General features: G+C 69.7%; 54 protein-coding genes and 6 pseudogenes (1 of these 60 running past the window's edge). 34 read left to right on the top strand and 26 right to left on the bottom strand.

The features are described from left to right. The 4 genes from CLM62_RS21780 to CLM62_RS21765 form a co-directional block, all read left to right on the top strand. Positions 1 to 605 carry the 3' portion of a DUF4232 domain-containing protein gene (locus CLM62_RS21780; RefSeq protein ID WP_095751550.1) on the top strand. Its footprint begins 166 nt before the window's first position, so the window shows 605 of its 771 coding nt (coding positions 167–771); its start codon lies off the left edge, out of view; its stop codon occupies positions 603 to 605. Positions 606 to 787: 182 nt separating this feature from the next. Next, a complete protein-coding gene (locus CLM62_RS21775; protein ID WP_095751549.1) occupies positions 788 to 1,300 on the top strand; it encodes a hypothetical protein in 513 nt (170 codons plus the stop codon). Then, on the top strand, positions 1,297 to 2,031 hold the full coding sequence (locus tag CLM62_RS21770) for a hypothetical protein (RefSeq protein WP_095751548.1): 735 nt from the start codon (positions 1,297 to 1,299) through the stop codon (positions 2,029 to 2,031). Before CLM62_RS21775 ends, CLM62_RS21770 begins: the two co-directional genes overlap by 4 nt. A 31-nt stretch (positions 2,032 to 2,062) precedes the next feature. Then, positions 2,063 to 3,055, top strand: a complete 993-nt coding sequence (locus CLM62_RS21765) for a transporter substrate-binding domain-containing protein (RefSeq protein WP_095751547.1) — start codon at positions 2,063 to 2,065, stop codon at positions 3,053 to 3,055. A gap of 7 nt (positions 3,056 to 3,062) precedes the next feature. Here the strand turns inward: CLM62_RS21765 and CLM62_RS50140 are convergent, their stop codons facing one another. Beyond that, positions 3,063 to 3,221 (bottom strand): hypothetical protein, encoded by a 159-nt coding sequence (locus CLM62_RS50140; RefSeq protein WP_179382178.1) that lies wholly within the window; start codon positions 3,219 to 3,221, stop codon positions 3,063 to 3,065. 60 nt (positions 3,222 to 3,281) lie between these two features. On the opposite strand from CLM62_RS50140, the gene CLM62_RS21760 reads away from it, so the two are divergent. Beyond that, the gene (locus CLM62_RS21760) at positions 3,282 to 3,776 is read left to right on the top strand and encodes a hypothetical protein (RefSeq protein ID WP_095751546.1); all 495 of its coding nucleotides are present in this window, start codon (positions 3,282 to 3,284) and stop codon (positions 3,774 to 3,776) included. A 100-nt stretch (positions 3,777 to 3,876) separates the two neighbouring features. Here CLM62_RS21760 and CLM62_RS21755 read toward each other — a convergent pair whose 3' ends face one another. Beyond that, on the bottom strand, positions 3,877 to 5,970 hold the full coding sequence (locus tag CLM62_RS21755) for a serine/threonine-protein kinase (protein ID WP_257003982.1): 2,094 nt from the start codon (positions 5,968 to 5,970) through the stop codon (positions 3,877 to 3,879). A 295-nt stretch (positions 5,971 to 6,265) separates the two neighbouring features. Next, positions 6,266 to 6,721, bottom strand: a complete 456-nt coding sequence (locus CLM62_RS21750) for an Lrp/AsnC family transcriptional regulator (RefSeq protein WP_095751545.1) — start codon at positions 6,719 to 6,721, stop codon at positions 6,266 to 6,268. Between the two features lie 105 nt (positions 6,722 to 6,826). Here CLM62_RS21750 and CLM62_RS21745 point away from each other — a divergent pair, with 105 nt between their 5' ends. Next, on the top strand, positions 6,827 to 7,393 hold the full coding sequence (locus CLM62_RS21745; RefSeq protein WP_257003981.1) for an alpha/beta hydrolase: 567 nt from the start codon (positions 6,827 to 6,829) through the stop codon (positions 7,391 to 7,393). Positions 7,394 to 7,466: 73 nt separating this feature from the next. Further along, a pseudogene (locus CLM62_RS21740) lies at positions 7,467 to 7,937 on the top strand (helix-turn-helix domain-containing protein); the annotation flags it as partial. Here CLM62_RS21740 and CLM62_RS21735 read toward each other — a convergent pair. The 3 genes and pseudogenes from CLM62_RS21735 to CLM62_RS21725 all read right to left on the bottom strand — a co-directional run. After that, positions 7,931 to 9,397: pseudogene (locus CLM62_RS21735) on the bottom strand (TerD family protein); the annotation flags it as partial. The pseudogenes CLM62_RS21740 and CLM62_RS21735 overlap by 7 nt on opposite strands. 85 nt (positions 9,398 to 9,482) lie before the next feature. Beyond that, positions 9,483 to 9,647, bottom strand: a pseudogene (locus tag CLM62_RS52720) (GntR family transcriptional regulator); the annotation flags it as partial. A gap of 819 nt (positions 9,648 to 10,466) precedes the next feature. Further along, positions 10,467 to 11,531, bottom strand: coding sequence for a sugar ABC transporter substrate-binding protein (locus CLM62_RS21725; RefSeq protein WP_095751707.1), 1,065 nt, complete (start codon positions 11,529 to 11,531; stop codon positions 10,467 to 10,469). A 343-nt stretch (positions 11,532 to 11,874) separates the two neighbouring features. Between CLM62_RS21725 and CLM62_RS51715 the strand changes: the two genes are divergently transcribed. The 4 genes and pseudogenes from CLM62_RS51715 to CLM62_RS51700 all read left to right on the top strand — a co-directional run. Then, positions 11,875 to 12,534 carry an ATP-binding cassette domain-containing protein gene (locus CLM62_RS51715; protein ID WP_373559172.1) on the top strand — a complete coding sequence of 220 codons (660 nt, stop codon included), beginning with the start codon at positions 11,875 to 11,877 and terminating at the stop codon, positions 12,532 to 12,534. Further along, complete coding sequence (locus CLM62_RS51710; protein WP_257003980.1) at positions 12,528 to 12,884, top strand: hypothetical protein; 357 nt, start codon at positions 12,528 to 12,530, stop codon at positions 12,882 to 12,884. Before CLM62_RS51715 ends, CLM62_RS51710 begins: the two co-directional genes overlap by 7 nt. A gap of 35 nt (positions 12,885 to 12,919) precedes the next feature. Then, on the top strand, positions 12,920 to 13,297 hold the full coding sequence (locus CLM62_RS51705) for an ABC transporter permease subunit (protein ID WP_257003979.1): 378 nt from the start codon (positions 12,920 to 12,922) through the stop codon (positions 13,295 to 13,297). 77 nt (positions 13,298 to 13,374) lie between these two features. Further along, positions 13,375 to 13,998, top strand: a pseudogene (locus CLM62_RS51700) (SDR family oxidoreductase); the annotation flags it as partial. A 111-nt stretch (positions 13,999 to 14,109) separates the two neighbouring features. On the opposite strand, the pseudogene CLM62_RS51695 reads toward CLM62_RS51700, so the two are convergent. Continuing rightward, positions 14,110 to 14,277 (bottom strand): annotated as a pseudogene (locus CLM62_RS51695) (transcriptional regulator); the annotation flags it as partial. 83 nt (positions 14,278 to 14,360) lie between these two features. Here CLM62_RS51695 and CLM62_RS51690 point away from each other — a divergent pair. Continuing rightward, positions 14,361 to 14,495 (top strand): hypothetical protein, encoded by a 135-nt coding sequence (locus tag CLM62_RS51690; RefSeq protein ID WP_257003978.1) that lies wholly within the window; start codon positions 14,361 to 14,363, stop codon positions 14,493 to 14,495. A 303-nt stretch (positions 14,496 to 14,798) separates the two neighbouring features. On the opposite strand, the gene CLM62_RS21705 is transcribed toward CLM62_RS51690, so the two are convergent. Next, on the bottom strand, positions 14,799 to 16,682 hold the full coding sequence (locus CLM62_RS21705; protein WP_143659123.1) for a PA domain-containing protein: 1,884 nt from the start codon (positions 16,680 to 16,682) through the stop codon (positions 14,799 to 14,801). A 257-nt stretch (positions 16,683 to 16,939) separates the two neighbouring features. Between CLM62_RS21705 and CLM62_RS21700 the strand changes: the two genes are divergently transcribed. Next, a complete protein-coding gene (locus tag CLM62_RS21700) occupies positions 16,940 to 17,371 on the top strand; it encodes a beta galactosidase jelly roll domain-containing protein (protein ID WP_257003976.1) in 432 nt (143 codons plus the stop codon). Between the two features lie 148 nt (positions 17,372 to 17,519). On the opposite strand, the gene CLM62_RS21695 is transcribed toward CLM62_RS21700, so the two are convergent. Then, entirely contained in the window at positions 17,520 to 17,858 is a 339-nt protein-coding gene (locus CLM62_RS21695; RefSeq protein ID WP_095751541.1) for a MerR family transcriptional regulator, read from the bottom strand. A 617-nt stretch (positions 17,859 to 18,475) separates the two neighbouring features. Here CLM62_RS21695 and CLM62_RS21690 point away from each other — a divergent pair. After that, the gene (locus tag CLM62_RS21690) at positions 18,476 to 18,850 is read left to right on the top strand and encodes a hypothetical protein (RefSeq protein ID WP_095751540.1); all 375 of its coding nucleotides are present in this window, start codon (positions 18,476 to 18,478) and stop codon (positions 18,848 to 18,850) included. Positions 18,851 to 18,937: 87 nt separating this feature from the next. On the opposite strand, the gene CLM62_RS21685 is transcribed toward CLM62_RS21690, so the two are convergent. From CLM62_RS21685 to CLM62_RS21670, 4 genes are all read right to left on the bottom strand, one after another. Then, positions 18,938 to 19,246 carry an SCO5918 family protein gene (locus CLM62_RS21685; protein WP_095751539.1) on the bottom strand — a complete coding sequence of 103 codons (309 nt, stop codon included), beginning with the start codon at positions 19,244 to 19,246 and terminating at the stop codon, positions 18,938 to 18,940. A 51-nt stretch (positions 19,247 to 19,297) separates the two neighbouring features. After that, positions 19,298 to 19,606, bottom strand: coding sequence for a hypothetical protein (locus CLM62_RS21680; RefSeq protein WP_373559171.1), 309 nt, complete (start codon positions 19,604 to 19,606; stop codon positions 19,298 to 19,300). Between the two features lie 79 nt (positions 19,607 to 19,685). Further along, positions 19,686 to 21,227, bottom strand: coding sequence for a DEAD/DEAH box helicase (locus CLM62_RS21675; RefSeq protein WP_095751537.1), 1,542 nt, complete (start codon positions 21,225 to 21,227; stop codon positions 19,686 to 19,688). 296 nt (positions 21,228 to 21,523) lie between these two features. Continuing rightward, on the bottom strand, positions 21,524 to 21,727 hold the full coding sequence (locus CLM62_RS21670) for a cold-shock protein (RefSeq protein ID WP_018529187.1): 204 nt from the start codon (positions 21,725 to 21,727) through the stop codon (positions 21,524 to 21,526). Positions 21,728 to 22,262: 535 nt separating this feature from the next. Between CLM62_RS21670 and CLM62_RS21665 the strand changes: the two genes are divergently transcribed. Further along, complete coding sequence (locus tag CLM62_RS21665; protein WP_095751536.1) at positions 22,263 to 22,955, top strand: RNA polymerase sigma factor; 693 nt, start codon at positions 22,263 to 22,265, stop codon at positions 22,953 to 22,955. Then, positions 22,952 to 24,064 carry a CU044_5270 family protein gene (locus CLM62_RS21660; protein WP_095751535.1) on the top strand — a complete coding sequence of 371 codons (1,113 nt, stop codon included), beginning with the start codon at positions 22,952 to 22,954 and terminating at the stop codon, positions 24,062 to 24,064. Before CLM62_RS21665 ends, CLM62_RS21660 begins: the two co-directional genes overlap by 4 nt. On the opposite strand, the gene CLM62_RS52715 is transcribed toward CLM62_RS21660, so the two are convergent. Together CLM62_RS52715 and CLM62_RS21650 are read right to left on the bottom strand one after the other, a co-directional pair. Then, the gene (locus tag CLM62_RS52715) at positions 24,050 to 24,298 is read right to left on the bottom strand and encodes a hypothetical protein (protein ID WP_306457925.1); all 249 of its coding nucleotides are present in this window, start codon (positions 24,296 to 24,298) and stop codon (positions 24,050 to 24,052) included. The genes CLM62_RS21660 and CLM62_RS52715 overlap by 15 nt on opposite strands. Before the next feature lie 303 nt (positions 24,299 to 24,601). Continuing rightward, a complete protein-coding gene (locus tag CLM62_RS21650; RefSeq protein WP_095751534.1) occupies positions 24,602 to 25,504 on the bottom strand; it encodes an endonuclease/exonuclease/phosphatase family protein in 903 nt (300 codons plus the stop codon). A 313-nt stretch (positions 25,505 to 25,817) separates the two neighbouring features. Here CLM62_RS21650 and CLM62_RS51685 point away from each other — a divergent pair, with 313 nt between their 5' ends. From CLM62_RS51685 to CLM62_RS21610, 9 genes are all read left to right on the top strand, one after another. After that, positions 25,818 to 25,943 (top strand): hypothetical protein, encoded by a 126-nt coding sequence (locus CLM62_RS51685; protein WP_257003975.1) that lies wholly within the window; start codon positions 25,818 to 25,820, stop codon positions 25,941 to 25,943. A 313-nt stretch (positions 25,944 to 26,256) separates the two neighbouring features. Then, positions 26,257 to 26,835, top strand: a complete 579-nt coding sequence (locus CLM62_RS21640) for a carbonic anhydrase (RefSeq protein ID WP_095751533.1) — start codon at positions 26,257 to 26,259, stop codon at positions 26,833 to 26,835. 8 nt (positions 26,836 to 26,843) lie between these two features. Beyond that, a complete protein-coding gene (locus tag CLM62_RS21635) occupies positions 26,844 to 28,298 on the top strand; it encodes a SulP family inorganic anion transporter (protein ID WP_095751532.1) in 1,455 nt (484 codons plus the stop codon). Positions 28,299 to 28,412: 114 nt separating this feature from the next. Continuing rightward, positions 28,413 to 28,538: a hypothetical protein gene (locus CLM62_RS51680; protein ID WP_257003974.1), complete on the top strand. Its 126-nt coding sequence runs from the start codon at positions 28,413 to 28,415 to the stop codon at positions 28,536 to 28,538. Next, positions 28,535 to 28,996, top strand: a complete 462-nt coding sequence (locus tag CLM62_RS21630) for a hypothetical protein (protein ID WP_095751531.1) — start codon at positions 28,535 to 28,537, stop codon at positions 28,994 to 28,996. The genes CLM62_RS51680 and CLM62_RS21630 overlap by 4 nt, the downstream gene beginning before the upstream one ends. Further along, positions 28,983 to 30,464 (top strand): HAMP domain-containing sensor histidine kinase, encoded by a 1,482-nt coding sequence (locus CLM62_RS21625; protein ID WP_179382176.1) that lies wholly within the window; start codon positions 28,983 to 28,985, stop codon positions 30,462 to 30,464. Before CLM62_RS21630 ends, CLM62_RS21625 begins: the two co-directional genes overlap by 14 nt. After that, entirely contained in the window at positions 30,461 to 31,150 is a 690-nt protein-coding gene (locus tag CLM62_RS21620) for a response regulator transcription factor (protein WP_095751529.1), read from the top strand. Before CLM62_RS21625 ends, CLM62_RS21620 begins: the two co-directional genes overlap by 4 nt. A gap of 126 nt (positions 31,151 to 31,276) precedes the next feature. After that, positions 31,277 to 31,975: a TetR/AcrR family transcriptional regulator gene (locus tag CLM62_RS21615; RefSeq protein ID WP_095751528.1), complete on the top strand. Its 699-nt coding sequence runs from the start codon at positions 31,277 to 31,279 to the stop codon at positions 31,973 to 31,975. 482 nt (positions 31,976 to 32,457) lie between these two features. Continuing rightward, the gene (locus CLM62_RS21610) at positions 32,458 to 33,066 is read left to right on the top strand and encodes a GPP34 family phosphoprotein (RefSeq protein ID WP_095751527.1); all 609 of its coding nucleotides are present in this window, start codon (positions 32,458 to 32,460) and stop codon (positions 33,064 to 33,066) included. A 196-nt stretch (positions 33,067 to 33,262) separates the two neighbouring features. On the opposite strand, the gene CLM62_RS53120 is transcribed toward CLM62_RS21610, so the two are convergent. The 5 genes from CLM62_RS53120 to CLM62_RS21585 all read right to left on the bottom strand — a co-directional run bounded on the left by CLM62_RS53120 (position 33,263) and on the right by CLM62_RS21585 (position 39,739). After that, on the bottom strand, positions 33,263 to 35,719 hold the full coding sequence (locus CLM62_RS53120) for an MFS transporter (RefSeq protein ID WP_095751526.1): 2,457 nt from the start codon (positions 35,717 to 35,719) through the stop codon (positions 33,263 to 33,265). A 162-nt stretch (positions 35,720 to 35,881) separates the two neighbouring features. Further along, a complete protein-coding gene (locus tag CLM62_RS21600) occupies positions 35,882 to 36,361 on the bottom strand; it encodes a MarR family winged helix-turn-helix transcriptional regulator (protein ID WP_373559170.1) in 480 nt (159 codons plus the stop codon). 290 nt (positions 36,362 to 36,651) lie between these two features. Continuing rightward, the gene (locus CLM62_RS21595; RefSeq protein WP_095751525.1) at positions 36,652 to 37,908 is read right to left on the bottom strand and encodes an MFS transporter; all 1,257 of its coding nucleotides are present in this window, start codon (positions 37,906 to 37,908) and stop codon (positions 36,652 to 36,654) included. A gap of 146 nt (positions 37,909 to 38,054) precedes the next feature. Next, positions 38,055 to 38,561: a cyclophilin-like fold protein gene (locus CLM62_RS21590; protein WP_095751524.1), complete on the bottom strand. Its 507-nt coding sequence runs from the start codon at positions 38,559 to 38,561 to the stop codon at positions 38,055 to 38,057. A 161-nt stretch (positions 38,562 to 38,722) separates the two neighbouring features. Then, entirely contained in the window at positions 38,723 to 39,739 is a 1,017-nt protein-coding gene (locus tag CLM62_RS21585) for a zinc-dependent alcohol dehydrogenase family protein (protein WP_095751523.1), read from the bottom strand. A gap of 175 nt (positions 39,740 to 39,914) precedes the next feature. Between CLM62_RS21585 and CLM62_RS21580 the strand changes: the two are divergent. The 5 genes and pseudogenes from CLM62_RS21580 (at position 39,915) to CLM62_RS21560 (ending at position 46,385) form a co-directional block, all read left to right on the top strand. After that, positions 39,915 to 40,570: pseudogene (locus CLM62_RS21580) on the top strand (helix-turn-helix domain-containing protein). A gap of 332 nt (positions 40,571 to 40,902) precedes the next feature. After that, positions 40,903 to 41,541: a (2Fe-2S)-binding protein gene (locus CLM62_RS21575; RefSeq protein ID WP_095751522.1), complete on the top strand. Its 639-nt coding sequence runs from the start codon at positions 40,903 to 40,905 to the stop codon at positions 41,539 to 41,541. A gap of 13 nt (positions 41,542 to 41,554) precedes the next feature. Continuing rightward, positions 41,555 to 42,535 carry a xanthine dehydrogenase family protein subunit M gene (locus CLM62_RS21570; RefSeq protein ID WP_095751521.1) on the top strand — a complete coding sequence of 327 codons (981 nt, stop codon included), beginning with the start codon at positions 41,555 to 41,557 and terminating at the stop codon, positions 42,533 to 42,535. Further along, positions 42,532 to 44,763: a xanthine dehydrogenase family protein molybdopterin-binding subunit gene (locus CLM62_RS21565; protein ID WP_095751520.1), complete on the top strand. Its 2,232-nt coding sequence runs from the start codon at positions 42,532 to 42,534 to the stop codon at positions 44,761 to 44,763. The genes CLM62_RS21570 and CLM62_RS21565 overlap by 4 nt, the downstream gene beginning before the upstream one ends. Positions 44,764 to 45,176: 413 nt before the next feature. After that, positions 45,177 to 46,385, top strand: coding sequence for an XdhC family protein (locus CLM62_RS21560; RefSeq protein ID WP_095751519.1), 1,209 nt, complete (start codon positions 45,177 to 45,179; stop codon positions 46,383 to 46,385). On the opposite strand, the gene CLM62_RS21555 is transcribed toward CLM62_RS21560, so the two are convergent. Continuing rightward, on the bottom strand, positions 46,324 to 46,704 hold the full coding sequence (locus CLM62_RS21555) for a helix-turn-helix transcriptional regulator (RefSeq protein ID WP_095751518.1): 381 nt from the start codon (positions 46,702 to 46,704) through the stop codon (positions 46,324 to 46,326). The genes CLM62_RS21560 and CLM62_RS21555 overlap by 62 nt on opposite strands. Positions 46,705 to 46,801: 97 nt before the next feature. Here CLM62_RS21555 and CLM62_RS21550 point away from each other — a divergent pair, with 97 nt between their 5' ends. Next, positions 46,802 to 48,070 (top strand): MFS transporter, encoded by a 1,269-nt coding sequence (locus tag CLM62_RS21550; protein WP_095751517.1) that lies wholly within the window; start codon positions 46,802 to 46,804, stop codon positions 48,068 to 48,070. Positions 48,071 to 48,237: 167 nt separating this feature from the next. Here the strand turns inward: CLM62_RS21550 and CLM62_RS21545 are convergent, their stop codons facing one another. Continuing rightward, entirely contained in the window at positions 48,238 to 49,758 is a 1,521-nt protein-coding gene (locus CLM62_RS21545) for an NCS1 family nucleobase:cation symporter-1 (RefSeq protein WP_095751705.1), read from the bottom strand. 443 nt (positions 49,759 to 50,201) lie between these two features. Between CLM62_RS21545 and CLM62_RS21540 the strand changes: the two genes are divergently transcribed. The 3 genes from CLM62_RS21540 (at position 50,202) to CLM62_RS21530 (ending at position 51,849) form a co-directional block, all read left to right on the top strand. Then, positions 50,202 to 50,765: a dihydrofolate reductase family protein gene (locus CLM62_RS21540; RefSeq protein WP_095751516.1), complete on the top strand. Its 564-nt coding sequence runs from the start codon at positions 50,202 to 50,204 to the stop codon at positions 50,763 to 50,765. A gap of 446 nt (positions 50,766 to 51,211) precedes the next feature. Then, positions 51,212 to 51,433 (top strand): type II toxin-antitoxin system VapB family antitoxin, encoded by a 222-nt coding sequence (locus CLM62_RS21535; RefSeq protein WP_095751515.1) that lies wholly within the window; start codon positions 51,212 to 51,214, stop codon positions 51,431 to 51,433. After that, a complete protein-coding gene (locus tag CLM62_RS21530; protein ID WP_095751514.1) occupies positions 51,430 to 51,849 on the top strand; it encodes a PIN domain-containing protein in 420 nt (139 codons plus the stop codon). The genes CLM62_RS21535 and CLM62_RS21530 overlap by 4 nt, the downstream gene beginning before the upstream one ends. A gap of 431 nt (positions 51,850 to 52,280) precedes the next feature. Here the strand turns inward: CLM62_RS21530 and CLM62_RS21525 are convergent, their stop codons facing one another. The 4 genes from CLM62_RS21525 to CLM62_RS21510 all read right to left on the bottom strand — a co-directional run bounded on the left by CLM62_RS21525 (position 52,281) and on the right by CLM62_RS21510 (position 54,863). After that, positions 52,281 to 52,703, bottom strand: a complete 423-nt coding sequence (locus tag CLM62_RS21525) for a PIN domain nuclease (protein WP_095751513.1) — start codon at positions 52,701 to 52,703, stop codon at positions 52,281 to 52,283. Next, positions 52,700 to 52,915 carry a type II toxin-antitoxin system VapB family antitoxin gene (locus tag CLM62_RS21520; RefSeq protein ID WP_020113663.1) on the bottom strand — a complete coding sequence of 72 codons (216 nt, stop codon included), beginning with the start codon at positions 52,913 to 52,915 and terminating at the stop codon, positions 52,700 to 52,702. Before CLM62_RS21520 ends, CLM62_RS21525 begins: the two co-directional genes overlap by 4 nt. Before the next feature lie 334 nt (positions 52,916 to 53,249). Then, positions 53,250 to 53,873, bottom strand: coding sequence for a TetR family transcriptional regulator (locus tag CLM62_RS21515; RefSeq protein WP_095751512.1), 624 nt, complete (start codon positions 53,871 to 53,873; stop codon positions 53,250 to 53,252). Positions 53,874 to 54,038: 165 nt separating this feature from the next. Then, positions 54,039 to 54,863 carry an SDR family oxidoreductase gene (locus CLM62_RS21510; protein ID WP_218835613.1) on the bottom strand — a complete coding sequence of 275 codons (825 nt, stop codon included), beginning with the start codon at positions 54,861 to 54,863 and terminating at the stop codon, positions 54,039 to 54,041. Positions 54,864 to 54,890 lie beyond the last annotated feature (27 nt).

Below are 54,890 nucleotides of genomic sequence, written 5' to 3'. Positions count from 1 at the left end.
AGGCGAGCGGGGGGACGTCCACGGGGAAGGGACAGACCGACCCGGCGGGCTCGACCTCCGAAGGCTCGGCAGGGGGCGCGGCCGGTTCGAGCGGCACGTCGGGTTCCGCGGGTTCGTCGGGTTCCACTGGCACCTCGGGTTCTGGCACCTCCGGTTCGACGGGCGTCTCAGGCTCCACCGGCTCGAAGGACTCGGCGTCCGCCTCCGTCCCCTGCTCCAGCGCCTCCACCCGGATGGCCGCCACGGTGGTCTCCCGCCCTCTGAACCACCTTCTCCTCACCATCACCAACACCGGCTCGAAGAACTGTGACCTCACCGGCTACCCGGCCGTCCGATTCGACCAGGCCCAGTCCGTCCCGCCGGCCTTCGAGGACTCCAAGCCGCAGGCGGTGGTCACGCTGGCCCCCGGCGAGTCGGGCTATGCGAGCGTCCTTCTCTCGGCCGCGGACGGCAGCGGCTCGGGCGGCCGTACGGCCAAGTCCCTCGCGGTCTCCTTCGGCGCGAGCGTCGCCCGTCCGTCGCTGCCCGCGCAGGGCGTGTACGTCGACGACTCGATCGGCGTCTCGTACTGGCAGTCGACCATGGCCGACGCCCTGGCCTGGTGACAGGCCTCCTGGCGCGCATCCGGCACACGACAACTGATCACAGCTGACAGCAAGCACCTAGGCCCGGGTCGACGACCTGGGCCTCCAGGTGTGGAGTGGGCAGGACATGGGTAACTCCCTTTCCCCACAGGTCCGTTGCGGACCCCATGTCGTCATGCCCAACTGTGGCGGAGGACGCTCACATGACCGATCTCATGGCCCTGGCGGCTCAGATGGCCCCTTGTCTCACGCTCGCCGCCGCCTCCATGGGGCAGAGCTTCCTCAACTCCGTACAGACCCGGATCGCCGACAGCGCGGTGGAGCGGGGGCGGCTCTTCCTCGAGCGTGCGCTGAAGAGCGAGGACACGGGGGAGGAGACGCAGCAGACCGAGGCGACGGGGGAGACGGGGGAGACGGACGTGCCGGCCCGGGAGGTCCGGGAGGTCAGGGATCTCGTCGAGAAGCTGAGCGCGGCCGACCGGGCGGCACTGGAGACCGCGTTGGGGCAGTGGCTCGCCGACCCCGACGGTCGCGACGACGTGGGCCGTCCGAGCGCGGCGGTCCTGGAGCGGCACATCCGCAGGCAGGCCGCGCTGGTCCAGTCGGGGCCGGTCACCTTCAGCGTGCAGGCCACCGGGCCGGGCGCCCAGGCGTTCGGGCAGGTCGTGGGAGACGTGCACGGGGGGTACCGGCCCGAGGCCGGGGACGGGAGATGACGGCGCCCTCACCCAGCGGGCAGAGCCAGTACAGCGCGCACAGCGAGGGTTCCAACGCGCTCAGCGTCGGCCAGGTCGTGGGGAACCTGGTCCTCAAGTTCTTCACCGGCGTGGGGAACGTGGAGAAGTGGAGCGTATGGAACTGGGTTCCCTGCGGGTTCGTCCTGGTGCTCTGCGCCGTCTCGGTGCTGCTCATGCCGGAAGGGCCCTGGGACCAGTTCGTCGTGGCGGCCGTGTGCCTGGTGCTTCCGCTGGGTGCCACGTTCTGGCGGGCCATATGGGGGCGCGACCGGGCCATATGGCGGCGGGCGTTGGTGTCATGGGGCTCCGTCGCGCTCGCGGTCATCGGACTGGCCCAGATGGTGTACCTCCGCGCGCACGGCGAGGTCGACGTCACGGGCAGCACCAGGATCGAGCCCCAGTCCCCGGCCGGCGACGGCGCGACCCTGCGGCTCACCGTGGACAGCGAGACGGTCCGCCGCCACCTGCGCCTGACCCTCGGCGTCGAGGAAGGATCCGTCGGCACGCAGTCCTGCGCACCGGACACCACCTTCGACGTCGCGCTCGCCGGACAGCAGCCCGAGGACGCGAACCGCTCGCTCACCTCCGGCACGGCCGTCGACATCGCCCTGGGCGGGCAGTCGACCGACGTACGCGTCGTCGTGACCGTGCACACGCTGCCGGGCTGCCTGATGGACATCTCCGTGGACAGCGCCGTCCTCCACGACTGACGCGGCGACCGCGGCGAGGACGGAGTACGACGTGCGAACGAGACGGGCTGACGAGACGGCGAACGAGACGGCGTCGAACGAGATGACGCCGAACGAGACGACGGCGAACGAGGGGGACAGGCCGATGACCACCCGGCTTACGGGCAGGAACGCACGAAGAGCGGCGCGGGCGCGGTGGGCCACGGCTCTGCTGGGCGCGGCCGGTCTCCTGGCCGTCACCGCCTGTTCCGATTCCGAGCCGACCTTCCTCGGCAAGGAACGCATCACCATCGCCCACAAGAACGACCAGCCGGGCACCTCCTACAAGCCCTCCTACAACTACTCCGGCTTCGACTACCTCCTCGGCCGCCGCATAGTCGACGAACTGGGCATCAAGGCGAGCCGCCCCGTCGACGTGCCGTCCGACGAGCGGGTCACCGCGGTCACCGAGAACGACGCCGACCTGGTGATCGCGACGTTCTCGATCACCGACGAACGCATGAAGCTGATCGACTTCGTCGGCCCCTACGCCGTCACCTACCAGGGCTTCCTTGTGGGCAAGGACGGCGGCGACATCCACACCGTCGAGGATCTGCACGGGCGCAGCGTGTGCACATGGAAGGGCACCACCTCGGCCGAGGTCCTGGCCCGCCCGGCCTACGAGGCCCTCGAGACGTACGAACGCGACGATGCCTCCGACTGTCTCGACGACATCCGGAAAGGACGGGCGGACGCGGTCTCCACGGACCAGCTGATCCTCTACGGTTTCGCCGGCCAGTACGCCGACGAGGGGCTGCGGGTCCTGCCCGGCGAGACCATAGGCCCTCCGCAGTACTACGGCATCGGCATGCCCAAGAACCACCGGGCCGACTGCCGGAAGCTGCGCGAGATCGTGAAGAAGTACGTCGGCAGCAGCGCCTGGCTCGCGGACCTCAAGGAGTCGCTGAGCCTGATCCCGGCGAACGAGAAGAACTGGCAGACGCAGTACCGCCCCAGCGACGCCGCGATCGACGCCAGGTCGTGCCGGGACCGGACGAGTCCATGAGCGGCACTCAGGTTTTTTCGCCGAGGTCGATGGTGGACGGCCCACGGTCGGCCTCCGCGCCGGCCTCCGCGCCGGGCTCGGAAAACTCCCAAGCCGTTATTTTCGCGCTCTTCGGCACGCGGTAGGCGAGTCGGCCGGGCCTCAATTCTCCGGCGCCGGTGTGCATGGGTTCTTCCTTCTTCGGGCATTCCAAGCGGGATGAGCCGGAGAAGGGGGGCGGCCCGGAATGGACGGGGAGACGGTCGTCGCGGCGTGTGCCGTCGTGATCGCCGTGGCATCGTTCACCGTCTCGGTCTACGAGGTACGCGCGACACGGCAGCACAACCGCCACTCGGTGCGGCCCATACTCCAGTTGCAACGAAGGATGTCCAAGGGGCAAAAGGCGGGGATCAGGCTCATCAACGCCGGTCTCGGCCCGGCCGTCATCCTCAGCACATCCCTGACGGTCGACGGCGAAGTGATCGGCGTGTGGAACAAGGCCGGCGCGGACAGAGCGCGTGAAGGCCTCGTCGTACGGCCCTACGCTGTGACGTTCAGCGAGTCGCAGACCATCGCCACCGACTATGAGGACTTCTTGCTGAGCGTGGACCCGTACGAGCCACAGGCTCATGCCGAGTTCATAGACCTGATAACTCGGCGCCTGCACCTGGAGATCCGCTACGAGTCCCTCTACGGCGGGGAGAACTATCACGTGACCCTGCGCCCCCGCACAGAGGGCTGACGGGCCGCCGAGTACAAGAAACAAAGGTGCGTGCGGCGGCCGCCGAGCAACTCAGCGACCTGACCCACACCTTGATCCCCGGACTGCGGCAAGCCCTTGGCTATACCTTGAGGTCCAGGGCGGTGATGCTCCGCGGTGTGTTGACGTAGAGGCGGGTGCCGTGGGGTGCCGGCGCCACCATGGACTCGGAGGTGTCGACCGGCACCGACCAGCGGCGCTTGCCGTCCCGTCCGAGCGCATGGACGGCGCTGTCGGTCTGCACAAAGATCGTCTCGCCGGCGACGGCCGTTCCCGGCAACCACTCAGCGCCGCTCTCGTACGTCCATGCCTTGGAGCCGTCGGCCTTGATCGCCGTAAGGGTGCCCCCGATCTCGACGATCCCCAGCGAACCCGCCGCGACGCATCCGTCCGCCTCGCCCAGTTCCGCGCTGCTCCAGATCCTGTTGCCGTCCAGGTCGAAGCCGTGCAGCCGCGACTCGGTGCCCGACGTGGTCACCAGGGTCTGCCCACCGACCAGTGTGGGGCTGTTGACGTCGGCCCCGGCGGACACGGACCAGAGCATGGTTCCGTCGGCGGCGTCCAGGGCCACCAGGCGGTCGCCGTACGTGCCCGCGTAGACCACGCCGCCGGCCACCAGCGGGTCGGTGGTGACCCCGGCGGGAGTCGTTCTGCGCCACTGCACACTGCCGTCGGCCGAGTAGGCCCGGATCTCGCCCGCGTCGGAAGTCCCCGTCCCCACGACCACGCCGTCACCGGCGAGGACCGGCACGGAGGCGTACCCTTCGAGGTTCCTGCTCCACAGGAGCCGACCCTCGAGGTCCACCGCGCAGAGCAGGGACCGGGGGGCTTCCTCGTGTCCGCCCCACGTGGTGCAGAAGACAGCGTCCGAGGTGACGACCGGCGTCGACGCCCCGCCCCCCTGGAGCCGCACCCGCCACAGCTCCTCGCCCTCGCCGGAAACGGCGCACACCGTGCCGCTGTCGACCGCCGCGTACAGCACACCACCGTCGGACGACACGCCCACACACGGCCCGCCCGCCGCATCCAGCTCCCCGCTCTCGTACCGCCAGGCCACCGTCGGCCGAGCAGCGGAACTGCCCTTTGGCGACGGCGACTTCGAGGCGCTGCCGCCGGGTGACCCGCCACCGGAGTCCCGTGTGAAGAGGAAGCCGCCGACACCGACCCCGGAGGCCAGCAGGCCGCCCGAGGCGATCGCCAGGAGGCTGCGGCGTGATGGCCCCCGCTCGGTACCGCCGGGCGGCGTGGTCGGAACATCCGCGGCCGAAGGCTCACTGACCACCGTGGCCGGAGCGACATACTCGACGCGGCTCCGGTCCTCCCCGGAGTCCCGGTCGGGAAGCCACCGTTCGTCGCCCTCCGAACGGTCCGGGGCGAAGGCCAGCCAGCCCGGGCGGGTGCTGTCCCGCAGTGAGCGGCCGGTGTGACCGGCGGCCTCGACCACGGCCCGCGGGGTGGGCCGTTCCTCCGGCTCGGCACCCAGGCAGGACTCGACGAGCGGCAGCACCCGCTTCGGCACCCCGGTCAGATCGAAGTCCCGGGTCAGGATCCGCAGCAGGATCACCGAGTCCTGCCCTTCACCGAAAGGCCCACGGCCGCTGGAGGCGTACGCGAGGACCGCGCCCAGCGAGAAGACATCGCTGGCAGGCCCCACCTCGGCGCCGTTGCGGATCTGCTCCGGCGAGACGTAGCCGACCGAGCCGACGATGGTGCCGGTCCTGGTCAGCGAGGTCGCCTCCAAGGCCCGTACGATGCCGAAGTCGATCACGCGCGGGCCGTCCGGCGCGAGGAGGATGTTGGACGGCTTGAGGTCGCGGTGGACCATGCCCTTGCCGTGGATCGCGCCGAGGGCCTCACCGAGCGCCGCCGCGAGGGTGAGGACCGCGTCCTCGGGGAGCGGGCCGTGGTCCAGCACCGCGTCCCGCAGGTTCGGCCCTTCGACGAACTCCGTTGCCATCCAAGGACGTTCGGCCTCGGTGTCGGCGTCGACGACGCGCGCGGTGTACGTACCGGCTCCGCCGACCCTCTGTGCGGCCCGTACCTCCTGCCGGAAGCGGGCCCGGAACATACGGTCCTGGGCGTGCTCGGCGCGCACCACCTTGACGGCGAGCCGGAGCCCCGACGAGGACTCGGCCAGATACACCTCGCCCATGCCGCCGGCGCCGAGTCTGCCCACCACCCTACGGGCCGATCCGGCGCGGATCCGACTGCCGCAGCACGTCCACGACTCCCCCATCGCTTGATCGCCGACCGGCGGACGGGGAGGATCGTACGACGTACTCCAGGGTCACATGGTCAGACCGCGGGGACGCAGCGGCCGACCACCGCACGGTGGTTCCACTTCTCACCGTCCCCGTACGAGTTCGCGTACGGCCGTCACGAACCGCTCCTGTTCGTCGGGCGTGCCGCCCCGAAGCTGACCCGGGTGGCGTCGAGGGACTTCTCGCTGGGCGTGGCCTCGGTGTTGCGGGTCATGACGTTGTTGACGTGGCGTCGGTCAGCGGCTTCTGGGGGTAGGTGCGGAGCACGAGGGATGTGGTGACAGGGCCGTAACGGGCAAGTGCGTCGACAACTCCTTCGAGTCGTCCTGCCTGCGGGCAGTAGACGTCGAAGATGAGGCAGTCTTCCCCGGTGACTCTGAGGGTGGAGGTGATCTCGGGGGTCCGGGAGGCGAAGTCCAGGGCGCGTGAGAGCTGCGCGTGCGTGGTGCGGAGCCGGATGACCGCGTGAATGTTCAGCCCGAGGGCTGCCGGGTCGACCACGGCTCGGTAGCCGGTGATGACGCCGCTCTTCTCCAGCCGTTGAATGCGCGCGCTGGCCGCGGGCTGCGAGAGTCCGACGCGGCGCCCTACCTCCGCGCCGGTCAACCGGCCGTCGGCCTGGAGCAGGGCGAGGATGTCTCGGTCTGTCCGGTCGAGTGATTCCATTGTCGTCCGCACCACTTTCTTTGAGATCACTTGCCTCACCGCCGCTGCCCTGATGCATCCAACAGAATCTGCGCCAGGCGCCCCCAGGATCGCAGGGAGCGACGAGTGAAACGGTGGTGGGCAGTGGTCGCGTACGTCATCGTCCCGGGTATCGACGGCTCGGACGGGCAGCACTGGCAGACCTTGTGGGAGCGGCAGTGGGGCACCTCAGCGGTGAGGATCTCCCCTGCCTCGTGGTCCGCCCCCGATCTGGATGACTGGGTCGACGCGGTCCAGGAGGCGTACGACGACGCTTCCCGGCAGGACAGCCGCGTTGTGCTGGTGGCCCACAGCCTGGGCTGCTGGGCTGCGTCCACCTGGCTGAACAAGAACCCCTCAAGCCCGACAGACGGCGCGTTCCTGGTCGCGCCGCCCGACCCGCACGGGCCGGCCTTCCCACGCCAGGCGGCCGCGACGTTCATGGAGGTGTCGGCACAACCGTTGCCGTGCCCGGCCCTGGTGGTGGGCAGCGCCAACGACCCGTACTGCACCCCCGAGGCAGCCGCCGGCTTCGCGGCGCGGTGGGAGGCGCGATGGCACCTGGCGGGCGCGTGCGGACACATCAACTCCGCCAGCGGCCTGGGCTCGTGGCGGCACGGCTGTGAACTCCTGGACTCGCTGACCCAGCAGTGATCAACCACCGCATGGGACGTATAGCCACCAGGTACCGCCCTGCGGCTCCCCTTCGAGCAAGAAAGTCCGCCCGTTGACGCACAAGAATGCGTCGCTGTCCGTCGAAGGTCGCCGTCGGCTCGTCGAACGGTGCCGGACGCGGCCCATCGCGCACGTGGCAGCCGAGATGGGCATCTCTCGAGCGTGCGCGTCCAAGTGGGTCAACCGCTACCGGCGCCACGGTGACCTCGGCCTACTCGATCGTTCTTCGGCGCCGCATCGTCAGCCGACGACCACGGCTCCCGAAACCCTCGCCCGCATCGAGGAACTCCGACGCACTCACAAGTGGTCTGCAGCCAGGATCGCCTTCGAGCTCAATCACGCCGGCATCTCGATCAGCCGCAGAACAGTGAGCAGGCACCTCGCTGCGGTCGGCCTGAACCGACGGCGATTCCTCGACCCCACCGGAGAGGTCAACCGCACTCCTCAGCGGATGCACGCGCCCTGTGGACAGTTGCACGTGAACCTCGGCCACGTGCAACTGTCCACGGTCGGGCATCACCCCGTTCCGGCACGTTCCTTCGATGATGCTTGCCGGGGCGTCGGGCGGTCCAGGTTGACTACCACGGTGGTGTAGAAGCGGTGCACGGCGTCGTCGACGCTGCGGATGAAGCCGGATTCAGCGTTCCCACGGCTGCTTCCCATGCCGTTGAACAGGGACAGGCGGAAGCCGTTGATATGGGTGTCGTTGTTCTTCGGGAGCATGTCCGCCGGCTCCGGGCGGAGCCGTTCCAGCGTGCCCCGTGGCCCCCCGACCTGGGCACGCGCATCACCCTGGCACAGGGTCTCGTCATCGATTCCGTTGCGTACGGGGACCCAGGCCGCCCCCATGTTCTGGAAGCCGTGGCAGCCGGAGTTCTCATGCCGCAGGTAGTACAGCAGTTCCTGGAGCAGCCAGGCATGTGCCTTGTCCCCGACCCCCCTCGTGCCGGATCAGCATCTGTGCCTGGTGTGTGACTTCGGCCCAGGACAGGTGCCAAAGAGCCACCTTGTGCTTGCGCCGTCCGTCAATCTTGACGTCGACGAGCGGGCTGCCTTCCAGCGCGACGTCGTTCGACAGTGTGATCACGGCCTCGTAGCCACGGCGTGCGGCGATGTCCACGTATGCCTGCACCTGCTCAGGCTTGAGCGCGTTCCCGTTGGTCTTGGTCTCCACCAGCGCCGTCCACAGTTTGCCGGCCCGCTCGACACGGACCACCCCGTCAGGGCGTCGCGGTGTATCGCCGTGCGGCAGGGAGACCTCGGTGAACGTCTCCATACGGCCCGACGGTGCTCCGAACGCCGCCGTGAGTCTCCGGCCGAACTCCGGCACCGCGCCATCACCGACAGCAGTACCGACGTAGCGCGCATTTCCCGGTCCCGGTCGCTCTTGAGTACCGACACCGGAAAGAGTCTCGCCTGCTTCCAGGACTCATCGTCCGCCAGAGACTTCCTGGCCACCCTCGGCACAGTGACCTTCTTCTTGGCAGTGCGAGGCCGTGCCGCCTTCTTCGGCCCCACCTCATCGCCAGGCGGGCGGGGAGCCGGAACCAAGCCTGGCGTCACCTGCTGTTCCTGCTCAACGGCCGGAGCCGGAACAGCCGTATCAGCCTGCTCGCTTGCTCTCTGCACTGTTCAGCGCTTCCTCTGCGCCCGCGTCGTCGTCGATGTCGACACCGAAGTCCGCCGCCAGACCCGCCAGGCCGGTGTCGTAGCCCTGTCCGACAGCACGGAACTTCCACTCTTCGCCCCACGCCGGTACAACTCGCCGAAGATGATCGCGCTCACCGTGCCGGCGTCATCGATGGCGAATCGGAGAAGGCTCTCCCCTCCCCCATCGGCCAGTGTCATCTTCAGGTCTTCCAGCTCCCCGAAGCCGGCTCCCTCGTAGCGGCTCGCCGCCACGACGATCCGGTCGATGCCGGACGGGACCGCGGTCAGGTCGAAGCTGATCCGGTCCTCGTCGCCGCTCTCCGTCGGCGTCTTCCTGTCCAGTCGTTGGCGGCGTCGCTTCCGTACGTCCCCGGCAGCGCCTCGCCCCGGTGCTGAAGAGGCTGCGCCCGTACGGGAATCGCTGGCCGACGTCCGGAGCGAACCACGAGGTAGACAGCGTGATCGGCCCGTCCTGGTTGTTGGTCACCCGTCGCCGATGCACGGTCCGACGGTCCTTGACCAGGCCCAAAGCCTCAACAACGTGATCCGGCGCCTACATCCATCCGGCCGAGATGACCACCGCCGGGCGTGTAGATCTTGTGCTCGCTCAGTGATTGGCAGATCTGTTCCACCTGCACGGCTGTGTGACCTGCGGTTTTCCTTCGCGGGGGTGGAACAGATCTGCCAATTACCGTCCGAGTCCACCCCCTCGGCTCCGCGTGCTGCGGGTGGGGGAGGCTCGGGGCTCGCGCAGCTCTGAAAGGGGTGGCCGGAGTCACCGGTGCCGGGCCGGAGTCACCGGTGCCGGGTCAACTCTCCAACTCCCCTTGCGGCCCGCCCACCGCCCGCATCCCCGGCCCTGCCCGCCTGAAAGCCCGCCGACCTGCCTCGGCTTTGCCCGCAGGCGTGCCCCGGCTTCGCCTCTCCCCGCACCGCCAATCCACCGACCCGGCCCGCCGTGCCTCCACCCAGCAGCCGCCCCCTCCAGCTACGGACGGGCCGATCGCCACCGGTCCGACATGGGCCCTGCCCCAGCCACCGCCCCGCACCCCCCTCACCTCAAGTCGCTGAGCCGGCCCGGCGTGCCGGCGAGGTGCGACCGCGCCCCCGCGCCGGCCCACCACTCGACCAACCCGAAGGTCCACCCACCTGGCCACCCGCTCTTTCCTCTTCAACGACGCCCGCTCCGGTCGGGTCCCCGCGGGGGCGGTGCTCGGTTCGGACGCGGCCGGGGTGGTGGTTCGGACCACGGCCGACGGAACGCAGGATCCGCAGGACTAGGAACCGTCTTCCCTTCCGTCTTCCCTGTCTTCCCCGTCTTCGTCGGCACTGCGCATTGCGGACGCAGACGTCTCCTCGAATCCGCCATGTCTCCTCGAACCCACCATGCGGGACCACCCTGTCACTCGGTGAGTCCGGCCTCTTCGCAAGCCGACTCGAACCTCGGCGTGCAGACCTGGTCGGTCGTGTACACGCCGTCCTTGATCACGGTGTCCTTGATGTTGTCGACGGTCACGGGGATGGGGTCGAGCAGGATGGCGGGGATGTCCTTGGTGGTGGGTGTGTCGACCGTGGTGTCGGCGATGTCGTCGAGGTTTTCGCCGCGGCCCAGGGCGACGGCCATCTCCGCGGCCGCGTCGGCCTCGGCCTTGAAGGGCTTGTAGACGCTCATGTACTGCTCGCCCCTGAGGATGTGCTGCACGGCCGCGAGGTCGGCGTCCTGGCCGGTGACGGGGGGCAGCGGCTCGATGCCGGCGGCCTTGAGGGCGGAGATGACGCCGGCGGCGAGACCGTCGTTGGCGGCGTAGACGCCGTCGATGCTGTCGGCGCCCAGGGCGGCGATCGCGCGGACCATGTTGGTGTGGGCGCTCTCCTGCTTCCAGCCCTGGATGTCGTACGTCTTGCCGATCTTGACCTTGCCCTCGAGGGCGGACAGCGCGCCCTTCTTGAAGGCAATGTTGGTCGGGCTGGTCTGGGGACCGTTCATCATGACGATCTGGCCGTCGTCGGCCTTGTCGCCCAGGGCCTTGAGGAGCGCCTCGCCCTGGAGCTCGCCGACCCGTTCGTTGTCGAAGGAGACGTAGGCCGAGATCGGGCCCTCGACGAGGCCGTCGTAGGCGACGACCGGGATGCCCGCGTCGTGTGCCCTCTTGACCGCGGGGCTTAGAGATCTGAAGTTCACGGCGCTGAGGATCAGGACCTCGATGTCCTTGTTGATCAAGGTGTCCACCTGTTGTTGCTGGGTGGCCACGTCCCCCTCGGCGTTGGCGTACTCCAGCGTGCAGTCCTCGCACAGCTCCTTGAGTTTCTTTTCGATCAGGGGCTTGTCGAACTTCTCCCAGCGAGTCTGGACGATCTGGCTGAACAGCAGGCCGACCGTGAAGCCGTCCTTGCCGGCGGCCGTCCCGCCCGAGTCGGTGGTCTCGCCGTCCGTGCCGCAGGCGGCCAGGGACACCACAAGCGACATGACCAGCGACAATGCGGCCGCGGTGATGGCCGTACGACCCCGAAAGGCACTCACTCGGGGACCTCCCTGGCTCATCCGAGACCCCCTGACCGGCCACGCCGGCCAATCATTGCCAGGATAGGTCGGGCGGTGCGGCGCGGCTCGCGATGCGTGCGTGCGATGCGTGCGTGCGATGCCAGCGATGAGCGGATCGGTTGCGGCGGGGACGCTACTCCGGAGTCTGCTCCGGCTCTTCCGGGCCCCGGCCGCACAGTTCCACGAACCGGGTGGCCGCAGGAGACAAGTCGATGCTGCTGCGGATGGTCAACCGCGTTGCCGGCCTCGTCGCGGCCGGCCGTGGCTCGTGGAGCCGACGTCCGGGACGCTGCGGATCGACGGCGCCGACGTGACCGGCATGGACGCGGACGCCCTGCGGGAGTTGCGGAACCGCAGGATCAGCATGGTCTTCCAGCACTTCGCGCTGTTCCCGCACCGAACGGTGCGGGAGAACGCCGCGTACGGGCTCCGGATCCGGGGCATCGCGGCGAAGGAGCGGCTGGAACGGGCCGACGCGGCCCTGCACCAGGTGGGCCTCGGGAACCACGGCGACGCACGTCCGCACGCTCTGTCCGGCGGCATGCGCCAACGGGTCGGCCTGGCCCGGGCCTTGGCGACCGACGCCGACATCCTGCTGATGGACGAGCCGTTCAGCGCGCTGGACCCGCTGATCAAACGGAACATGCAGGATCTGCTGCTCGAGCTCCAGGCGGAGCACCGCCGCACCGTCGTCTTCGTCACCCACGACCTCAACGAGGCCATGCGGATCGGCAGCCGGATCATGGTGATGAAGGACGGTGTCGTCGTCCAGTGTGCTGGAGCGGCTGGTGAACGACTACGTCAACGACGGCATCCAGTTCCTCCTGCGCCACCTCGGCGGGGTGTTCGACGGGGTGTCGTCCGCCGTGACCTCGGTGGTGAACGCGGTGTACTGGATCCTGCACACGCCCTCTTCCGGGGGTGCTGATCCTGGTCTTCGCCGTCATCGCGTGGCTCGCGACCCGGCGCTGGCAGCTGGTGCTCTTCACGGTCCGGGCGTTCCTGCTCGTCGACTCCATGGGACTGTGGACCGCCGCGATGCAGAGCCTCACCGTCGTGCTGATCTCCGGTACGGCGGCCGTGGCGATCGGCGTTCCGATCGGCGTGTGGGCGGCCACCAGCGACCGGGCCGCCGCGGCGGTGCGGCCGGTGCTGGACTTCATGCAGACGCTGCCGGTGTTCGTCTACCTCATCCCGTCCGTCTTCTTCTTCGGCATCGGCGTCGTGCCCGGCGCCGTGTCGACGACGGTCTTCGCCCTGCCCCCGCGGTCCGGCTGACCGCCCTCGGTATCCGGCAGGTCGACAAGGAGATCGTGAAAGCGGCACAGGCCTTCGGCTCACGCCCCCGGCAGGTACTGGCTCAGGTCCAGCTCCCCCTCGCGATGCCGTCGATCATGGCAGGCGTCAACCAGGTGATCATGCTGGCGTTGTCCATGGTCGTCATCGCGGGAATGGTGGGCGCGGGCGGACTCGGCGAGGTCGTGGTCCGCGGCGTGACACAACTCGACGTCGGCGCCGGGTTCGAGGGCGGGCTGGCGGTGGTCGCCCTGGCGATCTTCCTGGACCGGGTCACGGGCGGCCTCGGAACGCCAGGGTTCTCCGCATGCCGAGGCTGCGCCGTCCCCCTACTGCGGACCGCGCGTCCACGGCGCCGGGAGCCGCGGCCACCCCTGCCATGGAACTGTGAGTGAGCGGCCAGGCTACGTCGGAGGGGGCTACGTCGGAGAGGTTTATGCGCAGCCAATAGCCCGGGGCCTTCCTGGTAGCGATGCCACCAGCACAAGGCGCATCTGGATGGCTTTCGGTGAGCCCCCCACGATCGGTGGGGCAAGCAGTGAACGACTGGAGGCAGACGATGCGTGTTGTGATCATGGGTGGGACGTCCGGAATCGGCCTGGCGGCGGCGGAGAAACTGACGGCGGCGGGCGCGGAGGTGATCGTCACGGGACGCGACGCGGAGAAGCTGGCCGCGGTGAAGGAAGGCGTCGCCGGCGCCGAGCAGGTGGACGGCACCGACGAGACCGCGGTGGCCCAGTTCTTCGAGCGGGTCGGCTCCTTCGACCACCTGGTGCTTGCCTTCAGCCCGGGCGCCCTGGGCCTCGGCCCGCTGGCCAGGGTGAGCGTCGCCGACATCAGGGGCGCGTTCGACGGCAAGCTCTTCGCCTATCTGTACGCCATCCAGAAGGCGCAGGTGACCGGCTCCATCACGGTCGTGTCCGCCGCCACCGCGCGCGGCGCCGCCCCCGGCACCGTGGCGTTCGCCGCGGTCAACGGCGCGCTGGAGCGCATCGTGTCCCCGCTCGCGGCCGAGCTGGCGCCGGTGCGGGTCAACGCCGTGGCGCCGGGCGCGGTGGACACGCCCTGGTGGTCGTTCGTGCCCGAGGAGGCGCGCGAGGGCCAGTTCGCCGAGATGGTGAAGGACCTGCCGGTCAAGCGGATCGGGCGTCGCGAGACTGCCCAGCACCTGCCGGGAGACCTTGATCTCCCGTGCCTGCTCCAGCCACGTGTACCAGGTGATGCTGAGACCGGCGAGCGTGGCGACCTCCTCGCGCCGCAACCCTGGGGTGCGCCGATGGCCGACGACGGGCAGGCCCGCGTCCTTGGGCTTGCGCCGCTCGCGCCGGCTGCGGATGAACTCGGCGAGCTCGCGCCGCTGTTCTTGAGTGGCCACCGGTCCCCCTCGTTTTCCGTAACCGCCGGTCAGCCTAAACGGTGCTTCGCCGGTGCGACGTCGAAGCGGCGACCGTCGAGCTGATGGCGAAGGTGGAGGAGTTGGGCGGCGCGGTCAACGCCGGGCTCGCCCTGCTGGGCGGGGTCGTCGTCGACGACCGCTGCCGGGCCGGCGCACCGGACGTCGTCGCCGTAGGTCGCCGCCTTCCCCACCGGTGACGGCCGCTTCCGCCGCACCCCGCACCGGTCGGTCAGGCACGGGCGGGCGTCGCCGCCCTGCTGCGCGCCCTCAACAACATCAGTCGCGGCTTCCGGACCCTGAGGTACGCGTCGGCTGAGCACGCGTGAGCCGGCTTCCGCGCTGCGGCCGGGCGCCGCGAGGTGCCCGGCCGCAGTGGCGGGTCAGTGCGTGACACCGAGGGCGGCGGCGCGGGACACGAACGTCATGTGGAAGCCCAGCGCCGCCGCCCAAACGCTCGAAGCCCCGCTGTCAGCGGCCCCGTTCGTGACCGCGTCCGCCGCTCACAGTCCTCCGGTGTACTCGAAGATGTAGAGCCCGTGGTCGCGGTCGGAGGCGGCGACGTACTCCTTGCCGCCGGAGGCGAAGACCTGCGCGCCCCAGAAGTTGTTGCCGCCCTCGTCGATGTAGTGGCCGACCTCCACGATCTTGTCGTCGACGATCTTCGCGACGCGCAGCCCGGCCGCGTAGTACGAGAAGTAGAGCAGGTCGGCGCGCTTCTCGGAGACGGCCACCTCGTGAATGGACAGGTCGCCGGAGCCCGACGCGTGGGCCGGGTCGTGCGCCTCGGGAACGGCGTAGGTGTCCAGCTCGGTGAGCTTGCCGCTCTCGTTGCGGTAGAGGTGCGCGTAGCCCCAGCCGTCGAAGTACGACGAGAAGGTGAGCCGGTCGCCCTTGGTGCCGAGCGGCACGGGCAGTTGCTCGGGGCCCGTTCCGGCGAGGCAGGCCGCGTCGTCGTAGGGCTGTCCGAAGATGGCGAAGCCCTGGCCGCGCGGTGCGACACCGAAGGCCGGGATGTCGCCCTCGACGCTCATGCCGAGCGTCTGGTCACAGGCGTCCGTGCCGGTGCGGTTGAAGACGAGTACGGCGTCGTAGCCGCCCGCCGCGATGACGCTCGCGACCTTCTCCGTGAAGGTGCACACGCCACGCTCGACGACGGCGACGTCCACGGCGTTCGGGTCGCCGGCGGGGACCGCCGGGTCACCGGGGCAGGCCCGGCCCGCGAAGACCGAGTCGCCGGTGATGGTCTGGCCTTCCTCCAGTCGCGTGGTGTTGCTGCCCTGGCTCGCCGTCAGCTCGGTGCCGTCGGTAAGATTGCGGGCGGTGAGCGCGTACGGCCCGAAGTCCTCGTCGGCGCCGATGACGTACTTGTTGTCCAGGGTGAACTCGGCCTGGTGGGCGTTGCCTTCGGGCGCGACCTCGAATCCGCTCTCCAGCATCTCGGGATCGAGTGCGGCGAAGTCGGTGTCGCCGAGGTAGGCGGCCTTCGTCGGGTCGGTCACGTCAAGGGTGACGTAGCCGCCGTCCCAGTAGGAGGCGAGCATGATCTGCCGGCCGCCGATCTCCTTGACGACCATGTCGTGCAGGAAGATCTCACTGAGGTTGGCCGGGGCGTCCTGGACGATCTGCGGGAACGCCTCGTCGAGGTCGTACTCCGCGATGACTTTCGCCTTCTTCGGGTTGGTGATGTCGACGATGTCGACGTCCGGGCCCTCTTCGTTGTCGACGATGACCGCGTACGCCTTGCTGCCCGCGTCCCAGGCGTAGACGCTGTGGATCTCGTTGGCGTCCTTCTTGCCCTGACCCTGGACCGTGAAGTCGCCGACGCCCTCCGCCAGCGGCGTCGGATGGGCCGGGTCGCTGACGTCGTAGAGGTTAATCCCGCCGAAGCCGGCGGTCTCCTTGCACTTCTCGTTGTTGCTGACCAGCACGTCCCCGTCGAAGTACGGGGTGTCGATGTGCAGGGTCTGGATGCCCTCGCCCGGTGCGCTGCCCTCCTTCGCCTGGATGAAGGCGACCTCCTTGGGCGTGGCCGGCTTGCGTATGTCCACCACGTGCACGCCGTTGTACTTGCAGGTCGCGCCGCCCCAGGCGGCGAGATAGGCGTACCCCTTGAAGACGCCGACGTCGGCGATCTTCTCCGGCTCGACGTTCTTCAGGCCGAGCTCGCTGACGAGCCGGACGTTCTCGCTTCCGGCGGGGAGATGGCCCTCGTCACCACCGTGCTGGTGGCTGTGGTGATCGTGTGTGGCCTTGGCGTTGTCGATACCGCCGTCGTCGGCGGAGACACCGTCATGTGCGTGGGCGACACCGGCGAAGGCACCGGCGACAAGGCCCATGGCGGCGAGACAACCCACGGCGCGTACACGGGCTCTCGCTCTGCCCATGGCTCTTCCCATGGCTCTCCTTGGTCTGAGAGTGAAGAGGCGTGGGGGGCAGCGAAGGGAACGTACTCTGTGCCTGGCCTGTGAGGAAAGGGTCGCGGAGCCGCGTTAACGTGATCGTATTGACTGTCGGCTTCGGATGGGGCGTCAGGGATGATGGTATTCAAAGCGAGTTGAACTGCATGACCGAGTCGGCGCCGGCCCACAGGTAGAGCGCGCAGGACACCGCGTCGTAGCGCTCCAGATAGCCGTTCACCTCGTTGTACTCGACCGGCCGCCACAAGGGCCTGCCCGGTCCCGTCCTCGTCGACCGGCGCATCGTGCAGGGCTGGGACAGCACGCCGGTCGCGCTGCAGGAGTGGTCCTCCGAGGAACTGGCCGACGCGGCCGCCGCCGGTCCCGCGACCACGCAGACCGGCTTCGCCGAAGCGACGTTCGACGTCGACACGCCCGCCGACACCTTCCTCGCACTCCCCGGATCGAGCCGTGGCCTGGTCTGGATCAACGGATTCCTGCTCGGCCGCTACTGGGAGATCGGCCCGCAGATCACGCTGTACTGCCCGGCACCGGTAATGCGCGCCGGCGAGAACACCGTGACGGTCCTCGAGCTGGAACGGCTCGGCGGAGCCCTGGAGTTGCGGGACCGTCCCGAGCTGGGGCCGCCGGAGGAGTACGTGGAGGATTTCGGCTGACGAAGTCCGCACACCACGCGCGTGGCAACTCCAGCCTTGACTCGTGGATCAGGTGCGCTTGTGGTGCGGAGTTGGCAGGGCGGCGTGACCGACGCATTGACCTGGTAGACCGCGGGCGGGCCTCGCTCTCGCCGCCGGAACTACGAACTCAGCTGGAACCGTCGCGCCCTTCGTTCGCGGCGCGGCGGTACTCGGCGTTGATGCGCTGTGCTTCCTCGAGCTGGTCCTCAAGGATGACGATGCGGCAGGCAGCCTCGATCGGGGTGCCCTTGTCGACCAGTTCGCGGGCGCGAGCGGCGATCCGCAGTTGGTAGCGGGAGTACCGCCGGTGCCCGCCTTCCGAGCGGAGCGGAGTGATCAGACGGGCCTCACCGATGGCCCGGAGGAAGCCGGGGGTGGTGCCGAGCATTTCGGCGGCCCGGCCCATCGTGTACGCGGGGTAGTCGTCGTCGTCCAGACGACCGCTGAGCGGAGTATCTGCTGTCATGTGACCTCGTTGTGCGACGCGTCGAGGGGCCCTGGTGCCGTACGGCACCAGGGCCCCGAAGGAATTGAACACCATCTGTCGGCCCTACTGCTGTGCCGACCTTCTGTTTCCGCTACCCGGCCTCGGAGAGGGGCGGGAGTGCGGGGATCGTGGATACGTGACCGGGGACCACCTTCCAATCCGGGGTCTTGCGGTACCCGGCCGAATGCTGCTCGGGCCGGGCGATCCTGATGGCGTCTGTTCCCTCCGTCCTTCCTCTGAATGATGCGAACTGCTGGTGTTGCTGTCGGCAGCCCCTCAACCTGCGAGCCGCCCAGTGCGACCGCCAGTCCCGTCACCGTCTTGCGCACAACGTGGCTTCGGAACTCCACAGTCGCTCTGACCTGCGAACTTCGTGTACTGCTGCCCGGCAGTTCGTGTCTGCCGGGCCTCCTTGACCTTGTCTACGAAAGGAACCTTAGCTAGATCACCAGCCAATGTCTACTCCGGCAAGCACAGATTTCAGCTCCCTTGAGGCCTAAGTATTCTGCGACAGCTGGCAGCGCGGGCACGCTGGAGCATGGGCTCGGTGGGCTCCATGGGGGCAGAGGGCCGTCCGCTGCATAAAATCGGCTCTCATGTCGAAACCTGACGACCTGCTCGTGGACATTGCCGCCATGGTGGAGTCCGCGCAAAGCAATCAGATGTCGCTGACGGTGGTTGTCGGCGGAGCTGTCATCACCGGCCGGCTGGCTCCCGAAGCGGTGTGGAGGGAGCGCGTGTCGGAGGTGCTGAAGGCCTCGGACCGCCTCGGCCCGTTCTCCGGTGTCTTCACAGCCGAACGGACAGAGGGCCGAGCCGATCGCGGCGAGGCGCCCACGCATCTGCACTTCCACCTCGCCCGGATCCTGCAGGGCAGTGTCGGGATCCCCGAGACGGGTGGCATGTATCGCGTCGCGATCAGCGACGTCAGTGCCTGGACCGTGGGGGACTTCAGTTACTCCGAACGGTGAGAGGCCAGGCGATGAGGGCCCTGCCGACGCGCGTCGGCAGGGCCCTCATCGCTGTTCTGGTGGCGGCTTCCGCCGGTCCTCATGTTCTCAGGTGGTGGGCCTGCCGAGCAGGGCTGACGCGGTCTGCAGCGGAGTGAGGGCGCGCACGGTGGGTGCGCCCTCATGGCCGTTGCGGCAGGTGAAACCGAGGCGGCTCATGGCGCGGGTGACTTCGCCGCTGGTGAAGTCGCGGCGGTCCTGTCGGGTGATGACTTCGCCCACTTGCTTGACGGGGTAGTGGCGGCGGCCGATGAGCACGGACTCACCCGTGATGGGCTCGGGCTTGACGCCCTTCATGGAGGCCAGCACCTCGCTCTTGGAGAGGTCGAACGGGAACCGGGCGATGACACAGCGCATGATGCCTCACAGGGAAGGGAAACGAGTACCGGGCTGATCGGGTGAGGCTGGTCAGAGGGAGAGGGGGAGCACGCCCAGTGGTCCACCGGTGCCGAGGATGTCCCGTAGACGGATCCGGTCCGTGTAGGCGGAGCTGTCGCGGACGACGGCGAGCTGGGCCCGGGTGATCGAGCTCGTGCACTGTTCGTCCCTGTCACAGAGGAGCAGGTATCCGACATGGGCGCTGGCCATGACGGACAGGGCCACCTCGACGGTCATGTCGTCAGGTACCCGCAGTCCGGACACGCCGATGGCGTCGATCACGGTCGGGGGCGCGGAGGCGGGGTCCGCGGGGCGGTGCAGCATCTGAACCGGCGTCAAAGTGGAGCCTCCTGCGAGGAAGGGCCTGCGAAGTCGGGTGAGTCTTCCGCCCACGGGGCGAACGTTGCCTGTCGGGGCACTAGGCCGCCGGGTTGGAGGCGGACGGTCGCTGTGCCGCGCGGCGTGCCGCCTCGCCGGTGGACCGGCCCTGGGCGGCGCGGCCACGGCCGCGGCGACGGGCCCGCGACGGGGACGAGGAAGAGGCGCCGCGCCGGGGGCGTTCCACGACCGGCGCTGTGATGGTGACCGGGACGCCCGAGGGGGCCTGAGCGCCTGTGATGCGGCTCAACTCCGCTTCACCCGAGCTCACTTGGGTGATTCGGGGGGTGATGCCGGCGGCGGCCATCAATCGGCTCACGTCGCGGCGCTGGTTGGGGATCACCAGGGTGACGACGCTGCCGGACTCGCCGGCGCGTGCCGTACGGCCGCCACGGTGCAGATAGTCCTTGTGGTCGCTGGGCGGATCGACGTTCACGACCAGGTCGAGGTTGTCGACGTGGATGCCGCGCGCCGCGACATTGGTCGCCACCAGTACCGTCACATGCCCGGTCTTGAACTGGTTCAGGGTCCGTGTGCGCTGCGGCTGGGACTTGCCACCGTGCAGGGCGCCGGCGCGGACGCCGCTGTTCAGCAGATGCTCGGTCAGCCGGTCGACCGCGTGCTTGGTGTCCAGGAACATGATCACCCGGCCCTCGCGTGCCGCGATCTCGGTGGTTGCCCGATGCTTGTCCGCGCCGCGTACGTGGAGTACGTGGTGCTCCATGGTGGTGACCGCACCCGCGGACGGGTCGACGGAGTGGACCACCGGGTCGGTCAGGTAGCGGCGGACCAGCAGGTCGACGTTGCGGTCCAGGGTGGCCGAGAAGAGCATCCGCTGCCCCTCGGGACGCACTTGGTCGAGCAGCGCGGTGACCTGGGGCATGAAGCCCATGTCGGTCATCTGGTCGGCCTCGTCGAGGACGGTGATGGCGACGCGGTCGAGTCGGCAGTCGCCGCGGTCGATGAGGTCCTTGAGCCGGCCCGGCGTGGCCACGACGACCTCCGCACCGGTACGCAGTGCACCGGCCTGCCTGCCGATCGACATCCCGCCGACCACGGTGGTCAGCCGCAGCCGCACAGCGCGGGCGTACGGAGTGAGCGCGTCGGTGACCTGTTGGGCCAGCTCGCGGGTGGGTACGAGGACGAGGGCCAGCGGCTGCCGGGGCTCGGCGCGCTGACCGGCCGTACGGGCGAGGACCGCGAGGCCGAAGGCGAGGGTCTTGCCCGAACCGGTGCGGCCACGGCCGAGTACGTCGCGACCCGCGAGGGAGTTCGGCAGGGTCGCCGCCTGGATCGGGAACGGTACGGTCACGCCTTCGTGGCCGAGCGCGGCCAGCAACTGCGCCGGCATGGCGAGATCGGCGAACTCCTCGACGGCGGCGAGCGCGGGGGTGATCGTCTTCGGCAGTGCGAACTCGCCCTGAGGCGCGGCCTGTCGACGTCCGTGACCTTCGGGACGGCGTGGAGCACCGGAGCGGCCGGAGACCGTGCCTCCGGCACCGTAGCGGCTGCCGCCCCTTGCGGAGCCGGAACTTCCGGTGCGAGTGCGGACGAAGCGATCGTTTGTACGCGTGCGGTTCATGCGGAACCTTCCTTGATGTGGCGCGTATCAAGGAATTCCCGCAGTAAATGAGCAGCGCAGAGAATCGCGAGAACGAGCCGAAGAAAATGTGGGATCGAATTTGATCCGCGAGGGATGTGCAGGGGGTGTGCACGGGATGTGCAGGAATATGTCCCGCACCAGAATGATGCGATCCCGGCGGTAGGGCTCAATGGGGTCATGACCCCTGGATCATGCGGAGAGGCAGCGCCTGGAAATCGATCAGCTGGGGCCCGCACCCCAAGGTGCGGGCCCCAGCTGCGAAGTACGTGTCAGCGTCAGGCGGGAACGATGTTCTCGGCCGTCGGGCCCTTCTGGCCCTGCGCGATGTCGAAGGTCACCTTCTGGCCCTCCAGCAGCTCACGAAAGCCCTGAGCGGCGATGTTCGAGTAGTGGGCGAAGACGTCGGCGCCGCCGCCGTCCTGCTCGATGAAGCCGAAGCCCTTTTCCGCATTGAACCACTTCACGGTACCGGAAGCCATATCGAATCTCCTTTGGGGCGTGTTCGGAGTTCGCACTGTGCGGACTCCGCGTCGCCGTGATGATTGCCCCGCCGGAAATCAACCGGAGATGTAAGGAGCTCTACCGGTATATGAAACCGGTGAGGGTGCTCCTGAGTGTTCGGGAACCACAACTGCAACTGAGATCGAGAGTAGCACGGTGCGATCGACCGTGTGCGGTGAATAACTCTGCTCCGCCTGTCGGGTAAGGAACCCTCATCGAGCGTGGCGTCCATTTCTCATTTCGCGGCCACAGATATTGGCTTGCCCGGACCGCAACGTACGCCCCGGTATGCGGATCTTCATGCCTCCGTACGCGGGGTACTGCGCGAGGTGGCGACAACAATGAACCCCCGGGTCTCCGACCCGGGGGTTTGTCATGGAGCGGGTGACGTGTTGAGGAAACCCAAGGCGCCGTCCGCCATGTCGGGTGGGAAGGTACCTCAAGGATGCGTGTGGCGCAGGTCACGGGAAGTCGGTGTGGATTGCCGGACAGCTCATTGAGGTGAGCACTCATATGCGTACCCGGATACGGGCCGGGGATTCGAGCGCGTTCGCCGAGCTGTTCGACACGTATGCGCGCGCGGTCTACAACCATGCCTTCCGGCTGGCCGCCGACTGGTCGACGGCCGAGGACGTGATGGCCGCGACCTTCATGGAGGCATGGCGGCTGCGCGACAAGGTCGACCCGGAGGGCGGTTCGCTACGGCCGTGGCTGCTGGGCATCGCCACCAACACGGCGCGCAACCAGTTCCGGAGCAACCGGCGGTACCGGGCGGCGGCGGAGGCGGCCGCGGCGGCCGAACTGTCGGTACCCGACCATGCCGAGGAGGTGGCCGACCGGCTCGACGACCGCCAGCGCCTCGCGACGGCACTCACGGCGCTCGCGGCGCTGCGCCGCCCGGAGCGCGAGGTCATCGCGCTCTGCCTGGGGGAGGGCCTGGACTACGAGGCCGCGGCGGAGGCGCTCGGCATTCCGGTGGGCACGGTCGCCTCCCGGCTCTCCCGCGCCCGCAAGAAGCTCCGCAAGGTCGCCGAGGCCGAACTGTCGGGGGTTGAACTGGCAAGCGGTGCAAGGGAGTTGATACGTCCGACTGCGGAAACCGCGACTGAGAAAAGTCTCGGGAAATGGGAAGTCGGCCGCCCCGGCAGACAGACAAGAGGCGATCACGCACACGCGATCCGGCCCGCACAGGAAGGAAACCGATGAACGCGAACACGTCCCGGCAGAGCGCTGCCGAGTGGGAAGAAGGCGCACAGCTCTTCGACCGGACGACGCGCGACCTGCCGCCGGGCCGTCACCAGTTCCACAAGGAGCGCATGATGGCCCAGATTCACGAGGCGCAGCAGGCAGAGCAGACGGGCGTGCGGGAGAAGACGGTCGCCCCGGCAGAGACCCCGCGTTTCCGGCTGCCCCGCCCCGCGATCGCTCTGCCCGCACTGGCCGCCGCCCTCGCCGGGGTCGTCGTGGCCGGGGTGGTCACATCCGGTGGCGGCACCGGCGTCGAGGACGGCGGAGTCGCCACCGGACCGGCCCTGACCACAACCGTCGGCGCCGCCACCACCAAGGGCGTACCGCAACTGCTCGACCGGATCGCGCTCGCGGCCGCCGAGGTGGATCATCCGACCGTCAAGCCCGGCCAGTACATCTACATCGAGTCCAAGACGGCCACCACCTTCGTCAAGACCGTCGACGACAAAAGCACCCTGGCCAGCCACACGCTGCACCGCCGCCAGGTGTGGGAGTCGCCGGACGGCACCAAGGGCTGGCTGATCGATCCCGCGGTCAACGACAGCCCCGAGGGCGAAACCCTGAGCCTTCCCGACGAGCAGGGCAACACGCCGCGGGCCTACCTGAACAGTCCGTCGTACGACTATCTGACCAAGCTGACCACCAACCCCGACGCCCTTCTGGCCAAGATCTACAAGGAGACCAAGGGGGCCGGCAACTCCCCAGACCAGCAGGCGTTCACCACCATCGGCGACCTGCTCGGCGAGACCTACCCTCCGGCGAAGCTGTACTCGGCCCTGTTCAAGGCCGCCGCGAAGATCCCAGGTGTCGTGTTGGTCGACGACGCGGTGGACGCGGTGGGTCGGCACGGCGTGGCGGTGGCCCGGCTGGACGAGACCAGCGGTCAGCGCGAGGAGTGGATCTTCGATAAGAAGACCCATGTCTTCCTGGGTGAGCGCTCGGTTCAGGTGAACAAGAACAGCGGCGAGGACGCCCTGATCAAGCCCGGTACGGTCACCTTCACCAGCGCCATCATGAACCGCGCCATCGTCGACGGCATGAAGGAGGCTCCGTCACAGACGGGCTGACACGGACGGCCGCTCCCGCCCGGGCTCAGCCGGTGCGCCAGGCCGACTCGAGGGACGTCCGGTCGGCGCGCAGAAGATCGTCCAGGTCCGCGCGGTGGCTCCCGGTGCCGTGTCGAGGACGTGCCACGCCTCGGTCTTGCCGTGGGGCTCGCCGTCCAGCCGGCGTGCGGTGTCATCGTCGGCGTGCAGATGGACCGGGAGGGCACCGGTGCCGTCGATGAACTTGGTCAGCACCGGGAAGCGCGGGCCGCCACCCGCGCCCCACGAGTTCGTCGGGGTGGTCCTCGACGAGCCGGCGCAGCCTGCGGTCGGCCAGCGAGCCGTCCGAGACCCGTGCTCCCTCGCCGTCCACATCGCTGACCTCCCAGGTCTCGGCGACCGGGCCGTCGGGCAGGCCGGTACGGCCCAGCCGTTCGGCGAGGGCCCGGCCGCCGAAGGCGTGCTGTGGGGTGTGCGCGGTTTCTGCCGCCGATGGCGGCGCTGTTGGCGGCGACGGATTGGCCGGCGCGCTCACGTCGGATCGTCGCGTGGGACGGCTCATCCCAGGGTCAGCGAGGCCTGTACCGGCAGATGGTCGCTCGGGAACCGGCCGTCCATCGAGAACGTGTTGATCGCCGCCCAGTGCGTGGTCACCCCGGGAGTGGTGAGAATCCAGTCGATACGCCGGCCGCCGGGCTTCGGCGGCCGGAAGCCGTTGTAGGTCGCGTACAGCGGGCTGCGCGATCCCGCCGTATCCCACGTGTCCACGAGTCCGGCGTCCAGCATCGCGTCGTAGACCGGGTCGTCGTGGGCCGTGGCGTTGAAGTCGCCGGTCACCACTACCGGTAAGGAGCGGTCGAACCCGCCGATCGTCTCGCCGATGAGCTCCGCGGCGCGCTCGCGCGCGTACTGGCTCGTGCCGTCCAGATGGGTGTTGAGGACGTAGAACTCCCGGCCGCCGTCGCTCAGATCGCTGAAGCGAACCCATGTCACCAGGCGCGGGAAGCGTCCGCCCCACGTGTTGGAGGCCATCACATTCGGCGTGTCGGAGAGCCAGAAGTGGTCGAAGTCGATCGGGTCCAGGCGTCTGGTGTCGTAGAAGATCGCCATGAACTCGTCCTTGCCGCCGCCCATCCGGCCGATGCCGAGCCATTCATAGTGCGGGCCGATGTCGCTCTCTATCTTGCGCAGTTGCTGGTAGAGGCCCTCCTGGGTGCCGATGACGTGAGGCCGCTCACGGCGCAGCAGCTCCCGCATCACCGGGCGGCGCACGGGCCAGCGGTTGCTGCCGGTGCTGCTCGCGAAGCGCAGGTTGTACGTCATGACGTTCAGCGCGCCCGGATACTCGCCGGCCGAGGCAGGCCGCGCGGACCCGGCGGTGGTGAGCAGCGGTGCGGAGATCGCCGCGGCCGCCGCTGCTCTCAGGCCCTGGCGGCGCGTCAATCGTGCGTCGTCCGGCACGGTCCCCTCCCCTTGGGCCCCTTGGGAGCCAGAATGAAGTGCGTTCTTCTGTACGGACTTCTATACGGAAGAAAACAGCGGGACAGCAGTGACGATGGCGGATCACACAGCGGAGAAGGTCTCAGGGGCCGGACGGGCGTTGACCGCGAGCCCGGCCCAGCCGTCCCGTTCGCCGAGATGAGAATCATGAGAGACGCACATTCCTGACTTCTCCCTGGCTTCCGCTGAGGTTCTTTCCGGGTGGTCAGCATGGCGGAGCGTCGGCCTCCACCGGTCGGCCGAATTCCGCTCACCACTCCGCTCGGGAGACCAGATGCCGCTGAACCGCAGGGAATTGCTGAGCCGATCGGCGCCGGCCGGAGCCGGGGTCGTCCAGGACCCCGGCATCCTCCTCGCCATCACCGGCCCGTGGACGGGCGACGACGGCGGCGACGACTAGGGGGTGTTTTGAAAGTCCCGCACAGCACCCACGGCGCCCGGCACGCACCCTCGCCGCACCGGCCAAAGACCCAAGTAGCTCCGCTACGAGGGCCTTCGTCCGGCACGCCGAGGGCACGCACCGAACACCGCGGGCACCGCACAGGACTTTCAAAACACCCCCTAGCTCGCCGGCTTCCCCCTCCTGGTTCCGCCGGTTTCCCCCTCCCTCCGATTCCGCCCCCCACGGTTCCACCAGTTCGACGGCGGTGGCTCAACGGCGTGCCACTGCTGACCCCCTTGCCAGTGACACCTCTCCTCACGAGGAAGCTGACATGAAAACCCTCATCGCACACGCACGCACCTTCGCCCACTCCCAGGGCGCCGAACTGGGCGAACTGGCCGCAGGGCAGTCGCCGTACGCCCTCTTCATCACCTGCTCCGACTCACGCGTCATCCCCTCGCTCATCACCGGTGCCCGCCCGGGTGAGCTCTTCGAGCTGCGTACGGCGGGGAACATCGTCCCGCCGTACGACGCGGGCCCCACCTCCGAGGCCGCGACGATCGAGTACGCCGTCGAGGTGCTCGGCGTCCGCGACATCGTGGTCTGCGGGCACTCCCACTGCGGCGCGGTCGGCGCGCTGGTACGCGGTGACGACCTGTCGGCGGTACCGGCGGTGCGCGACTGGCTCGGCCACGCCGCCCGGCAGCCGTCCGGCGCGCCGGACGACCCGCAGGTCGCCGAGGCGGTCCAGCACCACGTGCTGGGGCAGGTGCTCCGGCTGATGTCGTACCCGTGCGTCGAGACGCGCGTCCGGGACGAGCGGCTGCAGGTCCACGCCTGGTTCTACGAGGTCCACACCGGCGGCGTGCTGACGTACCGGACCGAGTCCGACTCCTTCGAGACGCTGTGAGGCATCCGATGAACACCGCTTACTTCAAGCAGGACTTCGCGGCCTCCGTCGTCGTGTTCCTGGTCGCCCTGCCGCTGTGCGTCGGCGTGGCCGTCGCGTCCGGGGTGCCGGCCGAACTCGGCATCGTCACCGGCATCGTCGGCGGACTCGTCACGGGCCTGCTGCCGGGCAGCAGCCTCCAGGTGTCGGGCCCGGCCGCCGGGCTGACCGTGCTGGTCTTCGAGGCCGTGCACGAGCACGGGCTCGGGGCGCTCGGGGTGATCGTGCTGGCCACGGGCCTGTTGCAGCTCGGCATGGGGGCGCTGCGCTGGGGGCGCTGGTTCCGGGCCATCTCCGTCGCCGTGGTCGAGGGCATGCTCGCCGGGATCGGCCTGGTGCTCATCGCCGGCCAGCTGTACGCGATGACGCAGAGCAAGGCTCCGTCCTCCGGCATCGACAAGATCGCCGGGCTTCCGGAGCTGCTCGTCGACTCGCTGCACTCCGCCTCGGCCGTGGCGTCCCTGCTGCTGGGCGTGGGCACCATCGCCGTACTGGTGCTGTGGCCGAGGCTGCCGAAGAAGGTACGCGTCGTGCCCGGCCCGCTCGCGGCGGTCGCGCTCGCCACCGCCGCCTCGCTGGCCTTCGCCCTCCCTGTTACCAAGGTGACCGTGCACGGGCTGGTCTCGGCGATCCAGCCGCCCGCACCCTCCGGATTCGCGGACCTGGCGGATGTCGGGCTGGTGAGCACCGTCCTCGCCTTCACACTGATCGCCTCGGCGGAGAGCCTGTTCAGCGCGGCGGCCGTGGACCGGCTGCACGACGGCCCGCGCACGAGTTACGACAAGGAGCTGATGGCCCAGGGCGTGGGCAACACGGTCTGCGGTCTGCTCGGCGCGCTGCCGATGACCGCGGTGATCGTGCGCAGCGCGGCGAACGTCCAGGCGGGGGCGCGGACGAAGGCCTCCCGGGTCATGCACGGCGCCTGGCTGCTGCTGTTCGCGGCGCTGCTCCCGGCCGCGCTGGGCGTCATCCCCATCCCGGCGCTCGCGGCCGTCCTGGTGTACTCCGGCTTCAAGCTGATCCCCGCGAAGGGACTCGTCGCCCTGTGGCGCGGGCACCGCGGCGAGGCCGTGATCCTCGTCGTCACCGCGGTGTCGATCGTCGCGATCAGCATGTTCGAGGGCGTACTGATCGGGCTCGCGCTCGCCGTGGCCAAGACGGCCTGGGAGGCGTCCCACGTCAAGCTGGAGATCGTCGACAAGGGCGCGGGACCCGTGCAGGCCCACCTGAGCGGCAACGCGACCTTCCTCCGGCTGCCGAAGATCCTCGACGCCCTGGAGGCGATTCCGCAGGACCGCCCCGTCGAGTTGAACCTGTCCCGGGTGCACCACCTCGACCACGCCTGCCGTACGGCCCTGGAGAACTGGGCGCAGCGGCACGGAGTGGCCGACAACGCGTCGGCCAAGGTCATCATGGCCGGCTGAGCGGGACGCGGGGGCGGCGCTGTACGGCCGCCCCCGCACGCAATGTTTACGGCCGCCCCCGCACGCAATGTTCAGGAGCGGGTAACGCGCAGAGCATGCCGCTGCCGGGAGCTGTTGATACCTCTCCGTAGAACCACGAACGTCGAGAGCATCGAGAACAACGCCGAGAACGCCGAGAGCGCCGAGAGCGCCGAGAACATCGAGAACGCCGAGAGCATCGAGGAGGTCGTACCCGCGTGACCCGCAGCCAGCGTCTCGCCGCCATAGCCGTGGGCGCCGTTCTGCTCGTCGGAATACCCGTCGCCGGTGCTCACCAGGCGCCGCCTCCCGATCTCGGCGACCCCGTCGTCGTAGGCCGGACCACTGGACCGGCCCCCGCGCACAGCGCCGTGCCGCCGGGCGGGGGAGCGGCGGAGCACACCCCGGCCCGGTCACCGTCCCCCGACGCGACGGCACGGCCCTCGGACGCGGACGAGGACGCGGCCGACCTCGACCCCGCCCCCGCTCCGCCGGACGACGAAGACACCGACGACCGGACGCCCACGGCGAAGCCCGTGTCACCGCAGTCCCCCGTCCCCGCCGGAGTGGTGTCCGACGACGATCCGGCACCCACCCCCACGGCGCCGACCACCTCCGGAACGCCGAGCACACCCGCATCCGACGACGGAGACGACGATGGCGCCGGTGGTGACGACTGAGCCCCCACCCGCACAGCAGGCCGTCGCCATGCCCCGGCGCCACCCCCTGCGCTCGATCCGCGCGCGCCTGCTCGGACGGATGCTGCTGCTCGTCGGGCTGACTCTGGCGAGCCTCACCGGCGCGGAATCGTTCCTCCTCACGGCCCGCCTGAACGAACGCGTCGACCGCGAACTCGCCCACGACCTCGAGGCGTTCCGCTCCTTCGCGACCGATACCGCGGGCGGTTCGGGGCCGCCCCCGGGCGGGGTCCGCGCACTCTTCGTCGCCTACCTGGAGGGTTACATACCGGAACACGGCCAGACCCTGATCACCCTGGTCGACGGAGATCCGTACCGCCGCTCCGCCGAGCAGCCGCCGACCCGCCTGGACACCGACCGCGCGCTGATGGGCAGGGCCGCCGCGGTCCGCTCACCCTCCTACGGGGACGCGAAGAGCCCGGCGGGCTCCGTGCGGTTCGTGGCCGTGCCGGTCACGGTGGCGGGCGACTCCGCGCGGGGCGTGCTCGTCATCGCCAACTTCACCCAGCAGGAACGCGACCACATCAACGGCTCGATCCGCACCCAGATCTATCTCGGTCTCGGCGCCCTGCTGCTCTCCGCGTGCGTCGGCTGGATCTTCGCCAGCCGTATCGTCGCGCCGCTGCGGGTCCTGCGGGACACCGCCCGCTCGATCCACGAGTCGGACATCACCCGCCGCATCCCCGTCCAGGACAGGGACGAGATCGGCCAACTGGCGGGAACCTTCAACGACATGCTCGACCGCCTGGACGACGCCTTCACTACCAAGCGGCAGTTCATGAACGACGTGGGCCACGAACTGCGCACCCCCATCACCATCGCGCTCAGCCAGTTGGAGACCATCCCCGACGACCCCGCGGCCCGCGACCGGACGGTCGCGGTCATCACCGACGAACTGCACCGTATGCACCGCATGGCGGAGGAACTCCTCATGCTGGCCAAGGCCCGCCGCCCGGACGCCCTGCGCCCCGAGGACCTCAGCCTCTCCGAACTGATCGAGGAGGTGTACGTGAAGGCCGCCGCGCTGGCCGAACGCCGCTGGCTTCTCGACTTCGTGGAGAACCCGCACCGCGACACCCTCCACGCCGACCGTCAGCTCCTCACCCAGGCCATGATCCAACTCGCCCAGAACGCCGCTCAGCACACCGAGGAACACGGCCGTATCCGGATCGGCGGCCGGGCCGGAGCCGACATGGTCGAACTGTGGGTCGAGGACACCGGCCCCGGCATCCGGCTCGCCGACCAGCAACGCATCTTCGAGAGGTTCACGAGGGCGGAGGAACACCGCGGCAGAACCGGGGCAGGGCTCGGACTCGCCATCGTCAAGGCCATCGCCGAGGCGCACCACGGCGAGATCCAGGTGGACAGCAGCCCGGGCCGGGGCGCGACCTTCACCCTGCGCATCCCCCGCATCACGCACGCCCTGAACGGCGGCCCCCGGAAACCATGACCGAGAGCAGACAGTCCCGCCGCCACCTCCTCATCGCCGAGGACGAGGCCCACATAGCCGCCAACCTGTCGGAACGCTTCACCGCCCACGGCTTCCGTACCACCGTCGTCACCGACGGGGAGACGGCCCGGCGCGCGGCCATGTCCGGCAGATACGACCTCATGATCCTGGACGTCGGACTGCCCGGCGAGGACGGCTTCACCGTCGTCACCCGCCTCCGCGCGGCGTCCAGTGCCCTCCCGGTCATCATCCTCACGGCCCGGGACACCGTCGCCGACACGGTGTACGGCCTGGAGGGCGGCGCCGACGACTACATGACCAAACCCTTCAGCTTCGAAGAGCTCCTGGCCCGCGTCCGCCTGCGCCTGCGCCTGCGCGAGAGCGACAGCTCCGTCCTGCGGCGCGCCGGAATCGCCCTGGAGACCCGCACCCGCCAGGCCTATGTCGACGGCCGGATCACCCGGCTCAGCGCCCGGGAGGCCACCCTGCTGGAACACCTCATGCGCAACGCCGGCAGCGTGCTCAGCCGGGAGGACCTGCTCTCCGACGTCTGGGGGTACGAGGCGTCGGAGGGCTCCAACGTCGTCGACGTGTACGTCCGTTACCTCCGCCGCAAGCTGGGGGCGTCCAGGATCACCACGGTGCGGGGGCAGGGTTATCGGCTGGAAGGTGACGAACTCGCCTGACTGCGAGGTTTGTTCGCACCAGCGACCTGCTAACGGGGCTCCTGCGTGGGCTCCGTGGCAGGGGACCGGGTCGCTGCCCAGTACCGCCAAAATGGATAGGTCAATCCGATCGCTAGACTGGCCGGCATGACCCCTGGCGCCCAGCACCCCGACGAGCCCGCCGCCCCGCCGCTGCGCAGTGACGCCGAGCGCAACCGGGGGAAGATCATCGCCGCCGGGCGCACGGTGTTCGGGCGTGACGGCCTGAACGCCTCCATGGCCTCCGTGGCTCGCGAGGCGGGAGTGGGGATCGCCACCATCCTCCGCCACTTCCCCGCGAAGGAGAACCTGGTCGCCGCCGTCTTCTCCGACCGCATGGACGCCTACGCCGACGCGGTCGCCGTCGCCCTCGACGACCCCGACCCCTGGCACGGTTTCATCGGCTACATCGAGACCGCCTGCGCGATGCAGGCCGCCGACTACGGCTTCGCCGACGTCCTGACCACGACCTTCCCCACCGCCAAGGCCCTGGAGCAGCGCCGCAACGAGGCGTACGAGGCCATGGTGCGGCTCATCGACCGCGCCAAGGCGACGGGCCGTCTGCGCGAGGACTTCGACCCCTCGGACCTGGTGCTGATCCACATGGCCAACGCCGGCGTCATCAACGCCTGCGGCGAGGCCGCGCCCGACGCCTGGCGACGCGTCGTCGCCCTGTTCGTCCAGTCCTTCGAGGCCCCGGCCCGGGGCCCCCTGCCCGCCTCGCCCGAGCACGACGCCCTCTACCGGGCCATGCTCCGCGGCAGCCCGGCGGGGAGCACCGCACCGGAGCCGGGGAAGAGCGGCTGACGGATGGGGCATCCGCTACGACGCGCTCGACCAGCATGGGGCCGCTGCCATGGACGGCAAAGTCTTCAGCGGGCAGGTCCAGGGCTTTCAGCCGCTGGATCAAAGGGTGGGTCGACACGTGTGCGGCAGAGGGATCAAGCACGAGGAACTCCAGGTCGTCGGAGGTGTCCGGTGCTGAGCGTGCTACCCCGTCCCAGATTGCTGAGATCGCGAGATCTCGTGCGGAGAACCGCATGAAGGGGCAGGCTCTCGCGATCCTCGACAAGTACGAAGGACGCTACGGAATCTGATCCGAGGTCCGTGACGCGGTCGCCCACGCGGTCGCCGACACGGTTCGCCGCACGACCAACGCCGGGCGTGGACGGGGTGCGGCTGTCGTCCTGGCTCCGTAGGCTCGTATGGGAGTATCTCCGGCGGGCCGAGGTACACCCGGCGCACCGCGTCGCTCGCCTCCAGTTCCTTGAGGTGAGGTGGAGCCATTCATGACCACGCCACGGGACCTTTTGATCATCACCATGGACCTGGCCGCCGGTCGCGCCCTGGAACGAGGTGATCTGTCACTCGCGCTCGCGGGAGCCGAGCTGATCGACCTCCTGGATGCGCAAGCCATCACACTGGCCGATGATCACATCGTGCCGAGTGGCCGGCTCACCGTGGCTGATCGGATGTTGGACGAGGCTGCGTCCTCGCTCGCGCGACAAGCGCCGTACGACTCGGTCGACGACTGGCTGTGGCGCAGGGGCCGCGACCTGTCCGCGGCCTACCTGGCCGCCCTTGAAGCGGAAGGGCAGCTCAGTCGGCAACGCCACCGCCGCTGGATGATCTTCCAGCCCACTCACCTGGTGCTGGTGGATTCGCCCGCACGCCGCCACGCGGCGAACCGCTATGCGTCGGACGAGCCCGTCATCGCCGCCCTCGCGGCGGCCGTCGGGATCGGCGACAAGCCGACCGGAGAGTCACCAGGCGTGGCCGACGATGCCGTGGCGACCGTGCTCGCCGCCGTCCATGACGCGGTAAGGGGTCTGGAGGCCGAACGGCAGCGGCGAGCCCTCGACGAGGCGGCCTTCGACAACATCTGGCGGGGTGAGTAAGGACCGCACAGGGGGAAGGTGAGGGCGACGGTCGTCGTCGGTCTCGGCCCGCAGCATCTGGGCGCGGTCATGTCGGTCACCGTGACGACGGCGTGCGGGTGTCCCCTGCCCCCCTGCCGTTACCGACCGCCGGTCCGGGATCTTCCCGACCGGGCCGGGCGCACCTGCGCTCCAGGCGCGCCCAGCCCGGTTTCTGTCACTCGCCCGGGTGGGAGAGCTCGATGTCGTGGCCGTTCACGCCGGAGCCGTGCACGGTCAGGTGGGTGGCCCGCGGCGGGTATCCGGTCGCCATGACCGTGTACTCGCCGCCGTCCAGGTCGGTGAAGGCGTAGCCGCCGTCCTCGCCGGTGGTCGCGGTGGCCACCACGTTGCCGGCCGCGTCGACGAGCGTGACCCGCGCGTCGTTCAGCGGCCGGCCCGCAGCCGTGACCACGCCCTGCACCTGCGAGCCGGAGGACAGCTCGACCTCGCTCCTGGTGACGCCCTGCGCGGCGACCTCTACGGGCAGCGCGATGGGCCGGTACCCGGCCGCGGTCACCGCGAGGGTCACCTGGCCGGGCACCAGCTCGGCGAAGGAGAAGACGCCGTCCGCGCCGGTGAGTCCGGTGGCGACCACCTCGCCGCGCACGTCGGCCGCGACCACCAGGGCGCCGACGACCGGCTCCTTGGTGTCGGCCGACCTGACCGTGCCGAGCAGGCCGCTGGTGCCGGAGAGCAGGATGTCGTACGAGACCGGCTCGCCGCCGACCACGACCGTGGACGCCTGCGGCTGGTAGCCGTCGGCGGAGGCGATGAGCACATAACTGGCGACGCCAGGCGCGTCCACCTGGTACGAGCCGTCCGGCCCGGCCACCGCACGGCCCAACTGCCGCCCGCCCAGCGAGATCAGGGTGACGGTGGCCCGCGGCACGGGCGCGGACTCGGCGCCGCGGACGTGGCCGCCGACCGGTATGCCGCCGAAGGACGGGACCTCGGCCGAGACGCTCGCGGTCGCCGCCGGGACGGCCGCGGAGAGCGGCTGGACCGGGGTGTCGACGGTCCGCGTGGCCGAGGAGACGACCGGGTCCGGCACCTTCTCGTCGTCGCCGCGGCGGCGCAGACCGAGCGCCGCGAGGGCGGCGCCGACGAGGGCGAGGATGCCGGTGACGAGGACGGCCGTGTGGACGCCGTTCATGAAGGCGGTCTGACTGCCCTCCGTCACGGCCGCCCTGAGCTGTGCGGGCATCGCGTCGGTGACCGGGGCGACGCCCATCGCGACCGCGTCCTTCGCCTCCTCGAGACGAGCGGCGACCGGGCCGGGCACACCCGCGTCGGTCAGCGAGTCGGTGAGTGTGGAGCCGACGCGGCTGCTGATGATCGAGACGAGCACCGAGGTGCCGAGCGCGCCGCCGATCTGCAGTGAGGTGGCCTGCAGGCCGCCCGCGACGCCGCCGTCCTGGACGGGTGCGTTGCCGACGATCGCGTCGGAGGACGCGGACATCACCATGCCGACGCCGAGGCCGAGCGCGGCGAACGGCGGCCACATGGTGGCGTACGAGGAGTCGGCGCTCCACGAGAGCATCGCGAACGCGGCGCCGGCCTGCAGCACCATCCCCAGCGGCATGGTCAGGCGGGGGCCGAACTTCTCGGTGAGCTTCGCGCCGAGCGGCGAGGCCACCATGGAGACGAGGCTGAGGGGCAGGGTGCGCACACCGGCCTCGACGGGCGTGAAGCCGCGTACGTTCTGCAGGTACAGCATCACGAAGAAGATCACGCCGAGCAGGATGAAGAAGTTCAGCGCGGTGACGACCGTACCGATGGTCAGGGCCGGGTTGCGGAACAGGCGCATGGGCAGGAGAGGGTGCGCGACGCGGGTCTCGTACCAGCCGAAGAGGACCAGGACGACCAGGCCCCCGGCGATCGCGCCGAGCGTGCCGGCCGAAGTCCAGCCCCATGTCTCGCCCTTGACGACGCCGAAGACGACGGCGAGCAGTCCGCCCGCCAGCAGTACGACGCCGGGCACGTCGAACTTCTCGCTCGCGGCCGCCTCGTTCCTGGACTGCGGCAGCACCACGAGGCCGAAGACGAGGGCGATGACGCCGATGGGGGCGTTGATGTAGAAGACGGACTCCCAGTTGACATGCTCGACGAGCAGTCCGCCGACGATCGGGCCGAGCGCGGTGGAGACGGACGAGATCATCGCCCAGATGCCGACCGCCATGCCGAACTTCTTCGGCGGGAACACGGCGCGCAACAGCGCGAGGGTGTTGGGCATGAGCATCGCACCGAAGAGACCCTGTACGGCGCGGAAGGCGATGACGCCCTCGATCGAGCCGACGAGGCCGATCGCGACGGACGCGCCGGTGAATCCGACGACGCCGACGAGGTAGACCGTACGGCGCCCGAGGCGGTCGCCCAGCTTGCCGCCGAGGATGAGGGCGGCGGCGAGGGCGAGCAGGTAGGAGTTGGTGACCCACTGCAGTTCGGCGGTGGTGGCGTTCAGGTCGCGGGCGATCTCGGCGTTGGCGATCGAGACGACGGAGCCGTCGAGGCCGACCATGAACAGGCCGAACGCGACGGCGACCAGCGTCAGCCACGGGTTGGCGCGAAGACCGCGAGGTCGGGGGGCGGTGGATACGGGGGTGGGCGCTGTGGAGACAGCGGTGACAGGCATGGAGAGGTGTCCTCGGGACGTACGGCGCGCAGTTGGGAGCGCGTGGACGTGTGTGTGGGGGAGTGACGTGTGTGTGGGGAGTGGGGGAGTAGCGGGGGCAGCGCACGCGGCCCTCGCCGCGGCAGCGGCAAGGGCGGTGAGCGTACGGCGAGTCGCGACCGGTCAGACGGCGCGGTCGCGCAGCCGCCGGGTGAGAGCCTCGAGGGCGCCGAGCGCAGAGCCGAGGGCGCCGAGGTCGCCTTCGGTGAGGGTACGGAGCGCGGACGCGAGCTGCCGCGCCGCGACGTCCTCGGCCTCGCCGATGCGCTGACGGGCCTTGGCGGTGACACGCAGGTGCGCGACACGCTTGTCGGTGTCGTCCTGGTGCCGCTCGAGGAGGCCCGCTTCGGTGAGGCGGGTGACCAGGGCGCTGACGTTGTTCGGCTTCATCAGCAGTGCGCAGGCCGCCTTGTGGACGGTGGCGCCGTCGTGTTCGGCGACGTACCGAAGGAGCGCCAGCTGTCGCTCGGGGGGCTTGGGGTAGGGCAGTTGGCCCGCGACGCCCCGTTCGACGTACCGGTTCAGCGCGGGCAGGCACGCCACGAGGCCCGCGGCCACGTGGTCGATGCTCTGGCTCTGGCGAGCCTCGCTGATCCCGGACACGCCGCCAAGCTACCTGTGACGAGAAACCTATGTCAACATACCCATTCGTTGGGGCTCCAGAAAGATCCCCAGGTCAGTGACCTGCGGTTTGTCTCTGTCGCCGCCTGCCGAAGGACACCACGCCGGTGGAGGAGCACGCTGACGACCAGACCGACGGCGAAGAAGGCGGCCGACCACCAGTAGGCGGTTGCGGTCAGCCAGACCATCCCGGCGGCGGCCAGGCCCATGCCCAGCGGCACGATCGCCCTGGGGGCGAAGGGGCGGGCGGTCGCCAGGCCCCTGCTGGAGTGTCAGCGCTGCGACGGTGCCTGTGCGGGTTCGTCGTCTCGCGGGTGGGGCGAGGTGGTGCGCTGGGCGAGGATCCGCGCTGTGTGGGGTGCGCGGCTGGCGGCGAGGGCGAGCAGCGGAAGGAGGGTGAGGACCGCGGAGACGGCGCCGACCAGAGGCGGTCCGGTCAGGCCGAGGGAGGAGTCCATCGCCCTGCCTGCGATGGCCGACCCGGCGGCGATGCCGGTGTTGTAGGCGGAGGTGGTCAGCGCTGAGGTGAGGGTGGGGGCGTGGCCGGCGAAGCGGACGGCGAGCGAGGTGACGACCGGGTTGACGGTGAATCCCGTCAGGGCCATGAGGAAGACGACAAGCGTGGCCGTGACAGGGTTGGCCGACAGCGGGATCAGCAGAAGCAGGCTCAGGGCGGTGGCCGCGGCGGCGATGAGGGTGGTGGTCATCGGGCGGCGGTCGCCCAGGCGGCCGCCGATGGCCGTGCCGCCCAGAGCACCGATGCCGAAGACGATCAGGACCAGCGGTACGGCGCCTGCCGGAATGCCGGCGCGGTCGGTCAGCAGCGGGGTGATGTAGGTGTAGGCCGCCAGGACACCGCCCATGATCAGCATCGCGGCGGCGAGCGCCAGCCACAGTCGGCCCTGCCGCAGAGCACCGACCTCGGCCCGCATGGACACCTGTGCACGCTGCTCGATCGGAGGGATGAAACGGCCGATGAACGCGGCGGCGAGGCCGGCCAGGGCGGCCAGTGTCCAAAAGGGGCCGCGCCAGCCGACGTACTGTCCGGCGAAGGAGCCGATCGGCACGCCGATGACGTTGGCCAGGGTCAGGCCGCCCATCATGACGCCGATGGCGCGAGTGGATGTGCGGGGGCCTGCGGCGGCGGTGGCGACGACGAATCCGACGGCCCAGAAGGCTCCGGTGGCCAGGGCGGTGACGAAGCGGGTGATGAGCACGATCGCGAAGGAGGTACTGGCCGCCGCGACGACGTGCCCGAGGCTGAAGACGGCCAGAGCCAGGATCAGCGTCCGGCGCTGGGGCAGGCGCAGGGTCGCCATGGCCATGGTCGGCCCACCGACGATCATGCCGATGGCGAAGGCGGTGATCAGCAGGCCGGCATGGGAGACGCCGACTCCGAGGTCGCCGGCCATCTCGGGCAGCAGGCCGGCGATGAGGAACTCGGTGGTCCCCATCAGGAACGTGCCGGCGGCGAGCACCCAGACGACGAAGGGCAGCTTGCCGGGGTTGGTCCCGGATGCGGAAGGCATGCGTGTGGTCTCTCCTTGAGCGGTATGCGGGGGTCGGGGTGGCTGCCAAGGTTCCCGGAGCGGACAGCGGCCCCGTCGTTCACGGTTCCAAGCACCGCAATGGACGTGAAATGGGGGGCCTCTGCCCGTTCCGGTGGCCGGCCGAGTCAGGAGACGGCTTCGATGGTGATCTCGTCGGCGGTGGCGAGTTGCTCGGGGCCTTCGTCGGCCATGTGGCCGATGGGGATCACGCCGGAGTGGTACGGGGCGTCGCCGTAGTAGGTGGCCAGGGTGCCCCAGGGCTCGTAGTAGGCCAGGTCACCGACTTGCGGGTCCGCCCCTTCCGGGGCGCCGGAGGTGGACAGCTCGCGCGGCAGGTCGGCGGCCTTCTCCGTCTGGTTGAAGTCCCTCAGGGACAGGGTGAGGGGGAGCTGGGCGGCGAAGTCGCGGGCGGTCGCGCTGTCGTTCAGGGTGGCGGCGATGTGGTGGCCGTTGATGGTCAGCCGGATGTTCACGGCGGGGGTCCTGCCGGAGGGCGTGGCGGACGCGGAGCCTGTCGGCGTCTCCTGCTGAGTGGCGCGGGAGGGCTGCGAGGCGTCGTCCTGGGTGCAGGCGGTCACCGCCAGCAGCAGGGCTGCGGCCGGGAGCGCGCGGACGAGGGCGGTCGGGGTCATGGGATGTCCTGGGGTCAGTCGGGCAGGGGCGAGGCGTAGTGGCGGAAGCCGTCGTACTCGGCGCTTGTGCGGTCGTACAGGCCGCTGTCCCGCTGGTGGTGGATGTCGTACAGGCGCTGGGCCGGGACCTCGGGGCTGCTGTGCTCGGGGTCGGGCCGGGGTCAGGGCTTGAGGAGGGTCTTGATGGCGCGGCGTTCGTCCATCGCCTTGTAGCCCTCGGCGACCTGCTCCAGGGGCAGGGTGAGGTCGAAGACCTTGCCCGGGGTGATCCGGCCGGTCAGGACGCGGTCGATGAGGTCGGGCAGGTAGCGGCGGACGGGGGCGGGACCGCCGCGCAGGCCGACGTGGGAGAAGAACAGTTCCACGCCGTCGACCTGCACGTCGTGGGGGACGCCGACGAAGCCGACGTTGCCGCCGGGGCGGGCGGAGTGCAGGGCCTGCCGCATGGCCTCGCCGGTGCCGACGCACTCCAGCACGCTGTCGGCGCCGATGCCGTTGGTGAGGTCCTTGACGCGGGCGATGCCTTCGTCGCCGCGTTCGCTGATGATGTCGGTGGCGCCGAATTCGAGGGCGAGCCTCTGGCGGGAGGCGTGGCGGCTCATGGCGATGATCCGCTCGGCGCCGAGCTCGCGCGCGGCGATGACGCCGCACAGGCCGACCGCTCCGTCTCCGACGACCACGGCCGTCGATCCGGGCTTGACCTCGGCGGCGAGGGCGGCGTACCAGCCGGTGCCCATCACGTCGGAGACGGCGAGCAGGCCGGGCACCACCTCGCCGGACGGGTGCTCCTCGGTGGCGACGAGGGTGCCATGTGCGTTGGGGATGCGCACGTAGTCGGCCTGGCAGGTGCTCATGAACTCGCGGTGCAGGCAGTTGGACTGCCAGCTGTTACGGCAGTTGGCGCAGGTGTTGTCCGAGGTGGCGAACGAGCCGACCACGAACTGGCCCGGCTGGACGTTGGTGACCTCGCTGCCGACCTCCTCGACGATGCCGACGTACTCGTGCCCCATCGGGTGCGGATCGCCGATGGGTTCCAGGCCGCGGTAGGGCCACAGGTCCGAGCCGCACACGCAGGTGGCGACCGTGCGGATGACGGCGTCGGTGGGCTGGATGATCTTCGGGTCGTCCAGGTTCTCGAAGCGCACATCGCCGGGGGCGTGTATGACTGCTCCGCGCATGGGTGGGTCTTCCTTCACTAGCGAGGCTCTCGTGTGCCGCGACCGTCGTTTGCGTACGGCCGGTCACGGTCGAGCCTCACATGTGGCGGCACGCGCGAAAAGCGGAGAAATCCATCCAGGGAGGGAATCATCCTGGGAGGAAATTCTCCCCCCTTTCCCGGGTGCGTTCGGTGCCATGCTGGGAAGCATGACCGGCAATGTCCCCCTCAATGAGCTGGGAGAATTCCTCAAGAAGCGCCGCTCGGAGCTGAGCCCGCGCACGGTCGGGCTGCCCGAAGCCGGGCCCCGCCGGGTGGCCGGGCTGCGCCGTGAGGAGGTCGCCCAGCTCGCCAGCATCAGCACCGACTACTACATGCGCCTCGAGCAGGGCCGTATGCAGGCGTCCGCGCCTGTGTTGGACGTCCTGGCCCGGGTGCTCCATCTGGACGACGACGAGCGCGGCTACCTCTTCCAGCTCGCGGGCAAGACCACCACTCGTACCCGGCGCCGCGGCCGGCAGAAGGTCCAGCCCCAGTTGCAGCGGGTCCTGGACGACCGGAGGACCCCCGGCTGATCGAGCTGGTCGGTGAACTGTCCACGCGGGACAAGCAGTTCGCCCGGTGGTGGGGCGATCACCGGGTCGCGGCCCGCACCGTGGGCACGAAGACCCTCAACCATCCGGTCGTCGGCGAACTCGTCCTGGACTGGGACACCCTCACCGCCAACACAGACCCCGATCAGCACCTGACCGTCTGGACCGCCGAGCCCGGTTCCCCCACCCACGAGCGGCTGAGCATCCTCGCCTCCTGGGCCGCCGACCAGAACCTGCCCGCGTCCCGGCCGCTCACCTGACGCCGTCAGAAACGGTTGAGCGCGGCGTACCGCGGCGTACCGCGGCGTACCGCGGCGTACAGCGATGGACGCTGTGGGAGGCCACGTCCTCAATGAGCTGCTTGTCAGCGCTTACTCGCGGGTGGGAAAACCAAGGGGGGACAAAAATCTCCCAGTTACAGGCATTACTCGTGATGCCAGACTCCCCCCATGGACGGCCGCGGCAAGGGCGCGGTCGCCTAGTGCCCCGTGTGCCGGGCGTCGCGACGGGGCGAACCAGATCTGCGGCGACGTCCCGCCTCCTGCCGTGCCGCTCTGTACGGCCGATCCGTCCGTGATGCGAAGGCATATCCATGTCCATTGACCTCCCTGAATCCGCTGTTCCACCCCCCACCGGATCCGACGAGTCCTCCTCGGCGCCCAGTCGGCGCGCCTTCATCGCCACCAGTGCCGCCGTCGGCGGTGCCGTCGTGGCCGGAGGGACTTTCCTAGCGGGCTCGGAAGAAGCCACCGCCGCGGGGCCGTCCCCTTCCAGCCGCGTCTCCCTTACGGTCAACGGCACCCGCCGCACCGTGACGGTCGACAACCGCACCTCGCTGCTGGACCTGTTGCGCGAGCACTTCGACCTGACCGGCTCGAAGAAGGGCTGCAACGCCGGCGCCTGCGGGGCGTGCACCGTGCTGGTCGACGGGCAGCGGGTCAACTCCTGCCTGACGCTGGCCGTCCGGCTCGAGGGCGCCGAGGTCACCACCATCGAGGGTCTGGCCGAGGGTGACCAACTGCACCCGTTGCAGCAGGCGTTCATCGACGAGGACGCGTTCCAGTGCGGCTACTGCACCCCCGGCCAGATCGTCTCCGGCGTCGGCTGCATCCAGGAGGGCCACACCGGTTCGCCGGAGGAGATCCGGGAGTGGATGAGCGGCAACATCTGCCGCTGCGGCTGCTACGTCAAGATCGTGCGCGCGGTCGAGCAGACTGCGGGCCGGAAGTAAGGAGCGGCCCACCATGCATCCCTTCTCCTACACCCGCGTCTCCGACACCCGCGAGGCCCTCGACGCCGGTCGCCGCGGCGGGCGTTACATCGCCGGCGGCACGACGCTGGTCGACCTGATGCGGGAGACCGTCGAGCGCCCCGAGGCGCTGGTCGACATCTCCGGCCTGCCGCTGCGTGAAGTCCTTGTGACCAAGGAGGGCGGTCTGCGCATCGGCGCCCTGGTGCGGATGGCCGAGGCCGCCGCCCACCCCGCGGTGCGCGCCGCCTACCCGGTCGTCTCCGAGGCGCTGGAGCTGAGCGCCTCGGCCCAGCTGCGGAACATGGCGACCATCGGCGGCAACATCATGCAGCGCACCCGGTGCACGTACTTCCGTGACGTGACCGCCGACTGCAACAAGCGCGAGCCGGGCTCCGGTTGCGCGGCGCTGCACGGTGTCAACCGCTCGCACGCGATCCTCGGCACCTCCGACCACTGCATCGCCACGCACCCCTCCGACGTCGCCGTGGCCTTCGCGGCGCTGGAGGCGACCGTGCACCTGCTGGGCCCGGACGGGGAGCGCGAAGTCCCCTTCGCCGACTTCCTGCTACGGCCGGGGAGCACCCCTCAGCGGGAACAGGCCGTCAGACAAGGCGAGTTGATCACGGCTGTCGAGGTCCCGGCGTATCCGCGTCCGCTGAAGTCGGGCTATCTGAAGGTACGCGACCGGCAGTCCTACGAGTTCGCCCTGACCTCCGCGGCGGTCGCCCTGCACATCCGGGGCGGGGTGATCCGGGAGGCGAAGGTCGCCGCCGGGGGAGTGGGCACCGTCCCCTGGAAGCTGCCCGCCGTCGAACGGGCCCTCATCGGCCGGCGCCCCTCGGACGCCTTGTGGACAGCGGCCGCGGAGAAGGCGGCGGAGGGGACACGTCCCCTCACGCACAACCGCTTCAAGGTCGCGCTGCTGAGGCGGACCGTCGAACGTCAGCTGCGCATCGTAGGAGGTACGAAGTGAGCCCCCAGCCACAGGCAGCCGTGGGCGCGCCGCTGTCCAGGGTGGACGGCCGGCTGAAGGTCACGGGCGAGGCGCGGTACGCCGCCGAGTTCCCCCACGCTCGAACAACCTCGCGCGGGGATACCCCCACCGTCGACGGGATGGTGCACGCGGTCATCGTCGACGCGAGCATCGGACGCGGCCGTATCACGTCCATCGACACCAGTGACGCCGAAGCCCACCGGGGCGTGCTGCGGGTGATCCATCACGGCAACGCGCCGACGCTGCCGTACCGCGACAACTCCTCCGGGTCGAACAACCTGCCCGGCCGCAAGTTGCGGGTCTTCCAGGACGACCGGGTCCTCTTCCACGGCCAGCCGGTCGCCGTCGTGGTGGCCACCACGCTGGAGGCCGCGCAGCACGGCGCGAGCCTGGTGAAGGTCGGCTACGACGCCGAGCAGCCCACGACCGACCTCGCCGAGGGCGAGCCGGGCGAGCCCACCAACTACGCGCGCGGCGACGTCGAAGCCGGACTGCGCGACGCGGACGTGCGGCTGGACATGACGTATCGCCTGGCACGCAACCACCACAATCCGATGGAGCCGCACGCCACGATCGCCCGCTGGGACCGCAACCGGCTCACCGTGTGGGACAAGACGCAGTGGGTGCCCGGCACACAGCTGGAGCTCTCCACGGTGTTCGATGTGCCGCGGGACTCCGTGCGGGTCATCAACCCCTTCGTCGGGGGCGGCTTCGGCAGCGGGCTGCGCTGCTGGCCGCACACCGTGGTCGCCGCGCTGGCCGCGCGGGAGACGGGCCGTCCCGTCAAGCTGGTCCTGACCCGCAGGCAGATGTACTTCGGCACCGGCTTCCGGCCCGCCTACGAGTACCGGATGCGCCTCGGCAGCGACCGGCGCGGCCGCCTGGTCGCCACGGACCAGGGGATCGACGGGGAGACCTCGTCGTACGAGACGTTCACCGAGGCCGTCATGTCGCCCGGGCAGATGCTCTACAGCACGCCCGGCGTCCGCCAGGCCTATCGGACGGTGCCGCTGGATGTGAACAGTCCGATCTGGATGCGCGGTCCCGGCGCCGCCACGGGGGTCTACGCCGTCGAGTCGGCCATGGACGAACTCGCCCACGAGCTCGGCATCGACCCGATCGAGCTGCGCCGCCGCAACGAGCCGGCCCAGGACCCGTCGAACAACGCGCCGTTCTCCACACGTCGGCTGCTCGAGTGCTACACGGTCGGCGCCCGCGAGTTCGGCTGGGACCGGCGTGACCCGAAGCCGCGCTCGACGCGTGACGGCGACTGGCTGATCGGCATGGGCATGGCCTCGGGCGTCTACCACACCGCAGTCGCCCCGGCCGACTCCCGGGGCCGCCTGAACGCCGACGGCACGGCGGTGATCGAGTGCGCCACCAGCGACATGGGCCCGGGCACCTACACCGCCCAGACCCAGGTCGCCGCCGACGCGCTGGGGCTGGCCATGCGGGCGGTCGACTTCCGGCTCGGCGACTCCCGCTATCCGCGGACCCCGCCGCACGGCGGCTCGATGACCATGGCGAGCATCGGCTCCGCCACCCTCGACGTCTGCAACCAGCTCCGGCAGCAGGCGATCCGACTGGCCGTCGAGGACGAGGACTCGCCGCTGTACGGGGTGCCGGCCGACGACGTCGTGGTCCGGGGCGGCCGACTGCACGTGCAGGGCAATCCGGCGCGCGGCGAGTCGTACCAGCGGCTGCTGACCCGCAACGACCGCGCCCGCCTCGAAGCGGAGACCTCCTTCACCCCGCCGAGGGGCGAGCGGTTCTCCATCAGCGGCTACAGCGCGACCTTCACCGAGGTCGCCGTCGACGCGACACTCGGGATGGTGCGGGTGCGGCGGATGCTCTCCGTGTACGACGCGGGCCGGATCATCAGCCCCAAGCTGGCGGACAGCCAGGCGATCGGCGGCATGGTGGGCGGCATCGGCCAGGCCCTGCTGGAGCACACGGTCACCGACCACCGCGACGGCCGGATCGTCAACGCCAACCTCGCCGACTACCTGGTCCCGGTCAACGCCGACGTTCCCGACCTCAGGGCGATCTATCTCGACGGAGAGGACTACGACGCCGACCCGCTCGGCGTGAAGGGGCTTGCCGAGCTCGTGATCTGCGGCGTGGCGCCCGCCATCGCCAACGCGGTCTTCAACGCCACCGGCCGCCGCGTCCGCGAACTGCCCATCACGGCAGAGGCGTTGATCTGACGTCCCGCGCTCCGGTCGGCGAACGGCTGACCGACCGGCGTGCACGGCCCATCCCGTCCGGCTGGGGGCCCCACGCCTTTTGAGGCAGTGGGGGAGGTTCCCCCGTCCCGCTGCCGGGCCTTCCAGCCTTCTAGGGGGTGCTTTGAAAGTCCTGTGCGGTGCCCGCGGTGTTCGGTGCGTGCCCTCGGCGTGCCGGACGAAGGCCCTCGATGGGGGTCCCCCCGCTCGAGCGAAGCCGAGAGTGGGGGAGGAGCTACTTGGGTCTTTGGCCGGTGCGGCGAGGGTGCGTGCCGGGCGCCGTGGGTGCTGTGCGGGACTTTCAAAACACCCCCTAGGGCCGCCGCCGCGTAGAGCGACGCTCTCCGGCGGCGCGGCGGCGGCCTGCCCCCACCCTTTGCACGAAGGACCCGTCCATGCTGAACATCGCGGACACACTGCACCGTTGGTGCCGCGAAGCCCGCCCCTTCGCCCTGGCCACCGTCGTCGACGTGCGCGGCAGCGCGCCGCTGCCCGTCGGTACGTCGGTCGCCGTGAACGAGGACGGCAACGCGGTCGGCAGCATGTCCGGCGGCTGTGTCGAGGGCGCGGTGTACGAACTGTGCCAGCAGGTGCTTCACGACCGGGGCGCTCCGCAGCGCGCCTGGTTCGGCTACTCCGACGACGACGCCTTCGCCGTCGGCCTGACCTGCGGCGGCGAACTCCACGTCCTCGTCCAGCGCGTCGATCCCGCGACTCGGCCGCACCTCGCCGCCGCCCTCAACGAGGTCGCGGAGGGCCGGCCCGCCGCCGTGGCCCAGGTCGTCAAGGGCCCGGAAGAGCTGCTCGGCGGGACGCTGTACGTCGACGCGGCGGGAGGCATCCATCACGGCCCGCTGACCGGAGCACTGCGCCGGGAGGTCGGCGCAAGGGCGTGGGCGCTGCTGCGGGCCGGACACACGGCCCGGGCAGAGGTCGGCGGGGATGCCGACACCTGCCCGGAACGGCTCTCTGTACTGGTCCACGTCCACGCGTCCCGCCCCCGCATGCTCATCTTCGGCGCCGTCGACTTCGCCGCCGCGCTCAGCCAGGCCGGCCGCTTCCTCGGCTACCGGGTCACCGTCTGCGACGCCCGCCCCGTCTTCGCCACCGCGGCACGCTTCCCGCACGCGGACGAGGTCGTGGTCGACTGGCCCCACCGCTACCTGGAACGCACCGAGGTGGACGCCCGCACCGCCGTCTGCGTCCTCACCCACGACGCCAAGTTCGACATCCCCCTGCTGCGCCTGGCCCTCGACCTGCCCGTCGGCTACGTCGGCGCGATGGGATCCCGACGTACCCACGACGAACGCCTACGCCTCCTGAGCGAGGCAGGCGTGACGGAGGAGCAGCTGACCCGGCTGCGCTCCCCGATCGGTCTCGACCTCGGCGCCCGCACCCCCGAGGAGACAGCGATCTCCATCACCGCGGAGATCGTCGCTCACACCAACCAGGGGACCGGTCTGCCCTTGTCCCTTCTGTCCGGCCCGATCCACCGGGACCGGGCGCTCGAACCGAAAGTCCCGCTCTCGCTTCAACGTCAGCTCACGGCGCGTCCGGTGTCCATGCGGCCACCAGGTCCAGCAGGCCCGGGAAGCGGGCGTTGAGGTCGACCACGCGGACGTGGCTGCGGCGCTCCAGGCCGTACTGGCGCTGGCGAGTGATGCCGGCCTCGCGCAGGGCCTTGAAGTGGTGGGTGAGGGAGGACTTGGGGCGGTCGAGGCCGAACCAGCCGCAGGAGTGGTCGAACGCCTCGGACTCCAGGAGGAGTTTGCGCACGATCCGCAGCCTCAGCGGGTCGCTCAGCGCCCCCAGCACCGTCTCCAGGCGCAAGTCCTCGACTGCCGGCTCGGGCAGCGGTTGCGGCAGCCCCTCCGGTTCCGGCAACACCTTGATGACCGGCACCTCTTGAGCCGTCGAAGACATAGGCAGCTCCCCATCACCCGAATCCTATGTACGAGTTCAATCGTACTGCATGCTAAGTTCGAATGGACTCGTACTGAGCTTGCCGGAGGGAGCAACCATGCCGGAGAGTCGGACAGCGTCCGCCGAGGCGGTGGACGAACAGCAACAGCCCACGGTCCCTGGGCGGACGGAGCGGCCCGCGGCCCGCACGCCCACCTGGTGGGTGTGGCTCGCGGCGTGGCCGGTCACCGCCGTCTTCGTCCTGTCCAACGCGGCGACCCCGCTCTACGTACTGTGGCAGCGCGACATCGGGTTCTCCAAGGGCACTCTGACCGTCGTCTTCGCGCTCTACATCGTCGGGCTCCTCGGCTCGCTGCTCGTCTCGGGCGTCGTCTCCGACCGGCTGGGACGCAAGCCCGTGCTGCTGCCCGCCCTCGGTCTCGGCCTGGCCGCCTGCGTGATCTTCGCGACGGCCACGACGGTGGCAGCACTGATCATCGCCCGGCTGTTCACCGGGATCGCGGTCGGCGCCGTCGTCTCCGCGGGCATGGCCGCCGTGACGGACGTGGCGGGCCCTGAGCGCAAGCGGCTGGCCGCGCTGCTGGCCTCGTGCGCGATGGTCTTCGGCGCCGGCCTGGGGCCGCTGCTCGCCGGCCTGCTCTCCGAGACGCTTCCGGCGCCCACCGTGACCGTCTTCGTCGTCGAAGCGGTTCTGCTGGCCACGGCGGTCCTCGCCGTCCTGCGCATGCCCGTACGCCGTCCCGCCGCGCCCGCGAAGGGCGCCTGGATGCGCGTGCCCGGTGTACCGCACGGCAACGGCCTCCATCTCGCCCTGGGCATCTCGGTGTTCGCACCCGGCATCACGGCCACGTCCTTCGTGCTGTCGCTCGGCCCCACGCTGCTGACGGAACTGCTCGGCACCACCAGCCGGATCGTCTCCGGAGCCATGGCGTTCGCCATGTTCCTCGCCGCGACCGGTGTCCAGTTCGCCGTGCAGAAGCTGCGCCGGCGAACCATCCTCACCGCGGGAGCGATCAGCACCACCCTGAGCATGGCCGCGCTGATCACCGCCGTGCACGCCTCGTCGGTCCCCCTGCTCACCGCCTCCGCCCTGCTGGCAGGGGCCGGCCAGGGCATGGGGCAGCTCGGCGGTCTCTCCCTGCTCAACTCCACCGTCCCGCCGCAGCGGCTCGCCGAGGCCAACGCCGCGCTCAACGTGGGCGGTTACATCCCGGCAGGCCTCCTTCCGGTGTCCACGGGCTACCTCATGGACGCCGTGGGGCTGCCCAGCGGGGCGACCATCTTCGGTACCGTCCTGATGGGCCTGGCCGTCATCGGCGGACTCGTGGTCCTCGCCGGTCACCGCCGGGTGCCCGAGCCCGCGTGACCGTCCGGCGCCCATGCCGTCCCGGCGTACGCCCGCGGGGCGGCGCTCCACGGTTCCGGCCGCGGAGTGCTGCCACGCACGGGCGTGCGGCCGGCGAAAAGGGCGCCTGACCGGCGTCAGCCCAGGTCGGGCGCCCTACTCGGGTTGCTGGAAGAAGCTGACTCCTCCTATGCCTCTGTCGCCTCCGGCGCTTCCGTTGCCGCCGTCCTCGCTGCGAGGGGGCTCCTGCCCCCGCTGAACGCGAAGTAGAGCACCCCGGCCACGGCGACGCCGATGAACCAGGAGTACGGGCCCAGATTCGCCCCGTATCCGGACGGTCCGTAGACGGGGAGGATGCTGGAGAAGACGGCGCCCACCGCGCCGGCGGCGAACGCCCGTACGTTCCAGCCGCCCTGGAAGCGGAACTCCCCGCCTTCGTCGTACAGAGCGGGCACGTTCAGCTGTGTCTTCCGGATGAGGTAGTAGTCGACGACGATCACACCGAAGATGGGGCCCATCGTCGAGCCGATGGCGTTGACGAAGCTGGGGGCGTTGTCCCAGGGGTGGAGCGGGTAGAGCAGGAGCGCGATGACGGCGGCGATGAGGCCGCCCCTGCGGAAGGTCACGTACTTCGGGGCCACGTTGGCGAAGTCGAAGGCGGGACTGACGAAGTTGGCGACGACGTTGATGCCGAGGGTCGCCACGGCGAAGGTCAGGGCGGCGAGCAGGACGAGGAACGCGCTGTCGAACTTGGCGGAGATCTCGGCCGGTTCGAGGATGACTTCGCCGTACACCTTGCTGGCGGCGGCCGTGGTGATCGCGGCGACGAGGGAGAAGAGGATCAGGTTGACGGGCAGGCCCCAGATGTTGCCCTTCTTCAGGGCCTTCTCGTCCGGGGTGAAGCGCGCGAAGTCACCGAAGTTGAGGAACAGGGCGGCGAAGTAGGTCACCCAGGTGGCGGCTATCGCCGCGATCGCGGCGAGTGAGCCCGGGCTGACGTCGAGTCCGGTGGCGCTCTTGGCGAGTGCGGCAAGGTCGCCGCTCGGCATGTCGACGGAGAAGGACAGCGTCCCGGCCTTCACGGACAGCGCGATCGCGAGGATCAGCATCATCAGCCAGACCGCCGGGCCGGCGAAGTCCTGGAAACGGCGGACCGTTTCCATCCCCTTGCTGATGATGAGCAGCTGGGCGGCCCACACACCGAGGTAGCACAGCACTTCAAGGCCGCTGTGGTCGAAGAGCCGGCTGGTCTCGTGCAGATGCTTGGGTCCGTCGTAGCGGACGAGGAAGGCCACGATGGCGCCGGCGGCGGCGCTGGTCTGGGCGCCGTACCAGAAGGTGGCGACCACGGCCCGTACGAGAGCCGGGACGTTGGCGCCGAAGGTGCCGAACGAGGCGCGGGCGAGGACCGGGTAGGGGACACCGGTCTTGACGCCCGCTTTGCCGATGAGGGTCATCAGCCAGTAGATGATCAGCGAGCCCACACCGATGCCGATGAGGAACTTGAAGGTGTTGCCCGCGACGAGGAACAGGCTGGCGGCCAGGAAGTAGCCGTACAGACTGTGCACGTCCGAGGTCCAGACGTTGAAGATGCTGAAGGCGCCCCATTTGCGCTCGGTGGCGGGGGCGAGGTCCGCGTTGTAGAGACGGGGGGAGTACCCGGGCGGGGTGGCGGTTCTGTCCGCGTCCGTGCTGTCCGTGGCCGTCATGTCCTGCTCCTTCTTGCTGTGCCCCATCCCCTACCGGCGTCGTGCCGGACGGTTGATGCGGCAGCTAACGGCCCGGATGTTGCACCGGCATGTCGGGCGTGTAGCAGACCCGTCAACGGAAAGTCTCTTCCATTTCCGGATCGAGTCGCCGGTTGATCCGTGCCTGCGGAGCGGTTGGACGAGGGGCCTGATCACAGGCGAGACGGGCTCCCACGGAACTGTCGGCCGGTGACAAGGGCCCGAGCGTGATGCGTCGCGTGCTCGTGCCGCTCACTGCTGGTGACGACATCGATCGCATGCAATGGCGGCGATGCCAAGTCCCTTTTGTCGACACGGCCGGGCCCAGAAGGAATCGCCTTGGCCCAGGGGATTCCGCGAGCCGCGATGAGTCCTGCGGCGTCCGGCGGTCGTACTGTCGAACCCGTTACCGAGGAGGACTGCTGATGCGCAGCGTGACCTATTCGATGAGCGTCTCACTTGACGGCTACATCGTCGGGCCGGACGGCGACTTCGACTGGACGGCGCCCGGCGAGGAGGTCTTTCGCTTCTGGATCGACGAGATTCGACAGGTCGGCGTCCACCTGTTGGGACGACGGCTGTACGAGACGATGCTGTACTGGGAGACCGCCGACCAGGATCCATCGCTCGACGACTCAGAACTCGAGTGGGCCGCGCTCTGGAAGCCGCTGCCGAAGGTGGTGTTCTCCACCACGCTGTCGGCGGTGCAGGGCAATGCCCGCCTGGCCTCCGGCGGCCTGGCGGAGGAGATCGAGCGGTTGCGGGCCGAGCCGGGGGAGGGCGAGATCGCGATCGGCGGCGCGACTCTCGCCGCCGAGGCGGCCGCGTTGGGCCTGATCGACGAGTACCGGGCCATGGTCTACCCGGTGCTGGTTGGCGGTGGCATTCCGTACTTTCCCCGGCGCGAGCGCCGGGTGGATCTCGAACTCGTCGAGACCCGCACCTTCAGCTCGAGAGTCGTCTACCTGCGCTATCGCCTGGCGCGCTAGACCGTATGGAGGACCCTCCCGCCCCGACAAGCCGCCGGCGGGAGAGCGGCGCCGGCAGGCAGCGCGAGGAGCAACCCGCGACACACCTATGAGCAGCCGTGCCCGAGACCGGCGCGGTGACGCTCGTTGCCAGACCCGCGGAACGCTCCCGACGCACAACCGGTCATGCGGTAGCCAACCCGCGGCCCCGCACGCCCACTTGACACCCACCCCACTCGCCCGTGAATCCACCCTGAACCGGCGCGAAGCACGCTGTGCGCACGGGTCCTACCAGCAGCTGGGCCGTACAGCGCGCAACGCCTGCACCGGCCGGACCACATCGTCTCTCGGGCTGATCCGCCGCGTTCCGCCGCGACTGCACACACCGGGAGCCGACACGTGGACCTGCGAATGTTGGTGACGTATCCTTCTATGTACATCACCAACATTGCGTGAGGAGGTGCGGTATGTCTGTTACCCAGATCGACATCGACGACGACGCCCTGGAACGCGCCATGGTTCTGGCCAACGTCCGGACCAAGAAGGAGGCGGTCAATCTCGCTTTGAACTTCTACGCCGAGCAGCAGGAGCGTGCGGCGCGCATCAGCCGTCACTTCGAGCGCGCGCGTGAGTGGGGTGCCGTCGAGGACGCCGAGCGTCTGCACCGGGTGGAGAAGAACAGCCGGTGATCTACCTGCTCGACACGTCCGGCCTGGCCCGGCTGCTCCGCGATGCGAAACTGCAATCGGCCTGGTACGACGCGATCGATGCCGGGGCCATCGCATCCTGCTACGCGCAGCGCGCCGAGTTCCTGTACAGCGCCCGAAACCGTCGCGAGTACGACGAGATCGCGGAGATGTTTTCCGACCTCTATCCCGACGCAGCGGTGCCGAAGAACGCAGGGCGTTGGATCAGCGCGGTGCAACACCGGATGGCCCAGGCCGGGGAGCATCGCAGTGCCTCGGCAGTGGACCTCGTCATCGCCGCTACTGCCGCCCACCACGGCCTGGCTGTCCTCCACGACGATGCCGATTACGGCACCATCGCCCGGCACGCATCGGACCTGACAGAGCACAACATCAACGACGTCGTCCGAGGTGCTTGACATCACCGGCGGCCTTCTTCGCCGGAGAGCCTCGGATCGGCGCTGGGCCGATGCGCTGCATCAGATCGCCGCACTTACGGAGTGGGGGCCGGGTTTCGTAGGACGGCTTCCTGGTGCGGTCGCCGGGCGGTGTGGCATCTGGTGCGTCGTCGAGTCATGCCTCTACCCGACCTGGCAGGCGCGCTGCTGTTGTTGATCGCCGTGGAGGCTGTGGTGGCGTACATCGGGGCCTTCCACAGCTGGTGGCTGTTGCTGCTCGTGCTCGCGGTCGGCGGACTGATCTTCGGGATCGCATACGGCGTACGGCTCGGCTGGTTTCGGATACCCAGCTCGGGGAGCTTTCGCGAGTGCACAGCCCCCTCTGGCAAAGTACGACCCTGTTACCGGATCGACTGTCGTGCTTCACCGGGACAGTCGACGCTGGGCCCGGATCACTTCCCGGCTTCTGGTCCGTACCACTGGAGTGCCTGGCCGGTGACGGCGGCGATGCACTCGAAGTCCCGGTCGCGGTGCAGGAGGGTCAGTCCCTGCAACTCGGCCGTGGCGGCCACCACCAAATCGACGGCCCCGGCGCTGCGGTGCTGTCCGCGCTGGGTGAGGACCTCCTGGACCCGCCAGGCGCGGTCGAAGGCGCGGTCGTCGACCGGCACCCAGCCGAAGAGCAGGCGCATGTCTTCGATGCCTTGTGCGCGGTCGGCGGAGGAACGCGCGCTGTAGAAGAACTCCAGCTCGGTGATGGGGCAGGTGGCGATGAGCCCGGCGGCTGCCGCCTGGTCCCATCCGTACTGCTCGGCGTCGCCGCGCAGCATGCGGGCGAGCGCACTGGTGTCGATCAGGAATTGCGCGGCGTTCACCGGCGGTAGTTCCCCTTGTCCTCGAAGAGGTCGAGGTCGAAGGCGCCCTCTTCCGCCGACGCCCGCAGACGGGTGAGCGCCAGGGCCCGCCGCCGGTTCTCCAGCACCTCGCGCAGCGCGGTGTTCACCGTCTCCTTTTTGGTGCTGGTCCCGAGGGCCTTGGCCACGTCCGCTACCAGTTGATCATCGAGGTCGATCACGGTTCGGCTCATGAATACACCTCCATGGATATCATTGACGCCATCGATTATATCTCGATGGGGTGTGAGGGCGGGTAGGGGGAATCCTGACTGCCCTGTGCGGATCGACAGTTCGTCCGGGCTGCTCGTGTCGCCCTCACCGTGATGGGTGCTCCAACGTGCGGGGGACTTGGCCCGCTCCCTGGCGCACAGGCACGGCGCCTTGCCGCCAGGGACCTCGAGACAGCCATCGGTGTGTTCGGCCTGATGGATTGAGCAGGTCTCGGGCGCGCTTCTCCCTGGTGGTGAACCTTAGGCGGATGACCCCGCTGGCCTGCATACAGAAATGTGTGCGGCAGGATCGTGGCTACTCCCTCAACGCGCTCATCGCCCGGTCGAGCAGCACGGCCAGCGGGACAGTACCCTCACAGGCCACCCACCCCGTGGCAGCCACGTCCAGGCAGGCGAGCGCGGCGGCGGCCAGCGCACTCGGCCTGGTGTCCTCGGGCCGGTCAGGGCTGACCCCCAGCCGTCGGGCAACCTCCGGCACCAGCAACTCCTGCCAGCTCAGTTGCTTCTCGTAGTGCCGGGCGCGCAGCGACGGGGTCTCCTGGAGCATGCGCAGATAGCTGAGTGCCTGCTCGGGCGCTGCCTCGTTCATCCGCGTCAGGACGTCGAACGCCCGGCGCAGTGCCTCCCACGGCTGTTCGTCGTCGGGGCGGGCGGCGAGCGCCTCCGCGATCTGGCGGCCGGATTCCTCAAGGCGTCCCAGGACGATGTCTTCCTTGGTGCCGAAGTACCGGAAGAGACTGGCGCGTGACAGGCCCACCTCGGCGGCGATCTGGTCGACGGTCGTCCGGTCGAAACCCTGCTCGGTGAAGAGCCGGTGCGCCACCTCGACCACTTCCGCCCGAACCGTCGCACGCATGCGCTCACGCAAGCCGGGCGGCTTGCGGGCGGGCTGGTCGGCGGTACGGGCGGTTTCAGACATACAAGAAGGGTACAGCAAGGACTCAATTTGATACTGAGTATCAGACTGTAGAGCGGTCTCCCATCCGGTCCCCGCCACCGACTGAAGCATTGTCCCTGTCGGGGCGGGCGGCCGCGGAACGGGCGGACACCCGCCCGGCCCTGACCCGGCCCTGCCTGCGTGCGGTTACGCGGCGTCGCCCTGGGCCTGCGTGGCGACGTCGGCCCACTCCTCCCAGGTCTTCAGCCGCTCGGCGTAGACGTGCGGGACGAGGTGGAGCGGGGAGGTGCCGAAGAAGACCCGCAGGGGCGGGTTGTCGGCGTCCACGATCTTCAGCAGGGCCGCACCGGTGGCGGTGGGATTACCACGCTCGATGTTGCGCCAGTTGGCGGCGGCGGCCGCGCGCAGGTCGTCGTAGGCGGGCAGTTGCTCGGCGAAGGTGGCGGAGGAGCCGGCCCAGTCGGTGGCGAAGCCGCCGGGCTCGACGAGGGTGACCCTGATGCCGAATCCGGCGACCTCCTGGGCGAGAGCTTCGCTGAAGGCCTCCAGGGCCCACTTGGAGGCGTTGTAAACACCGAGGTTGGGGAAAGCGGTGACACCGCCGACGCTGGAGATCTGCACGAGGTGGCCACTGCCCTGGGCCCGCAGGAGAGGCAGGGCGGCCTGGGTGACCCACAGGGCGCCGTAGAAGTTGGTCTCCATCTGGTCGCGGACCTGCTGCTCCGTCAGCTCCTCGACCGCGCCGAACAGGCCGTAGCCGGCGTTGTTGACGACGACGTCGAGGCGGCCGAAGTGCTCGTGCGCCCGCTTGACGGCTTCGGTGGCGGCGGCCTTGTCGGTGACGTCCAGGGGCAGGGGAAGGATCGCCTCGCCGTGGGCGGCCACCAGGTCCGCGAGGGAGTCGGTGGTGCGGGCGGTGGCCGCGACCTTGTCGCCGCGCTCAAGGGCAGCCTGGGCGAACTGGCGGCCGAAGCCGCGGGATGAGCCGGTGATGAACCAGATCTTGCTCACGAGAATGCTCCTGACGAAGTGAAGTCT

The sequence above is a fragment of the Streptomyces sp. SA15 genome (assembly GCF_002291145.1).
Classification (GTDB): Bacteria; Actinomycetota; Actinomycetes; order Streptomycetales; family Streptomycetaceae; genus Streptomyces.
Note: the sequence above shows the minus strand (reverse complement) of the source record. Positions and strands in the feature narration are given on the sequence as shown.

What these genes read in the sequence shown, in the direction of transcription:
- CLM62_RS21775 (WP_095751549.1), top strand. Translation starts at nt 788, where the DNA reads ATGACCGATCTCATGGCCCTGGCGGCTCAGATGGCCCCTTGTCTCACG.
- CLM62_RS21770 (WP_095751548.1), top strand. Translation starts at nt 1,297, where the DNA reads ATGACGGCGCCCTCACCCAGCGGGCAGAGCCAGTACAGCGCGCACAGC.
- CLM62_RS50140 (WP_179382178.1), bottom strand. Translation starts at nt 3,221, where the DNA reads ATGCACACCGGCGCCGGAGAATTGAGGCCCGGCCGACTCGCCTACCGC.
- CLM62_RS21760 (WP_095751546.1), top strand. Translation starts at nt 3,282, where the DNA reads ATGGACGGGGAGACGGTCGTCGCGGCGTGTGCCGTCGTGATCGCCGTG.
- CLM62_RS21750 (WP_095751545.1), bottom strand. Translation starts at nt 6,721, where the DNA reads ATGGAATCACTCGACCGGACAGACCGAGACATCCTCGCCCTGCTCCAG.
- CLM62_RS21725 (WP_095751707.1), bottom strand. Translation starts at nt 11,531, where the DNA reads ATGTCGCTTGTGGTGTCCCTGGCCGCCTGCGGCACGGACGGCGAGACC.
- CLM62_RS51690 (WP_257003978.1), top strand. Translation starts at nt 14,361, where the DNA reads ATGGCGAAGGTGGAGGAGTTGGGCGGCGCGGTCAACGCCGGGCTCGCC.
- CLM62_RS21705 (WP_143659123.1), bottom strand. Translation starts at nt 16,682, where the DNA reads ATGGGCAGAGCGAGAGCCCGTGTACGCGCCGTGGGTTGTCTCGCCGCC.
- CLM62_RS21695 (WP_095751541.1), bottom strand. Translation starts at nt 17,858, where the DNA reads ATGACAGCAGATACTCCGCTCAGCGGTCGTCTGGACGACGACGACTAC.
- CLM62_RS21690 (WP_095751540.1), top strand. Translation starts at nt 18,476, where the DNA reads ATGTCGAAACCTGACGACCTGCTCGTGGACATTGCCGCCATGGTGGAG.
- CLM62_RS21685 (WP_095751539.1), bottom strand. Translation starts at nt 19,246, where the DNA reads ATGCGCTGTGTCATCGCCCGGTTCCCGTTCGACCTCTCCAAGAGCGAG.
- CLM62_RS21675 (WP_095751537.1), bottom strand. Translation starts at nt 21,227, where the DNA reads ATGAACCGCACGCGTACAAACGATCGCTTCGTCCGCACTCGCACCGGA.
- CLM62_RS21670 (WP_018529187.1), bottom strand. Translation starts at nt 21,727, where the DNA reads ATGGCTTCCGGTACCGTGAAGTGGTTCAATGCGGAAAAGGGCTTCGGC.
- CLM62_RS21665 (WP_095751536.1), top strand. Translation starts at nt 22,263, where the DNA reads ATGCGTACCCGGATACGGGCCGGGGATTCGAGCGCGTTCGCCGAGCTG.
- CLM62_RS21660 (WP_095751535.1), top strand. Translation starts at nt 22,952, where the DNA reads ATGAACGCGAACACGTCCCGGCAGAGCGCTGCCGAGTGGGAAGAAGGC.
- CLM62_RS51685 (WP_257003975.1), top strand. Translation starts at nt 25,818, where the DNA reads ATGCCGCTGAACCGCAGGGAATTGCTGAGCCGATCGGCGCCGGCCGGA.
- CLM62_RS21640 (WP_095751533.1), top strand. Translation starts at nt 26,257, where the DNA reads ATGAAAACCCTCATCGCACACGCACGCACCTTCGCCCACTCCCAGGGC.
- CLM62_RS21635 (WP_095751532.1), top strand. Translation starts at nt 26,844, where the DNA reads ATGAACACCGCTTACTTCAAGCAGGACTTCGCGGCCTCCGTCGTCGTG.
- CLM62_RS21620 (WP_095751529.1), top strand. Translation starts at nt 30,461, where the DNA reads ATGACCGAGAGCAGACAGTCCCGCCGCCACCTCCTCATCGCCGAGGAC.
- CLM62_RS21615 (WP_095751528.1), top strand. Translation starts at nt 31,277, where the DNA reads ATGACCCCTGGCGCCCAGCACCCCGACGAGCCCGCCGCCCCGCCGCTG.
- CLM62_RS21610 (WP_095751527.1), top strand. Translation starts at nt 32,458, where the DNA reads ATGACCACGCCACGGGACCTTTTGATCATCACCATGGACCTGGCCGCC.
- CLM62_RS53120 (WP_095751526.1), bottom strand. Translation starts at nt 35,719, where the DNA reads ATGCCTGTCACCGCTGTCTCCACAGCGCCCACCCCCGTATCCACCGCC.
- CLM62_RS21595 (WP_095751525.1), bottom strand. Translation starts at nt 37,908, where the DNA reads ATGCCTTCCGCATCCGGGACCAACCCCGGCAAGCTGCCCTTCGTCGTC.
- CLM62_RS21590 (WP_095751524.1), bottom strand. Translation starts at nt 38,561, where the DNA reads ATGACCCCGACCGCCCTCGTCCGCGCGCTCCCGGCCGCAGCCCTGCTG.
- CLM62_RS21585 (WP_095751523.1), bottom strand. Translation starts at nt 39,739, where the DNA reads ATGCGCGGAGCAGTCATACACGCCCCCGGCGATGTGCGCTTCGAGAAC.
- CLM62_RS21575 (WP_095751522.1), top strand. Translation starts at nt 40,903, where the DNA reads ATGTCCATTGACCTCCCTGAATCCGCTGTTCCACCCCCCACCGGATCC.
- CLM62_RS21570 (WP_095751521.1), top strand. Translation starts at nt 41,555, where the DNA reads ATGCATCCCTTCTCCTACACCCGCGTCTCCGACACCCGCGAGGCCCTC.
- CLM62_RS21560 (WP_095751519.1), top strand. Translation starts at nt 45,177, where the DNA reads ATGCTGAACATCGCGGACACACTGCACCGTTGGTGCCGCGAAGCCCGC.
- CLM62_RS21555 (WP_095751518.1), bottom strand. Translation starts at nt 46,704, where the DNA reads ATGTCTTCGACGGCTCAAGAGGTGCCGGTCATCAAGGTGTTGCCGGAA.
- CLM62_RS21550 (WP_095751517.1), top strand. Translation starts at nt 46,802, where the DNA reads ATGCCGGAGAGTCGGACAGCGTCCGCCGAGGCGGTGGACGAACAGCAA.
- CLM62_RS21545 (WP_095751705.1), bottom strand. Translation starts at nt 49,758, where the DNA reads ATGACGGCCACGGACAGCACGGACGCGGACAGAACCGCCACCCCGCCC.
- CLM62_RS21540 (WP_095751516.1), top strand. Translation starts at nt 50,202, where the DNA reads ATGCGCAGCGTGACCTATTCGATGAGCGTCTCACTTGACGGCTACATC.
- CLM62_RS21535 (WP_095751515.1), top strand. Translation starts at nt 51,212, where the DNA reads ATGTCTGTTACCCAGATCGACATCGACGACGACGCCCTGGAACGCGCC.
- CLM62_RS21520 (WP_020113663.1), bottom strand. Translation starts at nt 52,915, where the DNA reads ATGAGCCGAACCGTGATCGACCTCGATGATCAACTGGTAGCGGACGTG.
- CLM62_RS21515 (WP_095751512.1), bottom strand. Translation starts at nt 53,873, where the DNA reads ATGTCTGAAACCGCCCGTACCGCCGACCAGCCCGCCCGCAAGCCGCCC.